The sequence below is a fragment of the Peloplasma aerotolerans genome (genome assembly GCF_030012175.1).
GTDB lineage: Bacteria > Bacillota_I > Bacilli_A > Acholeplasmatales > Acholeplasmataceae > Peloplasma > Peloplasma aerotolerans.
Genome location: NZ_JASCXW010000006.1, coordinates 1 through 57671 on the forward strand (window position 1 = coordinate 1; position 57671 = coordinate 57671).

General features: G+C 33.0%; 44 protein-coding genes (1 of these 44 running past the window's edge). 18 read left to right on the top strand and 26 right to left on the bottom strand.

The window, feature by feature from the left end; genetic code table 11:
- The 4 genes from gdhA to QJ521_RS03045 all read left to right on the top strand — a co-directional run.
- Positions 1–1317 (top strand): NADP-specific glutamate dehydrogenase (gene gdhA, locus QJ521_RS03030; protein ID WP_282838945.1); only part of this gene is annotated, 1317 nt, incomplete at its 5' end.
- 139 nt (positions 1318–1456) lie between these two features.
- Complete coding sequence (locus QJ521_RS03035; protein WP_282838946.1) at positions 1457–2158, top strand: ABC transporter ATP-binding protein; 702 nt, start codon at positions 1457–1459, stop codon at positions 2156–2158.
- On the top strand, positions 2151–2894 hold the full coding sequence (locus QJ521_RS03040; protein WP_282838947.1) for a hypothetical protein: 744 nt from the start codon (positions 2151–2153) through the stop codon (positions 2892–2894). The genes QJ521_RS03035 and QJ521_RS03040 overlap by 8 nt, the downstream gene beginning before the upstream one ends.
- 101 nt (positions 2895–2995) lie before the next feature.
- Positions 2996–3634: a protein-L-isoaspartate(D-aspartate) O-methyltransferase gene (locus QJ521_RS03045; RefSeq protein ID WP_282838948.1), complete on the top strand. Its 639-nt coding sequence runs from the start codon at positions 2996–2998 to the stop codon at positions 3632–3634.
- On the opposite strand, the gene QJ521_RS03050 is transcribed toward QJ521_RS03045, so the two are convergent.
- The 7 genes from QJ521_RS03050 to QJ521_RS03080 all read right to left on the bottom strand — a co-directional run bounded on the left by QJ521_RS03050 (position 3631) and on the right by QJ521_RS03080 (position 13163).
- Positions 3631–4785, bottom strand: a complete 1155-nt coding sequence (locus QJ521_RS03050; protein ID WP_282838949.1) for an aldo/keto reductase — start codon at positions 4783–4785, stop codon at positions 3631–3633. The two genes, QJ521_RS03045 and QJ521_RS03050, sit on opposite strands and share 4 nt — an antisense overlap.
- Before the next feature lie 104 nt (positions 4786–4889).
- Positions 4890–6434, bottom strand: a complete 1545-nt coding sequence (locus QJ521_RS03055; RefSeq protein WP_282838950.1) for a Na+/H+ antiporter NhaC family protein — start codon at positions 6432–6434, stop codon at positions 4890–4892.
- Between the two features lie 174 nt (positions 6435–6608).
- Positions 6609–7094 carry a hypothetical protein gene (locus QJ521_RS03060; RefSeq protein ID WP_282838951.1) on the bottom strand — a complete coding sequence of 162 codons (486 nt, stop codon included), beginning with the start codon at positions 7092–7094 and terminating at the stop codon, positions 6609–6611.
- A gap of 123 nt (positions 7095–7217) precedes the next feature.
- On the bottom strand, positions 7218–8033 hold the full coding sequence (locus QJ521_RS03065; protein WP_282838952.1) for an AI-2E family transporter: 816 nt from the start codon (positions 8031–8033) through the stop codon (positions 7218–7220).
- Positions 8034–8208: 175 nt separating this feature from the next.
- Positions 8209–8757 (bottom strand): NADPH-dependent FMN reductase, encoded by a 549-nt coding sequence (locus QJ521_RS03070; RefSeq protein ID WP_282838953.1) that lies wholly within the window; start codon positions 8755–8757, stop codon positions 8209–8211.
- A 135-nt stretch (positions 8758–8892) separates the two neighbouring features.
- Positions 8893–10752 (bottom strand): ABC transporter substrate-binding protein, encoded by a 1860-nt coding sequence (locus tag QJ521_RS03075; RefSeq protein ID WP_282838954.1) that lies wholly within the window; start codon positions 10750–10752, stop codon positions 8893–8895.
- A 164-nt stretch (positions 10753–10916) separates the two neighbouring features.
- Positions 10917–13163: a glycoside hydrolase family 65 protein gene (locus tag QJ521_RS03080; RefSeq protein ID WP_282838955.1), complete on the bottom strand. Its 2247-nt coding sequence runs from the start codon at positions 13161–13163 to the stop codon at positions 10917–10919.
- Positions 13164–13536: 373 nt separating this feature from the next.
- On the opposite strand from QJ521_RS03080, the gene QJ521_RS03085 reads away from it, so the two are divergent.
- Complete coding sequence (locus QJ521_RS03085; protein ID WP_282838956.1) at positions 13537–14118, top strand: class I SAM-dependent methyltransferase; 582 nt, start codon at positions 13537–13539, stop codon at positions 14116–14118.
- A 47-nt stretch (positions 14119–14165) separates the two neighbouring features.
- Here QJ521_RS03085 and QJ521_RS03090 read toward each other — a convergent pair whose 3' ends face one another.
- On the bottom strand, positions 14166–14519 hold the full coding sequence (locus tag QJ521_RS03090) for a glucosamine-6-phosphate deaminase (RefSeq protein WP_282838957.1): 354 nt from the start codon (positions 14517–14519) through the stop codon (positions 14166–14168).
- Between the two features lie 97 nt (positions 14520–14616).
- Positions 14617–16044, bottom strand: coding sequence for a sensor domain-containing diguanylate cyclase (locus QJ521_RS03095; RefSeq protein ID WP_282838958.1), 1428 nt, complete (start codon positions 16042–16044; stop codon positions 14617–14619).
- A gap of 238 nt (positions 16045–16282) precedes the next feature.
- On the opposite strand from QJ521_RS03095, the gene QJ521_RS03100 reads away from it, so the two are divergent.
- Positions 16283–16990 carry a hypothetical protein gene (locus QJ521_RS03100; RefSeq protein WP_282838959.1) on the top strand — a complete coding sequence of 236 codons (708 nt, stop codon included), beginning with the start codon at positions 16283–16285 and terminating at the stop codon, positions 16988–16990.
- 53 nt (positions 16991–17043) lie between these two features.
- On the opposite strand, the gene QJ521_RS03105 is transcribed toward QJ521_RS03100, so the two are convergent.
- The 16 genes from QJ521_RS03105 to QJ521_RS03180 form a co-directional block, all read right to left on the bottom strand.
- Positions 17044–18075, bottom strand: coding sequence for a LacI family DNA-binding transcriptional regulator (locus tag QJ521_RS03105; RefSeq protein WP_282838960.1), 1032 nt, complete (start codon positions 18073–18075; stop codon positions 17044–17046).
- A 40-nt stretch (positions 18076–18115) separates the two neighbouring features.
- Positions 18116–18748, bottom strand: coding sequence for a beta-phosphoglucomutase (gene pgmB, locus QJ521_RS03110; RefSeq protein WP_282838961.1), 633 nt, complete (start codon positions 18746–18748; stop codon positions 18116–18118).
- Positions 18745–20913: a glycoside hydrolase family 65 protein gene (locus QJ521_RS03115; protein WP_282838962.1), complete on the bottom strand. Its 2169-nt coding sequence runs from the start codon at positions 20911–20913 to the stop codon at positions 18745–18747. Before QJ521_RS03115 ends, pgmB begins: the two co-directional genes overlap by 4 nt.
- The gene (locus QJ521_RS03120; RefSeq protein WP_282838963.1) at positions 20900–23146 is read right to left on the bottom strand and encodes a glycoside hydrolase family 65 protein; all 2247 of its coding nucleotides are present in this window, start codon (positions 23144–23146) and stop codon (positions 20900–20902) included. Before QJ521_RS03120 ends, QJ521_RS03115 begins: the two co-directional genes overlap by 14 nt.
- Position 23147: 1 nt before the next feature.
- Positions 23148–24464 carry an ABC transporter ATP-binding protein gene (locus QJ521_RS03125; protein ID WP_282838964.1) on the bottom strand — a complete coding sequence of 439 codons (1317 nt, stop codon included), beginning with the start codon at positions 24462–24464 and terminating at the stop codon, positions 23148–23150.
- An 8-nt stretch (positions 24465–24472) separates the two neighbouring features.
- Positions 24473–26539, bottom strand: a complete 2067-nt coding sequence (locus QJ521_RS03130; RefSeq protein WP_282838965.1) for an ABC transporter permease — start codon at positions 26537–26539, stop codon at positions 24473–24475.
- Position 26540: 1 nt separating this feature from the next.
- Entirely contained in the window at positions 26541–27938 is a 1398-nt protein-coding gene (locus tag QJ521_RS03135; RefSeq protein WP_282838966.1) for an ABC transporter substrate-binding protein, read from the bottom strand.
- A 112-nt stretch (positions 27939–28050) separates the two neighbouring features.
- Positions 28051–31539 (bottom strand): InlB B-repeat-containing protein, encoded by a 3489-nt coding sequence (locus tag QJ521_RS03140; protein ID WP_282838967.1) that lies wholly within the window; start codon positions 31537–31539, stop codon positions 28051–28053.
- A 76-nt stretch (positions 31540–31615) separates the two neighbouring features.
- Complete coding sequence (locus tag QJ521_RS03145; RefSeq protein ID WP_282838968.1) at positions 31616–34438, bottom strand: galactose-binding domain-containing protein; 2823 nt, start codon at positions 34436–34438, stop codon at positions 31616–31618.
- 323 nt (positions 34439–34761) lie between these two features.
- Positions 34762–35142 carry a hypothetical protein gene (locus QJ521_RS03150; protein WP_282838969.1) on the bottom strand — a complete coding sequence of 127 codons (381 nt, stop codon included), beginning with the start codon at positions 35140–35142 and terminating at the stop codon, positions 34762–34764.
- Positions 35143–35219: 77 nt separating this feature from the next.
- Positions 35220–35942, bottom strand: a complete 723-nt coding sequence (locus QJ521_RS03155) for a hypothetical protein (RefSeq protein ID WP_282838970.1) — start codon at positions 35940–35942, stop codon at positions 35220–35222.
- A gap of 209 nt (positions 35943–36151) precedes the next feature.
- Positions 36152–37690, bottom strand: coding sequence for a S41 family peptidase (locus QJ521_RS03160; RefSeq protein WP_282838971.1), 1539 nt, complete (start codon positions 37688–37690; stop codon positions 36152–36154).
- An 80-nt stretch (positions 37691–37770) separates the two neighbouring features.
- The gene (locus QJ521_RS03165) at positions 37771–38508 is read right to left on the bottom strand and encodes a glucose 1-dehydrogenase (protein ID WP_282838972.1); all 738 of its coding nucleotides are present in this window, start codon (positions 38506–38508) and stop codon (positions 37771–37773) included.
- A gap of 69 nt (positions 38509–38577) precedes the next feature.
- Positions 38578–39594 carry a hypothetical protein gene (locus QJ521_RS03170; RefSeq protein ID WP_282838973.1) on the bottom strand — a complete coding sequence of 339 codons (1017 nt, stop codon included), beginning with the start codon at positions 39592–39594 and terminating at the stop codon, positions 38578–38580.
- 17 nt (positions 39595–39611) lie between these two features.
- Positions 39612–40880 (bottom strand): acyl-CoA reductase, encoded by a 1269-nt coding sequence (locus QJ521_RS03175; protein ID WP_282838974.1) that lies wholly within the window; start codon positions 40878–40880, stop codon positions 39612–39614.
- Positions 40877–42007 carry a LuxE/PaaK family acyltransferase gene (locus QJ521_RS03180; RefSeq protein ID WP_282838975.1) on the bottom strand — a complete coding sequence of 377 codons (1131 nt, stop codon included), beginning with the start codon at positions 42005–42007 and terminating at the stop codon, positions 40877–40879. The genes QJ521_RS03175 and QJ521_RS03180 overlap by 4 nt, the downstream gene beginning before the upstream one ends.
- Before the next feature lie 379 nt (positions 42008–42386).
- Between QJ521_RS03180 and QJ521_RS03185 the strand changes: the two genes are divergently transcribed.
- The 6 genes from QJ521_RS03185 to QJ521_RS03210 all read left to right on the top strand — a co-directional run bounded on the left by QJ521_RS03185 (position 42387) and on the right by QJ521_RS03210 (position 50041).
- The gene (locus QJ521_RS03185) at positions 42387–42848 is read left to right on the top strand and encodes an NADH-quinone oxidoreductase subunit NuoE family protein (protein ID WP_282838976.1); all 462 of its coding nucleotides are present in this window, start codon (positions 42387–42389) and stop codon (positions 42846–42848) included.
- Entirely contained in the window at positions 42841–44109 is a 1269-nt protein-coding gene (locus tag QJ521_RS03190) for a complex I 51 kDa subunit family protein (RefSeq protein ID WP_282838977.1), read from the top strand. The genes QJ521_RS03185 and QJ521_RS03190 overlap by 8 nt, the downstream gene beginning before the upstream one ends.
- Before the next feature lies 1 nt (position 44110).
- Entirely contained in the window at positions 44111–45832 is a 1722-nt protein-coding gene (locus tag QJ521_RS03195) for an NADH-dependent [FeFe] hydrogenase, group A6 (RefSeq protein ID WP_282838978.1), read from the top strand.
- A 100-nt stretch (positions 45833–45932) separates the two neighbouring features.
- The gene (locus QJ521_RS03200; RefSeq protein WP_282838979.1) at positions 45933–47246 is read left to right on the top strand and encodes an IS91 family transposase; all 1314 of its coding nucleotides are present in this window, start codon (positions 45933–45935) and stop codon (positions 47244–47246) included.
- The gene (locus QJ521_RS03205; protein ID WP_282838980.1) at positions 47239–47559 is read left to right on the top strand and encodes a hypothetical protein; all 321 of its coding nucleotides are present in this window, start codon (positions 47239–47241) and stop codon (positions 47557–47559) included. The genes QJ521_RS03200 and QJ521_RS03205 overlap by 8 nt, the downstream gene beginning before the upstream one ends.
- Positions 47560–47830: 271 nt before the next feature.
- A complete protein-coding gene (locus tag QJ521_RS03210) occupies positions 47831–50041 on the top strand; it encodes a glycoside hydrolase family 18 protein (RefSeq protein ID WP_282838981.1) in 2211 nt (736 codons plus the stop codon).
- Positions 50042–50126: 85 nt separating this feature from the next.
- On the opposite strand, the gene QJ521_RS03215 is transcribed toward QJ521_RS03210, so the two are convergent.
- Positions 50127–50789, bottom strand: coding sequence for a hypothetical protein (locus tag QJ521_RS03215; RefSeq protein ID WP_282838982.1), 663 nt, complete (start codon positions 50787–50789; stop codon positions 50127–50129).
- A gap of 410 nt (positions 50790–51199) precedes the next feature.
- On the opposite strand from QJ521_RS03215, the gene QJ521_RS03220 reads away from it, so the two are divergent.
- From QJ521_RS03220 to QJ521_RS03245, 6 genes are all read left to right on the top strand, one after another.
- Positions 51200–52606 carry a hypothetical protein gene (locus QJ521_RS03220; RefSeq protein ID WP_282838983.1) on the top strand — a complete coding sequence of 469 codons (1407 nt, stop codon included), beginning with the start codon at positions 51200–51202 and terminating at the stop codon, positions 52604–52606.
- A 121-nt stretch (positions 52607–52727) separates the two neighbouring features.
- Entirely contained in the window at positions 52728–54629 is a 1902-nt protein-coding gene (locus QJ521_RS03225) for an ABC transporter substrate-binding protein (RefSeq protein ID WP_282838984.1), read from the top strand.
- Positions 54626–55624: an ABC transporter permease gene (locus QJ521_RS03230; RefSeq protein WP_282838985.1), complete on the top strand. Its 999-nt coding sequence runs from the start codon at positions 54626–54628 to the stop codon at positions 55622–55624. Before QJ521_RS03225 ends, QJ521_RS03230 begins: the two co-directional genes overlap by 4 nt.
- Positions 55621–56628 (top strand): ABC transporter permease, encoded by a 1008-nt coding sequence (locus QJ521_RS03235; RefSeq protein ID WP_282838986.1) that lies wholly within the window; start codon positions 55621–55623, stop codon positions 56626–56628. The genes QJ521_RS03230 and QJ521_RS03235 overlap by 4 nt, the downstream gene beginning before the upstream one ends.
- On the top strand, positions 56625–57623 hold the full coding sequence (locus QJ521_RS03240; protein ID WP_282838987.1) for an ABC transporter ATP-binding protein: 999 nt from the start codon (positions 56625–56627) through the stop codon (positions 57621–57623). The genes QJ521_RS03235 and QJ521_RS03240 overlap by 4 nt, the downstream gene beginning before the upstream one ends.
- Positions 57620–57671, top strand: the 5' portion of a protein-coding gene (locus QJ521_RS03245) for an ABC transporter ATP-binding protein (protein ID WP_282838988.1). The gene runs 1001 nt beyond the window's last position; only the first 52 of its 1053 coding nucleotides appear in the window; its start codon is at positions 57620–57622; the stop codon falls past the right edge of the window. Before QJ521_RS03240 ends, QJ521_RS03245 begins: the two co-directional genes overlap by 4 nt.

Here is a 57671-nt window from a genome sequence, read left to right on the forward strand (position 1 = left end):
TACAATGCGTTAGTATCAAGAAACGAACATGAAACAGAGTTTTTACAAGCTACCTTAGAATTATTAGAATCAGTAGATAGCATCATTGATGAGTATCCTCATTACGAGAAAATGAATATTATTGAAAGAATTTTAGAACCAGAAAGAATTGTTCAATTTAGAGTATCCTGGCTAAATGATCAAAACGAAGTGTGTGTGAATAGAGGTTATCGTGTACAATACAGTTCTCTAAAAGGACCCTACAAGGGTGGTCTTAGATTTCATCCTTCAGTTAATTTGTCTATTATCAAATTTCTTGCTTTTGAGCAAACATTTAAGAATGCATTAACTTCTCTTTCTTTAGGTGGTTCTAAAGGTGGATCGGATTTTGATCCAAAAGGTAAAAGTGACTTCGAAATCATGAGATTTTGTCAAAGTTTTATCAGTGAACTTTACCGTCATATTGGTCCAGATATTGATATCCCTGCTGGAGATATTGGAGTTGGACAAAAAGAGATAGGTTACATGTATGGATACTATAAAAAGATAAGAAATGAAATCACTGGTGCATTTACTGGAAAAGGAAAACGCTATGGTGGCTCACTCGTTAGAAAAGAAGCTACAGGTTATGGTTTATGTTATTTTGTTGATGAAGTCCTAAAAACATTTCATAATACAGGTTTTAAAGACAAGAAAGTTATTGTATCAGGATCTGGTAATGTTGCGATATATGCTGCAGAAAAAGCTATTGAATTAGGTGCACAAGTGATTGCGATGAGTGATTCGTCAGGTTATATCTATAAAAGAGGTGGTATCGATTTAGATATCATTAAAAAAATTAAAGAGGATAATCCTAAGCGAATCAAAGATTATTTAAATGATGATGATAAAGCAACCTATGGAGATAATCCATCAGATATATGGAAATATAAGTGTGATATTGCTATGCCTTGTGCTACGCAAAATGAACTTGATTACAAATCTGCGCTAAAACTAATTAATAACGATGTTATGATTGTTGCCGAAGGTGCAAATATGCCTACGACATATAGAGCTGTTGAATTACTCAAAAAACATCATGTTTTATATGCACCTGGAAAAGCTGCAAATGCTGGTGGAGTTATTGTATCAGGATTAGAAATGGCTCAAAATACCAGTAGATATGCGTGGTCATTTAAACGTATAGACTCAAAACTTGATTCAATCATGCGTGAAATGTTCCATGAAATACACAGAACATCAAAGAGATATGATCGTGAAAGAGACCTTCTATTTGGAGCAAACATTCTTAGTTTTCATAAAATAGCAAAAGCTATGATGGAACAAGGTGTTTTATAATAATTTATATAAAAATCATAAAATGGGAATAACGGTTCTTTGTTCCCATTTTTTATTTCTCTTTTTTTGAATAAAATCTCAAAATTAAATATGTTTTTTTATAACTTATATATTATAATAGCAACAAAGGGGTGGAACGATGAATACAATCATAAAGATTAATAACCTTACAAAATCGTATGGTAGTTTAAACGCGTTAGTTAATGTCAACCTTGAATTGAAAAAAGGTAAAATCATTGGTTTGTTAGGCCCAAACGGCAGTGGGAAAACAACATTGATTAAAGTCTTAACAGGTTTGCTAAAGCAATACAGTGGAACTGTTTATATTGATGGACATCTTAAATCAAACAAATCAAAAGCACTAATTTCATATTTGCCAGATCAACTTTTTTTTGACTCATGGATGAAAATTAAAGATTTAAAAAATTATTACAAAGATATGTATACTGATTTTGATCATGATAGATTTCAAGTTTTATTAAAAAAGTTTAAAATTGAAGATCGTGTATATATTAAAAAATTGTCAAAAGGAAATCAGGAAAAACTTCAACTAGCTCTTGTTTTATCTAGAAGAGCTAAAATCTATATTTTTGATGAGCCTATAGGTGGTGTTGATCCAGCACTAAGACAAATTATTCTGGATACCATCATGAACGAACATGAGCCCGATTCAACCGTTCTACTTTCAACACATCAAATATATGATGTGGAAAGTCTATTTGATGAAGTTATCTTTTTAAAAGAAGGTCGAGTATTACTACACAAGCCAATTGACGAACTCATAGAAACTTCTGGTATGTCCCTACTAGAAACCTTTAAGGAGGTCTTCAAATATGCTTAGAAAACTGATTAAACACGAATTTATTGCTAGTTATAGAAGATATGTTCCATTTTATATCGCACTACTTGGTCTTGCAGTACTTAACCCATTAACAAGTCTTACAGATGATGCATTTTATATAAATGCAATTTTGCTTTCTGGAGCAGTTATTATTGTAAGTGTCATGTCATTATTCACCATTTATAATATGATTATTTCTTTAGGTAGACGTGTTTATGGTAAACCTGGATATCTTCTATTTACATTACCTGTAAAAACAATTGATATTATGCTTTCTAAAATTCTAGTTAATTTATTTTGGATAATTTGTACTGTCATCATTTCCATCATTACATTTGCTGTTACATTCTATTTTTTCGATGGTTCGTTTTTAACAGTGTTTAGAATGATCACATTAATGTTTATAGAAAACCCTATGGATGGATTAATTCTAATATTAGCACTTTTTATCTATGCTTTATATTCAATTGCCATTTTAATGTTTTTATTTTCATTTCTTAATCTTATTTATAAAGGTGAAAGAAAAATCCTTATGGGTTTACTGATATATTTTGGAATGTCTATTGTCATTGATTCAGTCTATCAGATATTTGCAAACTATCAAGATGTATCGATTGATTTGTTAAATTCAACAACATATATTGATTGGAGTTTTATAGGAATCTATACATTGATTTCATCAATACTATACATCAGTACATATTACATGATGGATCGTAGTTTAGAACTTCAATAAATCAACTAACTTAATTTAAGAGATGATGATTCGTTGGAATATCATCTTTTTTTTATCTCTATGTAGAATTGTGATAAGATAAGGCTGAAAAAGGTGATACCGTGAAAAAAGATGATTTGTGTGCTATGAGAAAGCAAATGGTCAATGAACAGATTGTTGGTAGAGGCATCAAAACCAAAAAGGTTATTGATGCATTCTTAAAAGTGCCTAGACATCTATTTATATCAAATATTTATCATCATATGGCTTATGAAGATCATCCACTACCTATCGATGATAACCAAACGATTTCACAACCCTATATGGTTGCTTTGATGACAGATCATCTTGATATACAAAAAAATGATAAAGTTTTAGAAATCGGCACTGGAAGTGGTTATCAAACAGCCATATTAGCATACCTTTCAAACCATGTTTACACCATTGAGTTTCATGAATCATTATCTATAAAGGCAAAACAAGTTTTAGATGATTTAGGAAATAAAAATATCCATTACCATATTGGTAACGGATATCATGGTTTGAATGTATATGCTCCATTTGATAAAATTATGGTTACTGCAGCACCTAAAGATTTTCCTAAGACATTGATCAATCAGTTAAAAGATCCTGGAAAAATGGTAATTCCTGTTGGAGATTCAATGCTACAACAGTTGTTTCTTGTAGAAAAAGAAAACCATCAAATCAAAAAAACATTAATAACTTATTGTAGATTTGTCGAAATGATAAACAAAGACTAACTGTTACTTATCTCTTGATAAAGATTAGATATATCCTGCATAAGCTTGGGTATATTTATTTTTTGTGGGCACAAAGACATGCATTCTCCACATGAAACACAAAGGTTTGCACGTTTACATTCTTCTAATCTTTCGTATTCTCGTTTAAAATCCATTTTGCTTTTCGTAATCATATATCGATTATATATTCTCAACAATTCAGGAATATCAACACCTTCTGGACATGGCATACAGTAACTACACCCCGTGCAAGGCACTGCATTGCTTTCCAGAAACACTTTTAATGCTCGGTCTATAACTGTTTGCTCATCTTGTTTTACAGGCTTAAAATCAGACATTGTTCTAATATTATCTTTTGTTTGTTCTTCATTAGACATGCCACTTAAAACAACCAAAACATTTGGTTTTGATGCAGCATAACGAATTGCCCAAGATGCAATACTTACATCTGGATTTTTATCAAGTAAATACGCTTTCGATTTATCAGATAATGACGCTAATAAACCACCTCTTACAGGTTCCATCACAATACAAGGAACTCCGTATTCTTTTACGATTTTATATTGTGTTTTAGCATCTTGAAACTCCCAGTCTAAATAGTTGAGTTGCAACTGAACAAAATCCCATTTAAACGCATGTATAATTTCATTTAAAATCTCAGGAGTATCATGAAAAGAAAATCCTAAATGACGAATTTTCCCTTCTTTTTTCATTTGATATAGGAAATCCATCACACCTGGTATTTGATATGTTTTATAGTTACTTCTGTTTAAGGCATGGCATAAATAAAAATCAAAATAGTCAACTTGGCACTTCTCTAATTGTTCATAAAAAATTCGCCGAGCATCGTCTAAGGAAACAATTAACCAAGTAGGCATTTTGGTTGCTAAGTAAAAAGTGTCCCTAGGATACTTTTTAAGTGCCTGTCCAATAAATGTTTCAGACAGGCCATGATGATAAGGATATGCTGTATCAAAATAGTTAACTCCATGTTGATAAGCATAGTCAATCATTTTTAATGCTTGTTTCTCATCAATTTCTGGCTGATCCTTGGATTGTGTAGGGAATCGCATACACCCAAATCCCAAAAGAGATGGATTTTTTTCGATACCTTTAAACTTTGTCTCTTTGACAAACACATTTTTTTTCATCACAACACCCTACTTCAGTATACTAAATTTTATAGACAATTTGAAGATATTTTTATAATTTAAAAAAATACACAACCAATCATTTTTGGTTGTGTATCTTACTTTTACTCTTTTTCAGTTTGTAATTCTTGGACCTTATCCGCTTTTTTTAGAAAAATAACTTTCCAATATTTAGTAAATAAGAAGATTAAGATTGCAATAATCAAATATGATAGTACTAATATTTCAGTTAATCCATATACCAAATATCCGAATGCTGCAATACCTGCAGTAACTAATGCATATGGCAATTGAGAAATAAAGTGTGAATGTAATGTTGATCTTGCTCCTGTTGCAGATAAAACAGTCGTATCAGAAATTGGTGATGAATGATCCCCAAATACTGCTCCACCTAAAACTGCTGCAACGATTGCTGGCATAAATATAGGGTTTGTTGCCATTGCAATTGGAATTGCGATTGGCAATAAAATACCAAATGAGCCCCAGCTTGTTCCTGTAGCAAATGCAATACCACCAGCGATAAAGAACATAACAAGTGGTACTAAAGCAGGAGATAAACTTGTTCCTGATATTGCAGCAGCAATTAAATCTCCAGTGCCTAAATCTTGAATAGCACCTGATACCATCCAAGCAAGCACTAAGATAGCTACTGCTGATTTAAACATCGATAACATACCCTTACCACTTACAACAGCGATTGACTTAATTTTAACTGCTCTATCAGTTAATGCGAAGATCACTGCTGTTATGTATGCGGATAACCCACCAAGGAATAGTGGAACTGTAATTTCTTGGTCCATAATCTCTGATGGAACAAAACCTGCTTTTAAGAACATCATAAAGAATGTTACAAAAACTAAAACAAGTATAGGTACTATTAAAGACCATTGTGTAGCTCTGGTTCCTTCTATCTTAACTTGAGATACTGCTTGTGCTGCATCTAGCTTAGAAACATCGTCACCTGATGCTGAAGCATCTTCAAACTGCTTCATTGCACCAAAGTTGATTCCTAATTTAATAACTAAGAAAACCATGATGATTGCTGTAATTGGGTAGAATTGATAAGGTACAGCAGCAAGGAATCCAGAGAATCCTGTATGCGTTGTATAACCACTATTAACAAATAAGCCACCCATCATACCAATAATATATGCTCCCCATGTAGAAATAGGCATTAAGATAACGACTGGAGCACTTGTTGAGTCAATAATATAAGCTAACTTAGCACGAGATATTTTGTATTGATCTGTAATTGGTTTAGAAACTTCACCAATAACTAAGGCATTAAAGTAATCATCAATACAAATAATGATACCTAGAATCCATGTTAATAATTGAGCAGCAACTGGGTTTTTCACTTTTGAAACAGCCCAATTAGCAAATGCTAAAATACCGCCCATTAAAGTAATTACCGCTGTAATGCCCCCAATAATAACGACAAATCCAATGATTGGTAGATACCAATCTAAACTTGTTGCGATTCCAATAAAACTTCCCCAAATGTATGTCACCATACCAATAATACTCCACTCAGCATAGATCAATGCCGCTAGAATAATTCCTATTCCTAAAGAAATAAGTACTTTTCTTGTAGCAATGACCAATACAATCATGACCAATGCTGGTAATAACGATAGAAATAACTGCACTTTTTAATTTCTCCTTTTTTTTAGTTTGTTATTGTTATCATATCATGAGATATTTGAATATCAAAATAAATTTTTGAAAAATTGTGATTTTTTTTCAATTATTTAATATATCATACAAAATGAATAAAACAATCCCGTAATTAGTCTCTTTTTAAATCGAATCATTAAATAGAGTTAGTCAACAATTATCGTCTTTGCCCATGAAAAATATGTATCTTTATGCTTATCTAAGTTCTTGTTTAGACAACCAAAGTTCATTGAATAATAATGATTTTGTCCCTCCATGACAATAAGCATATATCCATACTCAACCTCACTAACTGTTGCAGAATAATATGCATACAAATAATAAATACCATCTTCATCAAAGGTTTCTACTTGTGCATTAACATTCCCATTAGCAAGTACAGCATCTATATATTTTCTCAAAGTGTTGATGTTATAAACAGCAAGTTCTGATTTGCTTTCTCGCATACCCATAAAAATGTGATTCATGGATTCTAAATACAATGGTGCTTGGATTACTTCTTTTTCAATAAAATCTTCCGTTAACGTAATCGTTATTCCAGCACTAGAAAAATCTTTAGGCTTAGAGCCACATGCCGTTAGTGTTAAAACAATCACAAAAAAAATAGCTGCGATAAAAATTTTCTTATTCATATATTTTCCCCAATCAATTTATATTTGACTATATTATATAACATAGCAATCATAATATGGTCACTATTTTTTGATTTCATTAAAAAAAGTCTCAGATATCGAGACTTTTTAATTATATAAGTGCTATTTATTTTCTATTTCCACTTCACTTAACTTGAGTGTTTCTATATCATTTTGATTTACTTCTTTAATATATTGCAAAGAAACTTTAATTGTTCCTGCTATAGGTATAGCCAATAAAAATCCAATGAATCCAAAAACACCACCGAAAAACAGGAAACTAGACAATACAGCAAGTGGATGAATGTGAACCTGTTTTCCAAAAATTTGAGGTTGGACAATGCTACTTTCTAAAATTTCTTCAATGAGATTCAATACAAATATAATGATAATACCTACTAAATAGATGTTAGTATCATTTACTTGTCCGTGTTCTAGGTGTAAGGTCACAAGCAAAATTACTGGTAAAGACATGCTTATCCAAACACCGATATAGGGTAGAACACTAAATAACCCCATCATGACACCAAATAATATGGCGATATGCAAGCTAAAGTTTGGAATAAAAAATGACAATATACCATAAGTTATGATAAAAAACCCTGCAACAAAGACCATCATAAGCCCTTGTCCTCTTAGGTAATTTTGAATGACAACATCACTTCTTTTTCCCAACTCAACAGCATGATGTCGAACATTTTCGGGTATAACTTTTGAAATGTTCGTAAAAATATACGCTTTTTCTTTAATCAAATAATACATAAATACAGGTGTTAAAATCAGAATAAACAGGATATTCAATATGCTCGATGCTACACCAGATAATGTGATGAATATCGTTCCAATCATTGAAAAAAGTTTATCTATTGAAAAACCTTGATTGAGAATTTCATCAATAATCTGTCTTAATCCTGTTCCACCAAGATACTCATTTATCACATTTATGATATTTCTGGATTGCTAATAATTTGATCTCTTTACTATATTTTTGTTTTCTTCCCATAAAAGAAAAAATCCCCTTTCTATAAACATCTACAATTAATTATTTGTAGTGTCTACTTTAAGGGGATCATATCAATAGGTCGTCAAATGGGTTTTATATTCTTTTATTAAGTTAAGCTCTTAATGGCTTAAGTGCATTGGCCCAACTCAATAATTGCTCAAATAATGTATTTAATTGTTCTGCGTGATGTTCTTTTGGTTTAAATATAGAGTGTTTCTCAAAATCTGTAAACGTTGATAAAACAACATGGGTTCTTATTGTTGCAATATATTGTTCAGCAAGTACACTTCTTAATTGTTCTGCGGATCGTGTTCCACCAGCATTACCGTAACTAACTAAACCTGCAGCTTTATTAAACCAAGGTTCTCTTGCATGGTCAATTGCATTCTTAAGTGCTCCTGGCATACCATGATTATACTCCGGAACGATAAATATAAATCCATCAAGTGCATCTAGTTTTTCTCTCCATCTAAGGATACCTTCTTTTTCTGAAGACTCTCCAAGTAGTGGTAGATTAAAATCTTTAATGTCAATAAGTTCATATTCAGCATCATTTCTTTGGTCTGCTAATTTTTTAACCCATGAGCCTACCTGTGGACTCACTCTACCTTTTCTAGTGCTTCCTAGAATAATACCTATCTTTAATTTTTTTTGATCCATTGAAGTTACCTCCTTTGTCTCTTACTTACACTTATATTATATGTTACATCTGCTAAACTGTAAAGTTGAGTACTCTTTACACATAAAAAAATGGCTATATCCAGATGATAGATACAACCATTTTTATTATGTTTTTTAACTAAACGTTATATTGTTTATCATGAGTGCCCAATTCCAATATGGGGTTGATTCAACACCTTGAAGCTTGCTATTGAATATGTCATAATATTGGTTTGAATATAGAGGTACGTTAGGAATTAATGTATTCCATCTAATTTGATACTTTCTCCATAGTTCCAGGTATGTTTCTTTATCATTAGGATCAAGTTCTCTCATAGCAACTGTTAATTCATCAAGTGTCATTAATCCATTTTCTTCATTTAGAAGCGCTGCAGGATTTTCTGGACTATCTTCTAATTGATGACCATTTCTCCAAGTACCTAGGAAATCTGTATGCCAACTATAATATGGGTCGTAAACGACAGTAAAGTTAGTTGCTAAACTGAAGACATGATATAGTTTTTCTGACTCTTCTAGCTCATATGCATAATAGTAATGATCAAGTAGTGTATCAAATGATCTTTCAATATATTCATACAATATACCAGCTTTTTGGATACTGTCATCAAACAAAACAAAATTATTAACTGAGCAATTAGGTGTACTTAAATGATTGATTTTCAAAACTTCACCATTTTCATTATGTCGATAGTATTCGCTATCTACAAGAGCTTTACCTGTATCAAATGGGGTTGTTCCATCACTTTCATATATCCAATCTGTTTCATCTAAATTATTGTTTGCGTCATCTAGCGAGTATGCATACTGATTGATGTTTTCATCAATCCACGCTTCACTTCGAATATACATCCATTGTGCAAAACTATATTCTGAATATGTTAGTGAACCATAACCATCAAGAATGTGATTAAGAAAAGATTCGCGGTTTGCTAGATAAGCAATTGCCTGACGGACTTTATAATCTTGGGTAGGACCGAAGTGGGCTTGCATAACTAATACACCATAGCCATTACGTGAATAGTAGTTTGTGTTTGTTGCCAAAGATGCTTCTGCAGCTTGGATTTTACTACCTTCAATGACATCTACAACTAAATCTATTTCACCTTCAATCACTAAATCAACATCTAAAGTTTGATTTACTTTTTTGATGATGATGTTTTTAATCGAAGGGGTATCTCCATAAACATTGCCCTTGAAATAATCATTTTTCTCTAATGTGACAACTTGGTCAATAAAACTAATAAACCTATAAGGTCCACATGTTACGGTAGGTACATATCTGTAACCACCAATCTTTGAAATACTTGGAACTAGATCAAATCCTTCAACACTAATTCTAGTACCCTGATTATTAGAATCTATTATCGCTTCTTCAGGTGCTAAAACATGCCGCGGTAGTGGACTAACCGCTACATGAAGAGTTTCATAAAAATATGGCAACAACTCTCCTTTAATCGTTAATGAAAATGAAAATTCATTAATGAGTTTTACACCATGAAATCTAGTGTTAGCAGATGTTACATCTAATCGGTACTCTTCATAACCAACAAGTGATTCCCCTAATGTTGATGAGGCACCAGCGGTTATCCATTCTTTAGAAGCTTGAAGTAATAAACTAAACACATAATCACTTGCTGTCACTTTTTCTCCATCAGACCATTTGAGGTCATCATGAATAATAAATGTATATGTTTTATCACCATTTGAAGCTAAAGATGTTGTTACAGTTTCAACGACTGTTTCATTTAAGATGATCTCACCGTGTTCAGTTATTGTATAGGTTTCATATCCATGTATTAAATCTTTAACCCAACCATCATACTTATTATTACCAAATCCTACCATAAAACTACCACTTATTTCAGCAGCTCCAACAACTAAGGTTTGATGATGATCACTTTTACATTGAGCGAATGTAAATGTAGCAAAGACTAAAATAACAATCATCATAGTTTTACGACAAATACTTTTCATACTCCCCCTCCTTTTTATTAGGTTTTCCATTACATTTTTCATAATCGTTTATGTTAGATATATTATACACCTTTTTTTTATCTCAATTTATAATTTATACAATTTAATAAAATATAATAAGCAAAAAACACTGTAAACATAAGTGTCACAGTGCTCTTCTATATTTAAAATGATATCATCTCAAACTCATGTTCTTGGTCAATAATTACTTTTTGTCCATAAATCATCACCGTTAGTGGTGCATTTGTCTTGATATTGATTTTTTGTTGATTAAGTGATAGGTCTATAGATACACCTTGATACAATATCGTTGTCTTTGCTTTCTTAATTTCAGTTTGATAAGCTGGATTTATCAACAAAATCTTATTCATTCTAATACCAAACAATCCATAAATCAACATTAAGTAGCTACCGCCTAAGTTTGCTACATGTAACCCATATCTTGTAAACTTCTTAACATCCATTAAATCAAATTCAGTTACCGCTTTGAAATATTTATAGCCTAATTCATGATGTCCTAAATGATATGCAGCGATACCATAAATACATTTGGAAAGACTTGAATCATGAGTTGTTCTTTTCAAGTAATACTCAAATGTATTTTGATATAAAGTTTTGTCATGTTCATCAAGTAATACTAAAGCAATCATTGTATCTGCTTGTTTTAAGACTTGATGTTTATATATATATAATGGGTGATAGTTTAATAGTAAGGGAAAGTTTTGTTTCGGAATGCCTTCAATATCTAATTCTTTTTTACTCATAAATGATGCATCTTGTTTAATAACATTGCTCTCTTGATTGACAAGAAGCGTCATTTGTTTAGCTGCTTTTTTCATAAGTTCTAAGTCATTATTTGTTATATCAATACGCTCTAAAAGCGCGTTTAATGAATCTTTATGTTCTGTTATAAAATCATATGTGTACTCAAAATGCGCTTTTGCCATACGATTTGTATAGTAATTGTTATCAACAATTGCTGAATACTCATCTGGACCTGTCACACTATTTAAGTGGAATGATTGATTTTGGAAATGTCCGTAATCTAACAAGAAAATAGCTGTTTCTAGTAATATTTCTGCACCATAATCAGTCATAAACTCTAAATCGTTGGTTGCTTCAAAATATGATTTAATTGCAAATGCAATATCGCTATTGATATGGATTTGTGCACTGCCAGCTGGATAATATGGGGAGGCTTCTTTGCCATTAATGGTTCTCCAGGGTATTTTAGCACCTCTAGTTCCTCCTAAGTTTTTAGCCTCTAATCTAGCATGATGTAGCGTTTGGTAACGATACATTAATAAGTTTTTAGCTTTTTGTGGCTGTGTCAAGATAAAAAATGGTAACAAATATATTTCCGTGTCCCAAAAGTAATGACCTTCATAACCTTCTCCTGTTATACCTTTAGCAGCAATACTCGTACTTGGTTGAACACCACCACTCAAGTTCAATTGATAGATATTAAAGTGAAGTGCTTGTTCTATCCTTGTATCATCAACTTGAATATCTGATTTTGACCAAAAATCTTTTCTTATGATAGTTTCTGTTTCTACATAATCTTCGAATTTACGTAAGTTTTTTAAATCTTCATCCATTGCTTGATCAAAATCATCGGTTTCTAAATCTGTATAGTAAAGTTGATATTTGGTCAGAGAAATATCAATATTAGGTTTTAAATCATAAATCATAGAGGCATGAACCTCATCATCTTCAACTTTGTAATCTAACGGTTGATCATGAGTCATGCATACTCTTGCGCTTAGTGAAGTGTTTGTTGTTCTAGCTGTTAAGTAAGCAAAGTCATGGTCTGCATGAATTTGTTCTATATCTAAATCTTTGGTTGCATAGGGTAATCTAGGGTCGAGTGGATGCGCCTTTTTTTCTAAAGGCATTCTTAAATATGAAGTTAACCTGATTTTTCCTTGGTAATTATTCGACTTAACTTTTAGTCTTGAAACAACCATGTTAATATCGTATGGAACTATTTTTTCTTCAACGATTTGAAATTCATATCCGTGTTTGGTTAAATAAGTTGCTTTACGAAATGTCGTGCCTTGGTTCATATCTAGATTTCTATCTAGTTCAATGAATTCTGCATGACTTAAATCAATAACCTCATCATCAGACTCAATCTTAATATAAGACGCATCTGGTAAATTAACAATTGTTTGTCCTACTTGTGGAAATTGCTTATAGTTTTCTTCATATTTATAAGGATATGTATTATAAAAACCATTAACTAGCGTTTGCGGATAATCATACATTCCATAACCTTCAATAAAGTGACCTCTTGTCCCAAGCACACCGTTTGCTAAAGCAAAAATAGTCTCATCTGTCATGAGTTCTTCATATGATTTTCTATTCTTTCTTTCAATGATTAAATTATTTTGTTGTTTAGTTTTCTTCATATGAACCCTCTTTCTCGTTTTCATTAATCTTTATATGGCAAAATCCACGCATGAAAACGTTCATACGTGGGTGATATTAATATGTGCTAAATCTATCTTAAATAGTTTTTTTATCAAAACAAAATCACTCCTGGCAGGTTGCTTTTCATTGATGTGTCCCACTCCCCATTATATAAAAAAAATGGAAAAACAGCAAATATCAGAGGTTTTATGGCTGAAACTTGCTGTATTTCTATTAATATGTTAAAAATCATATATTATGTAAGAATGCAATTCCATTTGAAAATTCAAACGAAAAAATTGATTAATTTTGAATGTTTGATATACTGATGTTAGACATTCATCTATATATAAGGATGTAGGGAGTCAAAATATGGTATCCTTCTACGATTCATTCATGGTTCTATTTGAAAAACGATTTCTACGTAAAGCAAGACAAAGCATTTTATCTAAAGCATCAGGCCGTGTGCTAGAAATCGGTGGTGGTACTGGTCTCAATCTTATGCAATATCATTTTGATATTATTGATTCATTAATCATTACTGATATAGATATTGATAAAAGATTAATCAAGCGTGTGCAAAAACATCCTCATCAAGACAAGATAAAAATAAACGAAACATCTGTAGAAAATCTATCTTTTCCAGATGCTTCATTTGATACTGTTATTTTTACTCTAGTATTTTGCACTGTTACAGATGTTAATCAAGGCTTGCAAGAAATAAAAAGAGTGCTTAAAGATAATGGAAGGTTGTTATTTATTGAACATATCCATCCTAGAAAAAAATCTTTAAGAACCATTTTTAATTGGATTAATCCAGTCTGGAAAAAAATATCATCTGGCTGTAATTTAAATAGAGACATCAAAACTTCATTGGAAGAAAATGGGTTTACGATTGGTGAGTACCAATATTTAACCAAACAGATATTTGTTGGTGGTTGTGCAAAAAAATAATCCACATATCATCAATCGATATCAGAATTATTTTAGTTGTTTATTTATTATTTTAATTGACTTGCTGCATTTTCATCTATAATCACTGTGCAATCAGGATGTAGTTGAAGAATTGATGCTGGCAAGTTTTTTGTTACCTTACCTTTAATCATTTTACGAATAACACTTGCTTTTTCCTTACCTGAGGCAATAAGTACGATTTTCTTAGAATACATAATATTTTTTATGCCCATGGTTATTGCATACTTAGGTACTTCATCAAGGCTATCAAAAAATCTAGAATTATCTAGTCTAGTTTGCTCATCTAGGGTTACGATAAATGTTTCATTTCCTAAAGGTGTTCCAGGTTCATTAAAGCCTATGTGACCATTGGTTCCTATACCTAAAATCTGAACATCCATTAATGATGGTCATTTTATCGCAAATGTAAAAATTTTTTCATGTTTCTTCGAATAAAACAAAAAAAGTCTTGCAAAGGAGGATGCAAGACTTATAGCATTATATTGATACTTTACCGTTCTTTTTATCTTCATACATGCGCTGATCTGCAATACGCATAATGCCTAAGATTTCTTTTTCATCTTCAGGATAACTTGCTACACCACACCCAAATCCAACGATATGTTCTACGTTTTCATATACAAAAGTTCTTTTTAGAGCTGCTTGTCTTATACGCTGTAATATGATTTGTCCTTTTTCAAGGTTAGCATTTGACATCGTCAACACAAACTCATCTCCACCAGTTCTAGATAAAACATCGTTATCTCTAATGTTATCTTTAATAATCGTTGTGAAATGTCTCAATAATTCATCCCCAACATTATGACCATATGTATCATTAATTTGTTTTAAATTGTTAATATCCATCACAGCGATGCAAAACTCTTTATCAGTTTTTTTTGCTTCCTCAAATATATCATGCAAAGTTTTTTCATGATGTTTTCTTGAATAGACTCCTGTAAGTGTATCGTATTTTGATAAATTATAAATTTTTTCAACCAACAAATGATTGTTAAGTGCTATTTCAATTTGAGAGGCAAAATGTTTAACATAACTTTTATCCTGTTCGTCAAATGCATCATAATCCTCTATATTATCTAAGTTAATAAAACCATAAATCGTGTCATTTAAGACAAATGAACAAGTGAGAACTGATTTTGCTGTCAATGCATCATGGTCTTCCATAGATTTTGTTGTTTCTGCTTTTAAGTTTCTCTTATTAAATGTTTTGATATCACTAATAACAATAGGTTCATATAATACACCTAATTTAAACTGATACATGTCTTCAAAATATAGATCTATTTTCTTTAAGCTTGCTAAATCATATCCTACTGCTGCCTTAAATTCCATGCGATCGTCATTTCTTATTAAAATGCTGCCTGATTGTGCTTTGGGAATTATTTGAACTGCTTTTTCTAAAATAGTTTGCAATATTTGATCTAAATTATCATTAATCAACATGCTTGTTGTAATCTCAGACATTGATTTAGTTATTTTTGAATATAGATTCAGTTGATTATATCTGCCCATCAAAATTTGATAATCGATACGTTCAGATTGAATTGCTTTTTCAAAATACCTGAGGAAAAAAATAATTAACCCAAAGACAAAAATTAGATTCATTTGAAGTTCTAGTTCTCTAACATTATCTACAAATAGAGTGGCAACATTGTATATAGAAATAAATAACAATGAGGAAATTGCACCTAATATTTCATGTGTGAAAAATAAAATAACAAATAGAATTAAAAGTATCGGAACCACAATGTATGCGAACTTTGCAAAAGATGATAAGCTGCTATAAACAGGGTATTTTCTAATGACTATCGTAAAAAGAATAATTGCAAATGTGTAAATAACGGCAGCAAAACGAACAATTCTTTTCGCTTTTGGTATGATATCCATATAATTATATGCTTTCATGCAATCACCCTTTCTTTCAAAATTCTTTCAACCTTATTTTATCATGTTTTGAAGTTCAAAGTATATTATTAATAAACATGTAAGAAACATCACAAATAAGTAAGTATTTAAATATATGTATTCTAAATAGTCGATTTTATTTTAAGAATATCCACGAAATATAGTATAATGTTACAGAATATAAACGATACGAAAAGTGTTGATAGTGATATAAACTACAAAGGAAAAGGACATTACTATGGAGACAACAGTCAAAAATAAACCAAATAACATCATGTATTTGGTTTTTGCTATGGTAGCATTTGGTTTTTTAGGGTTAGAATTTGGTGTGCTCTTAATTTCAAGAATCATCGATGGCAGAAGTTTAGCACAAATCGGCAACTGGCCAATTCATTGGTATGGAGCTATCGCTCATTGGGTCATCACAATCATTGTATGGTTGATTGGTGTATATCTTATTTACTTGTGGGCAAAAAAGAAAGACATTATTAAAGACCTAATTGATTTTAAACTTTCAAATAGAGTCTTTTATTTAGTCATTATAGCAATCCTAACTGTGATTGCTTCAGCAATGGTGCAAATGTTTATCAGTGGTGCACAATTTCCTCAAGTTTTTAGTGAATACAAAGGATTTGAAATCATGTATGGAGATAAAGCATTTATCGTCACTTTGTTTCAAGTGTTATACTACTTTGCAGAGATGTTGCTCGTTTTTGTTATGATTGTGCTTTTTCAAAAGTTTGGTGAAGGAGTTTTTAAAAACACATATATTCCATATGGCAGTATTGGTTTGATGTTGACCTGGGGTATGATTCATTTCATATCACATCCAGCAGGTGCATTAGGCGTGACGATATGGGCTCTTGTTCCTGGGGTACTTTATGTATATGGCAAAAAAAGTTTCTTACCTGTTTATTTATTGCTTGTTCTAGGATTCATTTTATAAGCAATCATCATATATATCAAAAAGTCTCCCTAATTGGAAGACTTTTTTTATGGTTATATTTTTTTTGTACTGCCCCTAATAATTAATTTTGATTTTACCATTTGTGAATCTGTTGTTCTTGTATTGGCTAGTATATCTTTCATAATCAAATTAGCAGCTATTTCTCCTTTTTTTGAAATAAACTGTCTGATGGTTGTTAAACCTGGTGAAGTAAATGATGCCGCTTGAATATCATCGAAGCCAACAATAGATAATTCATCCGGTATCTTCTTACCTGCATCTTGGCATGCTTTCATAATACCTAACGCTACAATATCAGCATCAACAACTAAAGCTGTTAAATCAACTTTTTCTTTCATTAAGCGTTGTGCGAACTTAACGCCACCTTCAAAAGTTGTTAATGTCTCAAAAACACAATCATTATTGATTTTTAAATTACCCTCAAGCATGGCTTTACCGTAACCTAAGTATCTATTATTATGAATTGGAGATTCTTTAATTGATCCACCAACAAATCCGATTTTCTTATGACCTAAACCAATTAAATGTTTTGCTGCTAGATAAGAACCTTCTGCATCATCAGTGTTTACAGAATGGAAGTCATTAGCATATGTTTCATAAATATCAGTTAATACAGTTGGTATACCTAATGCTTTAACTTCTTCGTAAATATCAGGTGGGTAAGAACCTAACAAGATGATGCCATCTAAACCACGACTTTTAATCCAGTTCTTATATTTACCTTTAACTTGAATACCTGATAATAAAATATCATATCCGTATGAAGCGATAACTTTATGTATTTCCCCTAAATATTCAGCAAAAAAAGGATTGGTTTCTAAAAGAGTTCCTGTTGTATCAGATGGAGCAATCAGCGGTAATGTTACACCAATCAGTTTTGTTCTTCCATTTGATAAAGATCTAGCGTTGATACTTGGAATATAATCCAAATCAGCCATAATCTTTCTAACACGCTCTTTAGTCTTTTCAGAAACTTTATCTACATCATTAATGACATATGAAACTGTTGCTGTTGAAACGCCAGCTAATCTTGCAATTTCAGCAATATTCGTTTTTTTTGTCATACTTCTCCTTTTTTAAACTTATTCTATTTATATTATACACCTAAACAATCGATAACAAATCTCTAATGTCATCAAGTTTATGGTCAGCTTGTTCTGATTTTTTTGCATCAAATACAGCAATCGCTAACATACCAGCTTTTTTAGCAGCTTCTATGCCTACCGTAGCGTCTTCAATGACTGCACATGAGGAATAAGAAACTCCTAGTTTTTCTGCAGCTCTTAAAAAAACATCTGGTGCTGGTTTTGAGTTCTCAATATCTGTTCCATCAGCAATTGCATCGAACAAACATGAAATACCTAGATATTTTAATATTGTTTTTGCATTTCTAGATGATGAACCGATTGCTATTTTTATACCTTGTTCTTTAAGATTCAATAGTACATCATAAACATGTGGCAACATATCGTTTGGTGAAAGTTGCTTAAGTAGATCAACATAATAATCATTTTTTGTTTTTGCTAGTTTTTCTTTTTCTGATTCACTGTATGTCTTATCTGCTTTTTCTAACATGATATTTAAAGAATCCATGCGTGATACTCCACGAAGTCGATGATTGATTTTCTCGTCAAAATAAATGTCCTCTTGATCTGCTACATGTTTCCACGCTTCATAATGAAGTTGATCAGTACTAACAATAACACCATCTAGATCAAATATAACTGCTTTAATCATGACTGAACCTCCTTGATTTCTTTATGTTTGTTTGAAACATAGATTTGATACTTCTTTCCTTGGTGGATAATTTTATAAGATAAAGATTTTATTGACTTTGGTAGCTGTGGATTAACACTTATTTTATCTGTTAATGACAAACCAGAAAATCCATAAATTGCTGTCATATATGCACCACCAGATGCTGCCGGATGAGTACCACCAATATAAATATCACCAGCATATGCTTTAGATAATCCTGTTAAATCAACGGTTGCTGATTTCATAAAGAGTGGATAGGCGTATTCAGGATTGGCAATCATGCATGCAACAAGTGCATACATGCTTGCTGATAATGATGATCCGTGTTCAGTTCTTGGTTCATAATACTTCCAGTTGGCTTCCATGGTGTTTAAATCAAAATCATCTTTAAATAGATAAAGCATTGTGATGACATCAGCTTGCTTAATGATTTGAGTATCACCAGCTAAACCTTGTCCACCTAAATACTCATTTTCATGTAACTTCTTTTTAAGTAATTCTTTTAGTGGTATATCTTGAAACTTAAAATATCCATCAAATTGTTCGATTAAAAGATTGTTTAACATTTCTTTTTGATAGACTTTATCTTTAATTTGATGGATTTCCTGAAGTGGCTTTCTAAAGCCAATTCCATGAACTAGTTCATCAAAGTATTTATCATTTTCTTTTTTAAAATATGCTTCATAAAGAATCACGATATCAAATACCATTTTAACCATTCGATTGGTAAAAGCATTATTGTGAACACGTTCGTGATATTCATCTGGACCCATAACATCCCATACTTCGAATCGATCATCTAGAATAGAATACTTGCCGTAATCTAAATAAAATCTAGCAACTTCTAGAATAACCTCAAGAGCTCCTTGCTTTAAAATTGAATAGTCGAGTGTGCGATGAATATAGGTTTGGATTGCATAAACAATATCCGCAGATATGTGAACTTGTTTGTCTTTGAAGTAAGTTCTGATCAGTCTTTTAGTAAATACATCTGTAACATTATAATCGGTACAAGCATCAAATCCATCTTCTTGAGATTCCCATGCATAAAATGCCCCTTGGAATCCATAGGATGCTGCTTTTTCTTTCGCTCCCTTTAGACCATGAATGCGATAATCAATTATATGTTTAGCACTATTTAAATCCGTATTTAGGTAAAAAGGCAACATAAAGATTTCAGTATCCCAAAAGATTGCTCCCTTATATGTTTGACCAGATATACCTCTGGCTGGAATCGATGCTTGGCGATAGTTATGAGGTGCTAATAGCAATAAATGATAAATAGAATATCTTAATGCAAGTTGTGCATCCTCATCTCCTTCTATCATAACATCTGCATCCATCCATTTAAGATCCCATGCTTGTTGATGCTTAATGATTTTCTTATCGAAACCTTCAGATGCAATTTCATCAAGTGTTGTTAGTAATTGATAATCATCTTCATTAATACCAATGACTGCATATTGATAGAAAGTATACGTTTCATTTGCTTTTGCATTTACTTTGATGTTATAAAAAACACCTGTTGATGTTGTCAAAGTTTTAAAATGATGAGGTTCAAACTTTAGATCCACGTATTTTAAAGTTTGAATTTTGTAACCTTTTTCATGTGTTACTCCATAAGCTTTTAAATAAGGTTTATCATTGGTTTGAACTGCTTTTATATGCGGTCCATTAATATCCCATATTTGTGTATCAATGCCTGTTAAGATATCAAGTGTAGCATCTTGATTGATAGATACCTGATAAACCCCTATGATTGCTCTTTGATCATTAGCCGATACAAACCTTTTAGAATCGATTGTGATTAACATGTCTTCCTTTTTAAATACACTATGTCTTCTCATTGTTGAATCTTTAATATTTAGTATTTGATGGTGTTCTATAGGTTCTTGGTTCAACACATCAATAGGTTCATGATTAACATGAATTACTGTATATAAAGGATTGAATGCATTGACTGGTTCTCTCCAACCATGACCAACTTGATCATAGACTAAAGGACAATTGATAGCAACCAATTGTTCTTTTCTATACTCATCTAGTGTTCCTCGAACACCTAGTTTTAAATGACCAGTTAAAAACTGGTTGCCATGGTGAATGATTTGTTCTTGATTAAATCCAGATATTTTAATTTCCCACATGTATGGTTGTCATTCCCTTTTTTAAATGGTAAGCCTTATCGTATATCATTAAAGGTTCTTTTAAGTCTTGATCTAATGTTAATGTGATTTCTTTGGGGTTAACATAAACGCGTATATTTGAATCGAAATAATGGAAGTTAAATTGATATGATTTCCATGTATCAGGACAGTATGGTGCTAATTTTAAGATGTTACCATCGCTTCTTAATCCGCCAAAACCATAGACGATATTAACCCAAGCTGCAGCAATCGATGTTAAATGTAGCCCTTCTTTAGTGTTTCTATTATAATCATCTAAATCCATTCTTGTTGCGAATCTAAAAAACTCTAGAGCTTGTTTTTTGTAACCAAGTTCAGATGCAAATATAGAGTGTATCGATGGAGATAATGATGATTCATGAATTGTTTTTGGTTCATAGTAATCATAATTAGCTTTTTTAGTTTCTATGTCAAAACGTTGATTAAACAAAAACATAAACATTAATACATCAGGTTGTTTAATCATGTCGTTTCGATAGATACGATCATAACTCCAATGAGCATATAAAGGAAAATCAGTAACTGGGATACTATGAATATCGATATGTGGAAGATCATGGAACCCTTCGTGTTGTTCATAAATCTTAGTCTTTTCATCATAAGGAATATACATTAACTCACATTGTTTTTTCATGACTTCAATTTCGGATGTTGTTAATCCTAAGTTTTGTACCACCTTTTGAATTTGTGGTTGGTTTTGATATGTTTCGTAAACATCAATCATCCAAAACATAGATTCTTTTGCTAAAAGGTTAGTGTATGCATTGTGATTGACCATCATTTGGAACTCATCTGGTCCCATAACTCCATAATATCCGAATTTGGTTTGATCTTGATTGTATTGTCCTCTAGATGAGAAAAATCTTGCGATTTCAACAAGCATTTCGAAACCATAGTTCAACATGAAATCAATATCTTTGGTATTCTTAACATAATGCCATATTGCATATGCAACAGCACTTGATGGTTGAAATTGAAGTGATGCATGTTGCCACAGGTCACATGCTTCATCGCCATTTAATGTAGCAATCGGATAACATGCTCCTTTGCAATCAAGTTCTTGTGCACGCTTTTTAGCTTGTTTTAAAGTGTTATATCTAAACATTAATAAATTTTTGGCTGCTTTAGGATTTGTAAACAGGTAAACTGGAACACAATAGGTTTCCGAATCCCAGAAAGCATGACCAGAGTATGCTTCTCCTGTTAATCCTTTTGCACCAATGTTATTTTCTTCTGAAACACCTAAATATGTGTTCACAAGTTGAAATAAACAATATCTAATGCCTTGTTGGTTTTCTGGATCACCTTCGATAAGAATATCATTTTCGCTAAAATAGTTTTGATAAAACAACTGATTATCTTGATAAGTTTTTTCATAGGATGCATGATTCAATAATTTAGAGGATTCTTCAAGATATGTATCTATTGATTTCTCTCCTTTTTTATCAATGAGTGAAACAATAGTTTTTTGTATGATTACAGGTTTGTTCAGATTAAAATTAATGGTCTCAATGTTCAATCGTCCCTTAAAATTAATTTGTGATTGATAACTTGTATTGACATCTAGATTATATCTACTGAATAGACTTTGATTAGTTGTTGTATAACCTAATGCATAACCATTGCCATATGCTTTGACATCCCAAAAACCAGGTTTACCCCAGTGTTTTGTTCTAAAATCGATGCCGATTTGAATACTCATTTGACCCTGATAATGAATGGGTTCAATCTTTATGTTCTGATGACTCACTTGATAAGTCGTCATGTTTAAAATACGTTTGAAAGTAATTTTAAATAAATCCTTGACTTGATATGACCTTGTTTGTTCACCTGTTTTTAAATCAAGTTCTCTTTTATAATCAGATATGTTATTCGGATTAAAAACAAACATTTCATCACCGACAAAAATTCTTGTGTAAAAAGCATTCGCAGCATTAACCATATAGTGAGACTTGTCGGAAATGCCTTTATAATGACTTCTTTGGATATTCTTGGGAATCTCATATATACCATTGAAATAAGTACCTATTAAAGATTCTTTTGGATAACCTTCATCAAAGAAACCACGAACACCCATATATTCATTTGATAGCGAAAACAATGATTCTGAGACAACGGCTTGTTTCTCATGAAATCCTGTTTCAATGATTTTCCATGGATCCACGTCCAAATATCTTTGTGCAATTTTTCCCATGTTATATCTCCTTGTCTGCTAAGCATGCTTTTATATAATGAACATAAGTAAAAACATCCTTTAAATCTTTAAGCTGAATTTCTTTTTTATTTTGAGTATACGTGTAAATTTTATTCTTTTCGTCAATCTTTAAATCAGCATTCTTTTCATCATAATCAATTTCATATCCATAATTTTGAAGCTCGTTTACAATTTGTAAATGTTCATAATCTTTGGGTTGATCATCAATGATAATCTTTGTTTGAACTGTATCTAGAACTCTTTTTTTATCTTGATTAAATAAAAGCGCATGTCCTTTGAAGTCTAAATAAACTTGTATCTTTTCTTCAAAGTCTCTATCAACAACTGCTCTAAATGTCTGCCCTAAAGCTTCAATATGTAATAACTTATTTAATCCATAATGTTCAACTGCCACTAATGTTCCTGAAATTCGATAATCGCTTTGTTGATGATAGACCACTAAGTCTTTTGGTCGTATCGCAATATGTCCCTTATCAATTTTGTGTTTTTTCATAAGTTTCGCAATCTCTTGATTATAAATCATTTTAGATCCTTGAGTGTAAAGTAAACCATCCTTGTACTCAACTGTTAACACATTTGCTTCAGGAGTCCCCATAAATGTTACAACATCTAAATGCATCGGGTCGTGATACATTTGGTAAGGTGTCCCAACTTGGACAATCTTACCTTCCATCATTAAAACAATACGACTTGCCATTGCCATAGCTTCTATTTGATCATGTGTCACATAGATACAAGTCATGCGAAACATTTTTTGTAACGTTATGAGTTCAGTACGCATTTCTTCTCTTAAGACTGCATCAAGATTTGATAATGGTTCATCAAATAAAACTAAAGAAGATTGATCGACTAACGCTCTTGCAAGTGCAACTCTTTGACGTTGTCCACCAGATAGTTGATTGGGATAACTATTGAGTTTTTCATATAATGATAATTTTATAGCAGTTTCTTCTACTGTCTTCTTTTTTTCTAGTTGATTCATTTGCTTATTTAGTAAACCAAATTCAATATTTTCATAAACCGTCAGATTTGGTAATAATGCATAGTTTTGAAATACAAAACTCAATTTTCTAGTTGAAGGATCTTCGTCATTTTGAATTCTGTTATCAATATAAAGGTTTCCCTTTGTCATTTCTTCTAGTCCAGCAATCATTCTAAGTGTTGTAGTCTTACCTGAACCTGATGGGCCAACCAACACCAAAAATTCGTCATCAAAAATCTCTAATGAGATATCATCGATCACATAAGTATCTTTTTGGAAAGACTTATAAACATGTTGTAATGATATTTTGCTCATAAAAATACCTACTTAATGCCTGTTGTGGCTACATTAGATGTAATACGTTTTTGGAAGATAAAGAATAGGATAACTGGTGGAATCATCGTAAATAACAATAGACTTAAGAATTGATCAAGTGTTATGTTATATGCGAACATCTCCACATGGACTCTAAAGAGTTTAATCATAACTGTCCAATAATCTTGGTTATTAATCATAATATATGGTAATAAGAAGTCATTCCAAGCAGCAGTTACACTAAAGATTGCTACAACCATCATGACTGGAACTGATAATGGAACAATAATTTTAAAGAATGTTTGTAATTTACTAGCACCTTCAAGTTCAGCAACCTCAAATAAATCTTTGGGAAGTCCATCAAAGTGTGTTTTAAATAATAAGAAATTAAATGGCGAAGCACCAGCAATAAACCAAAATGGTATCAGAGTTATAAATGTGGATTGCACTTGTCTTAGTGTCATTCCTGTTAGATTTGCAAAGAATCGATAAATACTTGAAATATTCGTGTATAGGGGAACCAATGCCACCGCAGGTGGGATTAGCATCGATCCTAAGATTAGATAAAAGATGAACTTATGCCCTTTAGGCTTTAATACTGATATCACATAAGCTAATAATCCATTAAATAGTACTGCAGATATTGCAGCACCAAAAGAAATGAATAAAGAATTATAAACATTTCTCATAATTTGTGTTCTTTGGATGACCACCAAGTATTTTCCAAAATCAAATGAACTGGGGAAGAATGTATAGTTTTGTGGTGATTGAAGAATCTCATTACTGTTTTTAAATGATGTAAAGAATAACCATATAAACGGCATTAACACCATAAACATACCAATACATAAGATTGCATACATGATATAATAACCAATTCTGCGACTTGATTTCTTATAATCTGAATATGCTAGGATACCATCTTTTTTAGGTATAAAGATTTTTAATCCAAAAGTCTTGGTTCTCTTTAATATTGATTGGAAACCTTTAGAAATTGTTTTTAGCAACCATATTACTTTAGTCCATACAAGGACTTTATAGATTGCTTGTTTTATTTTTACCCAAACATTTTGAATTTGCTTAAGATACTGATGTATCGTTTTTTTCTCTTTTTGTTCAATCTTAGCTAAAAGCATTTCATAACTCATATACGGTTTAGAAAGAATACGTTGCTGATTCGTTCTCTTATCAAAGTATAAATAAACATATGTAAATACTAGCAAAATCAACATCGTGATAACACCTAATGCTGCTGCTTGACCAGTATCTTGTGTTGTATAAATTAACTTATAGATTAGTAAACCTAACGTATTTGCTGAGTCATTTGTTTGACCCATAAAAATCATAGGTTCATAAAATATTTGAAAAATCGAGATAATCTGAATAATAAGTAATAACTTAATATTGGGTAATAATGCAGGGATTGTTATATATCTTAATCTCTTCCAAACCGATAAACCTTTAATTCGACATGCCTCATACAATGAATTATCAATAGATTGAACAGTCGCAAGATAAATAAGCATAGTTGCTCCTGCTGATTTCCATGTTAATGTCATAATAATTAATGGAATAGATAGATGATCGTTTGAAATCCATCTAGAAGTTGGCAATCCTAATCTAGATAGTACAATATTAAAAAAACCATAATCGTTGGCATCCATCATAATCTTCCAAGTTAAGATAACTGCAATAGCAGGTACGATATTCGGAATATAGAAACCTACTTTGAAGAAACTCTTGGTTCGTATAACTTCACTAATAAGAAGGGCTAACAATATCGGTATTAAAAACCCAATGATCAACGAGAAAACTACATATAATAACGTATTTTCCAATGCTTGTGCAAATCGAGGATCTGCAAACACTCTGACATAGTTTTCAAATCCATGAAAACTAACAATATCAAAATTGTTCGTTTTCGCAAACGAGTAAACTATATTTTGTAAAAGTGGTCCCCAAATAAAAAATGCAAACAAAAGAAGAGATGGTATCGCAATGATCCATGATAACATCTCCTTTTTAAACAAATATCTCTTTTTAATTGTTTTGTTTACATTCGTTATCTCTACCATATTATCCGAGTTGCTCTCTTAAGTATGCTTCAAAAGCTTGTTGTTTTGAGTTTAATGATGAACGTACATCAAATCCTGGATTTTTTAAATTAACAACAACTTGATCTAATAGTTCATACATATATTGTGTATAGTAAGGTTCTTCTCTTCTTCTCGTATCTGGAAGCATTTCATAGAAATCTTGGAAATTATGGAATGCTTGTACATTCACGTATTGTGCATTAAGTGAATCAATCAATGTAGTATATTCTTCATTGACCCACGGTCTAACTTCAGGTAAGATTAACATATTTTTTCTGGTTGCAGTTTGAAGTCCTTCACGCATTGCACTTTGAGCAACTTGAGAAGTTTCTGGTGAGCGACCCATATATTCTAAGAACTTAATTGCTCCTTCAACAGCTTCATCTGTATCGTAAGCACTAAACATATATGGTGTTCCACCAAATAAGGTATATTGTCCTCCTGGACCACTTGGAATTGGAATAAATGCAATACTATTACGATTCATACCACCTTGCGTAATAACATTAGAAATAACGTCATTACCTGCGATTGCCATTGCAATCTGTCCATTTCCTAAACGTGTTGCCCATTCAGAATAGTTCATATTTCCTATCGGTACTAGATCATTATCATAAAAGCTTTTTAGAAACTCCATAGCTTCAACAGCTTCATCTGAATTTAGGTTTGCATGAACAACATTATTCGCATCAACAACTTGAAGAGACGCTCCAAATGCCCATGCATAATTTGAGTATTGCCATCCACCATTTTTATCCACATTTAAGATAATTAAACCGTCTACTCCTGTATTGGCTTTAATGGTTTCTGAGTAATCATAAAGTTCTTGCATCGTTTGTGGGTAATACTTAATTTCAGGATGATTGGGGTCAATAATATCATAGATACCATCACCATCGATATCACTGATTAATCCCGCATCATAAAATACATCCAAATTAACGATAATACCTAACCCATAACCATCTCGAGGAATACCGTATAAGCGTTCATCAAACGTTAAATATTCTCTTAAAGCTGGATCCATTTTATCAAACCAACCAAGTTCAGTTACGATGTCTGTAATGTCTTTTGCATGACCACCAGACACAATCATTTGTGGTTCAGTAAACCATGTTTGAAAAACAGTTGGCAACGTTTGCGAATTCGCACGTGCATAAAAAGCTTCTACAGAATATGTAAAAGATTCACCAATGATTTCATATTCAGGATAATCTTCTTCAAATCTTTCTTTCCATGTGTTAAACATTGCGATATCATCAGTATTCGCAGATTCTGGCCACATGCCAATGACAACTTCTATCTTTCCACTTCGACCACATGCAGCTAGTTGGAATATTATAAATGTCATCATCATTAATACAATTATTTTTTTCATATTTTATGTCTCCTAATGTTTTTATTGTACACCAATTTTTATGCAATAAAAACATTAGATTTCTTCCCCTCACCATGGAAGGGAAGAAATCCTCATATTTTTTTAAACTGTTTTATTCAACAGGTGAGTCGTTGAACAAACTAAGTTGATATCCATAAACATCTTGACTTAATACAAGATTGTCAATGATAACACCACCTTCATTCATGTGGAATCCTATCACTTGTAATCCACCTAAGTTTGTTACATATGCTGATAAATCGATTGTAACAGTTACAAAATCAGCACTTACATCAGATACAACACCATCAGTGACTAGTGTGTCCCAGTAAACGATATTGCCATCTCCAAGTTCTAATCTAAACTCATCTGCATTATTACCTGCATCTAATTTTACATCAAATGTGATGAACTTGCTTCCTGCTATTAAAGGTGAACCAAATCTTAGAGTTGCGTAACCATCAGTGACTAGTTCAATAGCTCCATCAGTTACTAACGCCCATTCACCCCACCAATATTTAGATCCATCATTTACAGGTGTAGTTTCAAAATCTTCTTCTAATAGAGGATACATACCATGATCATCATCTAACCATTGGAATGCCAAGTTGTCAATATATAAGATTGCACCATCATTTGCTTGTATTCCAAACTCATCAGCAAATGGTAATCCAGATAATGCAACATCAACAACGATACGTGCTGTAGATCCAACACTTGGTAATACGATAGGATTGCCATCAAGGCCAATCAGCTCATCGTTCCATTTGTGTGTACCACCAACATTAAGACCGAAACTACCTGCAGCTTCTACTTTTATATCAAATGAAATAAACTGAGGAACTCCCATAACGCCTGTATGATATTGTACATAACCAGCTGATCCATCAAGTTTTAACATCATGTTGCCTTCAACTTCTACAAATGATGATGGTGTTCCATAGTTCGAAGCCCAATATTGGCTTGGACCGTGTTGACCATTAGCATCACCTTCAGCTAAACCATCCCATGTACCCCATAATAATTCACCATCGTAATGAGGTAAAGCATTAAACCATGCGATGTTATCAAGTAAATAGATTTCACCATCACTTGCATGGAATCCAATTGTATCAGTAAGATCTAATCCACTTGCTACCCAGTCGATGACATATCTATGCCATTGACCGTCTAAATTAACAACCATTGGTGTTCCATTTTCTAATATAAGTTCACCATCTTTAGCCCATAATGGAGCGCCAGTTGGTCCAACTCTAAAGGAAACGATTGTTCCAGGTGTTGTCACTTTAAGATCAAATGCTAAGTAACGACCAGTTCCCATTGCTGCTGTATGATATTGTGCATAACCAGTTCCATCTAATTGTAGAGCTTGGTTATCATCACCATCTGCTACGATTGTAGTTGGTGAATCATATACGTTTGCCCAGTATTGTTGATCACTAACTTTTCCTTGAGCAGTTCCTAATTCTAAGCCTTCAAATGTTGCCCACATAAATTCTGAAGTTGTATCTAGTTGAGAAATAGGATTTGCAAAGAAGATTGCATCAAATGAAATGGATGAACCTGTGTAGTATAAGTTAAATCCTGAGAAATCTGTTGTATAACCTTCTGTTAAAGTCAGGTCAACAATTAGATACGTCCAATCACCATCAACATATGGATAGGATCCCATATCTTCAGGAATTGAAGGTAATCCTAAACCAGCTTGCCACTGGTTTGCATATACAGTTGGACCGTTAGCATCGTTAGAATCTATTTGCTGAAGTCTCAAGTTATCAAGTGTTCCAGTATCATTTAACTTATATTTAAATACCAAATATCTGTATTCATTCATATTTGCTTTTGATACTGATGTAACAGTGTAACTTACAAAATCTCCACCAGTTGAATCAAATGTTATAGCACCATCACCAATCGATGACGCAAATAGTCCAGAATAAGAAATAAGATATGTAAAACCATTATTCAAAGCCACTTCATTATCGCCTGACCAAACACTCGTTGTACCAATTGTTGGACGACTGAAGTTATCATAAATCAAAGGTTGTTCTAGATTTAATACTGGATATTCAACAGCTTCATAAACGCCTAGATAAGATAGGAATGCTAATGATATTGCAACATCAGTTGCACCTTCATTAATAAGTTTATAACCAGCAATAATATCTGAACCATCGTAGATGTCTTCATATGGAATCGTTACATTTAACCAACCACTACCTAATGCTGTTGGTAATCCATCGATATCGGCAAATGATGTCGCTTCGCCTACAGTTCCATTTTCAAATATAGGAGCAACACTTAAATCATTGATGTCTAGAAGTCCAGGTGAAGCTTGTCTAAGTCTTAAAACAAGGTGTGTGTTATCTGGATTTACATCAGTGTCAATGAACTCTCCATAATGACCATCAGGTTGAATAGTTACATAAGTTCCAACTTGAACACCTACAGTTCCACTCCAATAATCTTTATTTTGATTATAGTCACTACCTTCATATGGGAAAATTGGATTTGGAACTTTTGAGTAATAAGCATCTTTAAGTTCTAAAATACCACTACCATCTCCAGAGATGTTCATTAAATGGAACCCAACGATCTCGCCTGATGCTGGAACATTTGCATGTCCTGTTTTACCAATAAATTCTTTGCCATCTAATGTGTCAGTAATGCTAATGACATAATTATGCCAATTCTCATCAAGTTCTCTAACATTATTTTCTAAATCGGGATCAAATGTATCCGTGAAAGGTATAACTAATACTTCGCGGTTATCATCTAGTCTAAATCCAATCGCTAAATCTTCAACAGATGCTCCAGCAAATCCTCTTAATCTTATTACAAGATATTGGAATGCTGATGTAGCAGCATTAGCGCTACCTGCTTGTTTCCATAAAGCACCGTCTGGATTGTTTCCAATTGTACCTGAATAACCAACCGAAATATAAGGTTGATCAGAATCAATTGATGCATTTAATACGATTTCAGAATCAATAGTGTTTGCTGTAAAAGCATTAATCAGTTGATCGAAATCAGAGTTGTATACTCTACCTTGATATAGTGGTGAGTCAGGAATGCCTAAAAATGAATATTTAGCATAAAGTTCGATATTGCTATTCACTGGTGCAGAAAAATCATAAGCTACACCATTTAAGAGCCACCCATTAAATGAGAATGCTGCCTTTTCAGGTTGAGTAGGCTCTATAGCTTGATCACCTGCATCTACAATCTGTGATGATACTGCAGTTCCGCCAACTGAATTAAAGGAAACTGTATACTCTGTTTCAACAACAACTTCAGTGTATTTAGCAACCAACGTAATGTTTGCTGTTACAGGTGTTGAAAACACATAAGCATCATCACCTAAGAACCAATCATTAAATGTATAACCTTCTTTTGTAGGGTCTTGAGGTCTTTGTACTGTGTTACCTTCTTCGACTTCAACAGTAACTGGAGTTGTTCCGTTATCTGCATTAAATGTCACAGTAAATGTTGTTGGAGTTTCCGTAGGAACAGTCGGATCTTCCGGCTTACAGCTGACCAGTAAAAGCACAGTCAGTACCAAAAGAAACGTTCGAAAAATTTGAATACTAATTTTTTTCATATTTTCTCCTTACTCATGTATGATAGTTTACATGATTCTCTATTTTAATGGCTACTATCAGCCTTTATTAAAACCTTTATTCGTAAATACTTATTTCTGAAAATTGTGCACCAAATCCACCTGGTGCGGTATTTGCTGTAACGATGAAGATGATTGAACGCATTTCCACTGAGTTAGGCAATGTGATGGATATCATATTACCTTCACTACTATCAAACAAGTAGTCCCTTGGTCCTTCAAATAAGTTTTGCCAATTTGTAGAATCAAAACTTGTTTCTGCACTAGTTGAATATTTAATCTCAATGGTTTGTGTACGAGGTGGCCAACTTGATAATGGTGGTAAGTGAAGATTAATAATGCGAACATCGCGTACTGCACCCATATCTACAATAATCCAACCTGGCCATAAGTTCTTTCTAGATTCAAAATATGTCATCACATCACCATCTGTTAATCTTTCGGGATTATAAACATCTTCATAAGGACTCGCGATAGGTGTTCTACCAAACGTTAATGAAGCTGGATAAAACTCAATATATCTTAAGAATGGACTGTTTGCATAGATTGCACCTTCATAATTATGGAATCTTAATTGAACTGCGATGTAGTCTCCTGGAGCTAAACGAATATCAACATAATTATTCTTAGATGGAGAAAACTCATAGTTTTCACCATTTAATCTTTTTGAGAACACTGGTAACCCTGTAGTTTGGCTAATCGTTGTTGCTGCGTAAACTGATATGTTTTGCGATTGGAAGTACATGGAATCCGTATCTCCATAAAGTCTAATGGAACCTACTTGATGTGCTTGATCAAACATGATGGATAATGCTATATAATCAGCTCTAGTTGCACTTGGCTCCCATGTATCAGCAATCCACATGGAGTCGTCATCTGTTAAAACATTCTCGACTTCAAATCCTGGAATATCGTAGTTAATGATTTGTGAACCTCCCCAGTCTTGTGTTGTTACACCATAAGTTGCACGCGCAGTAAAGTTACCTTCAATCTTTTGCCCTGCATAAGGTGGATCTACACGAGAAATTGAGAATTCAGGGATTTCAATTGCATCTTGAGATCTAGCTGGTATAACAACTTTATCAACAACATAGTAGTCACCTAGCTCTAGTTCATAATAATGATACACGTGTGCACCTGTAGGTGTGTTAGATGAAGTTACTTGAATGTTTGACACAAAGCTATTCGCGTTAATCTGTGATGCTGAAGTTATTGGAGCACCACGGAACTCAACATCAGAGAAATAAATGTTTTGAATATTTTTTTGTGCATCAAATCCATTCATTCTAATAACTAGATTTGATGTGTCTTCACCAATCTTTTTATCGTTTAACACTTTGATGTTTTCAAAGTATACATCTTTAATCGTTCCTCTAACAAACTGTGATTTAGACCAATCTGCATTATATGCAATGGTTAGATCAATAAAGAAATCATCATAAGTTTCTGTCCAAATATCACCAACTTGATAACTGTTTTCTATCGTAATATTTTTAAAGTGAATATCACTAATCGCTGCTTGATCAGCATTATGAATGCTCATCACAGCTTTATGGTAATTATGTAGAACTGTGATATCTTCAAAGACAACATGCTCAATTTTTTCACCATGTGTTTCATAACCAACTTCCATAGACTGTGCTAAATCAGTCCATAAAATATTGTTTGAGAATACGACATTATATGTTGACTTGTTATTCACGTTTTTAACAACGAGTGAGTCATCCCATGTTCTAATAAATGAGTTTCTAACGATGACATCCTCACAAGATTGAATGGAAACACCATCCCCGTTAGCTCTAGCAGTAACAATCTTGATATTATCAATAACGATGTTTTTAGATTCCTGTGCATGGATCACCCATCCAGCAGGATCCAAGAATGTAATACCTTCAATATATATGTTTTCACTTCTTTGTAGTTCTACGGGAATTGCACGTTGTGCAGCTTCTTCTCTAGGATAGATAGAACCTGAGATTATACCTCGTCCACGGATCGTTACATCTTGTAATTCGTACATATTAAACTGTCCATAAACAAGAGCTCCACCAGCTATGTAAACTGTTTGACCCGATTCAACTGGAATCGTATCTGTTTTCCAAACACCAGGGCCTATGTAAATAATGTCATCATCTAAAGCTGCTTGTTCTGCAGTAATTGGATGTTCTTCAATTGGATTTGCAAACAAGTGAATCGCTTCTTGGATAACTGAACCATTAGGTGTTGTTTGCGGTACTGGGTCATTTAACTGAATCGTATAGTTTGCTGGATATTCTAAGTCAAATTCAATGGTGTTACCTGTAATCGTTACTTCAATATCATAAGCTAACGGATGCACAGATGCTTTAGTAACGACATAATCATCTAAAATATTGATTTTAACATTGACTTTACCCAAAAAATCAAAGCTTGCTACAGATGTGTATGTGTTAGGCTTAATCCATGTAAAACTTCTGGCATGATTAACTAATGTCTCATGTACAAATAATGGAGATTCTTCTACTAAAATTTCATATCGATCAGATGATTGTAGAATATCTGGCATATCGTAGATGATTAACTCAGTAGATGTTTGCACACCAAACAAAACATTAATCGAAAAAGATGCAGTAGCATCTAAATATGAGATAACAACAGTTGATTGACCAACTGTTGATGTATTAAATTGAGTAACATCATAATCAGTGACAACTTCTTCTTGGTCACCAACTTTATATGTCACAACCATACCCTCTGGATCGAATGTTTGATTCAGATAATATGATGTCTTATATGTCCCTGAAATGATTAGTTCAGGTTCAGTTGTACTTTTACAACCCATTAACATGAATGCTCCAAGTATGACCAAAGTAGCTATCATAATTTTATTTATATATTTCATTTTCTCACCCTTTACTTTTATAGTCGACCTTATTATACATTAAGTTTTAGTAGAATGAAAGCGTTTTTCCAAAAAAAGTTAATCGGTTAACTAAATTAACAAAAATATGGTTTATTTTTTATGTTTTTTTAATTGATTGAGCTTTTTACGTTACAAAAGAACAAAAGTGAATAAATTCACTAGGGGCGATTCATAATCGCCATGTCACACGCGCGTGCGCGATATACATAATGTCACTACTATACTTCATGTATGATATAAATACAATTTCCTATTCAAAAGAAAAACTCGATTCAAGTATCGAGTCTTTGTTTTATCTAATATTATACTTTTTTAAGGGTTGCTACCTTACATTCAACTTTATGTTCAACATCATTAACCATTAAAGGTACTTCTACGATTTCTTCACCAATAGATATAACTTTTAAGGTATGTTTTCCAGTCTGCAAGACTTGGTCTACCTCTAAGGTATCTTTAGTTCTAAAAGTCAATGTTTCAAAATCTTTATCTAATATGCCATAAATCGGTAAATCGAGGTTGATAAAATTACTTGTAACTTTTTTGATTTTGATTGATGCTTTCTTAAAAGTCTGATAGACCTCAATAAGTTCTTTTGTATCCGCTGTATATTGTTTAACTTCATCAACTGCTTTATCAGCTTGTTTTTTTACATCTCTAAAGAATTTTTTGCTTTGATTTTTCATATTGTGTTTATCCTCCAATCTATATATGTATTATACACTTATTTAGAGTAAATAATCATTTTGTGTTATTCTTCATACTATTTTGTGCTTTTAATCTGATGTAGTTCTTTTATTGAATACCTGTGGTATATTTTTTGACTAATTAAGTAAAAGAGTGATGCTAAGAAAAAATAGATTGTCCATATGCCTATGAAATATATGATATATATAATAACAGCAATCCCAGGTAATGCTTCTTGCAACCCAATGATTGCCTTGCCTTCTAAAACAATATATATAAATAGGAATTCATTTTCAAATTGAATAATAAAACCCATACCAATTTGATAGATGACGACAAGCAGAGTCCAGATCATAATAAGTTTACGCGTAGATGCAGGCAGTAGTTCTAATTTCATTACAAGAAGACTACCCAAATAGAGTAATGAATGACTCACTAAAGCAACAAGTGTTGTTTCAAAACCATTTGTTGTCACCAAAAAATCAGAAATAAATGGAAAAACGATAAGATAACCGAAACCTGATAAAAAAGCAGCAAAAGTAACGAATGGTTTCAACGCTTTTATTGAAAATAGGAAGGTAAGACCAAAAAGGATATATGTAACAGCTGAAAACTCAACTGGTATTTTACTTAGATTACCAGATGCTATTTGTAATACATATTCTGTTGTTTTATAGATAACAAGGACTAAAGAAATGGTGATGATGATGCTTTTGATAATCATTGGTCTAGACTTGAGTAAGACAAATGCGAGAACATTGATGGATACTAACCATGTTAAAGCAAACCAAATGGACATGTTACACGCTTCTTCCTTTTATAGATCTTCGATAGAACAATTATATACTAGTTTTATTTATTTGTCAGTTAAAACAAATATTGACATATTGTTTTCTTTGCTGATAAGTCCTATTGACTAAATACCCAATTATTAAATAAACTATGATAACAAAAAGCGCATACGATAGCATACGCCATTTTCTTTACTAATATTCACTTATTTTATGTTTAATTAGATAATCTTATATACTCAATTAAATCAATTAAATCACTTGATTCTTGTGAAACCAGTGTGTAATCGACTGGTATACCATATTCAACATTATCACCTAAATGATTTGAAAAATGAAAGGCAAAAGGCACATAAAGGAGCATCCCACCAGGGGCGAAAAGTACATCAACATGACTTGATCCACCACTAGACTTTTCTCCAATAATTATTACATCTCCATAAGTTTTCGCATATAATGTAAAAATATTAGCAGCACTGTAAGTCAAAGCTGAGGTTTTGATATAAATGTCTTGATTAAGTCTGTTTATGTTTGATTCAAAATAATAACTGTGCATTCCTGATAAAGTATGATGTTTTAAAGTTGTGGGTATTATTCCATCAATAACATAGGGTAGCATATCCATCATCGCATACATATAACCACCTGGATTACACGTAAAATCGATAACGACATCTGTTGTCTGATTTCCAATATACAAATCCTTTTCATAGGCAAAAACTTCTGCTGTATAGGTATCAAATTCATTGACAATTAATAAAGTGATTGTTGAATTGAGTTGTCGAGATAAATTATTTTCACAATATGCCTCAAAAACCTCTTCTTGTTCTATGTTTAATTGTGTTCTACCTTTATATTGATAATCATCGTCATCAAAACTATAACTTCCACCATAGTAACCTTCGAATACAAGATGCATGTGCATATCATCAAAATCTTTAACTAAAAAATCTATAGTTTGATAAAACGAATTGTTATTTTCACTAAGTGTTTCCTTGAGTGGAGCAAATAGATTTCTATATTTATACGGTTCTGGTGAAAAATTCAAACCATAAAAATAATCATAGTAAAAACCTAAAAAATCTATGATGTGTTTTTGTAAGTCCTGTGGCATGGTTTGACTGATGTAACGTAGAGGAAAATCAACAAACTCAATATCTGCGTTAATTGCGAATAGTGCAACTCCATTAAAGTAGAGATTTGTTTGAAATCCGCTAAATAGTAAATTTGCAAGAACTAAAGGTAAATAGTATTCTTCTTGGTAAATAATTGGAGTAAGATTATAACCTCCTAAATCTAAAAGAACAGCGTCCGAAAACTGATGAGATTCAAGATTATAGTCTTCTGTTAGATAATAGTAATCAGGATAGATCAAATCTCCATCAAGAAAATATAAAAACTCGATATGGTTTAACTCAAGCATTTTGGTGTCTAATTCGTAATCCACTTTAAAATTTTTTTCAAGGTTAGGTTCGATATATGATATTGAAAAACCTTCAGTATCACTTTCATATACGTAGGATTCGATAGATAAGTAAGCTGGTAATAAATCTAATAGGGTTGTGATTTCAATAAAGGGAACTTCTTCTTGTTCGTCAAAATACAAAGGTATTTTTTTATTGTCTATCACTTCATTAATGTAATCGTAAAAATCCACATTGACTAGTTTGTTTTTGCGTGGTGGGTAAAGCATTGAGCAAGCTGCTAATGATATGACGATGGATATTGCGAAAATGAGGATAATTATTTTTTTCATAAGATATTTTTATATTCTGTTTGGAATTTTCACATGAAACTGAATATGTCGTCCTTTCTTTCATTTGTTTGATTTTGAAATTAAGCCAATCTACCACCATCAGTGATAAACTCACTACCAGTAGAAAAACTTGAATCATCACACGATAAAAATAAAATCATTTGAGCGACTTCTTCAGGTTCTCCACCGCGTCCAAGTGGTGTATCTTTCATCGCTTTTTCTTTATATTCATCACTAATGTGATCTAATGTCATTGGTGTATTGATAAATCCTGGATGGACTGAGTTGACTCTAATATTCTTGCTAGCGAAATCTAGTGCTGCACTTTTGGTCATCCCTCTAACTGCAAACTTAGATGCATTATATCCCATTAGACCTGCTTTACCTCTAAAGCCAGATGTCGAGGAGATGTTAACAATAGCTCCTCTACCCACTTTTTCCATGGAAGGATAAGTGACCATCATACCAAGATATACCCCAAACTGATTAATCATATATAACTTATGGAAATCTTCATCCGTATACTCTTCCAAGGACTTTTGGATAACGATACCTGCATTATTAATAAGAATACTCACAGGTCCAAAAAGCTTCTCAGTTTCTTTTAAGACGTGTTCCCAATCTTTTCTAATGGATACATCATGATGCATATAGATTGCTTTATCTCCTAAAGATTTTGCAAGTGCTTTCCCTTTATCATCTTGAACATCTGTTAAGACTACAAATGCTCCTTCTTTAATAAATAATTGTGCAGTCGCGGCACCTATGCCTTGTGCTGCACCTGTAATGATTGCTACTTTATGATCAAGTTTACCCATTATTCATCACTCCTTGTTTTATTACTATCATTATATCATGTTAACCATTTCGTAAAGTGGTCTAGAATCCTAAAATAAAGCTTTATCTCTATCTGTTTTTTCTTCTAAAATCAAATTAAAAGGTAATGTAATTTGATGATATAAAATATCAACACCTTGATTATTGATGATACCAATACCAGTCATTCTAAAATGAACATCCATTGTCTCACCTATTGCATCATGTGCTAAGTGTGATGCAATATCTCTTCTCAAAGCAAATAATGCCCTTTTAGACTCCATGCCTTGATATTCATGCTTCAAAAGTAATGATAGTCTTTCTTCAAATTTAACTTTCTTTTGATATGATCCCACTGCTACAAAGCAAAAGTATTCATCGCTTTGATCAATCACTACGATATCATCATTAAGCGCAACACTATCAGCTTTTTGTTCTTTCAATATTATACCATTTAATTGATCTTTAAAATCGATTGTTATTGAACTTTTCGTTTTCATTTTTTGAATAATTTCTAGTTCTCTTTCGAAAAGTGATTTGTTATAAGTCTCAAAATCGTCTATCCTAACATCTGGACACAATGGATCTATTGGTAGAGAAAACTGTAATGCTAAGCAAACTCCTTGTTTTGCTATCATGTCTAAATACATATCCCATAGATATTCTCTATTTTCCTTTTTACGATCATGCATAAGATGCACAAGTAGTCGTTGAATGAGCGTGATTTTTTGATAATTAGTTCCTTCATCAGATTTCTTTATTGATTCAACGATATGAACAAACCTATCATACGTTTGATCATCTAAATTGAACGTTTGTTTAATTGTAGAAAAACAACGTCCTACTTGATAGGGTCCATATTCAATCAATTCTAATGAATCTAAATCAACATCAACATCTCCCCATCCTTCTAAATCAGATTTGAATATTTTGATAATATCTTCTTTTTGATAGCATAATTCACCATTCGAAGTTCCTATAAGTACCGGTAATTCTTGGTTTTGATAAAGCTCTTCAACAAATACCTCTATCGCTTTTAAATCTCTACTTTTATATAAAGCTTTAATCTTTTTAAACTGTGTTTCCATGTTAATTGTCTCCTTTTTTAATCAATAAACTCAACGATTTTAGTATACTCCCTTAAAGCATAGGTGCCATCGTGTGTTTCACCTACATAAAACCTTGCCATGTCTTTAGGTTTTGTGATACGTATTAAACCTGCTTGTAACAATTTACCTGTTAAATCAAATACGTCATTTTGTCCACATAAAAGACCAGCAGTTTGTAAATGGTTTTTATGTGGTTTAACAACTTTGACAATCTCATTTCTATTTAGTCTTTTAACCCATACATTTCTAAATAGCATTGATAACTCAAGCTTTTGATCATCGCAAGCAATCACCGATACACCATCTTGATGGAATATAGTTTTATGAGATTGATGCGATTCTAGGTTTTCAAAATATAAGGTAATTGTATTTTTACCTCTCATACCAATCGATACTTGTTTATGTTCTTTACTCACTTTAAGAAAGATATCAAAAAATCTTTTAGCAAATAAATCTAACGCTTTACGATCATCGGTGTCAACAAAAATCCCTTGACATGATGAACATAAAAGTTGATTGGTTTCACAAATGTGATGCGCTAAACCTGCTAAATCTTCATCTTTGGCATCTGGTGTTGCATATGCGAAAGATAATTTGTGTCCCCAAGCAATAACTTTAGCATCTATTGGTGCCATTTGTCGTGCTGCTGATACTGCTGCATCACCACCCCAAACAACAATCCCATCTGACATACCTGCAAAAATCTTTAATGTTTCTATTTCAGTTGATGGGACATCAAAAACATAAATGAAATCTTTTAATTTCGGTTCAATATCAATAAGCTCTTTTAATAACTGAACTGATAAACCATTATCACCACTTGGTAGTTTTAAGATATTGATATTCCCTGCTAATAAACCTTCGACAACGCTATATGCAGGAAGCGCATCAACGTTTCCTGCAGCGATATGAAATAAAATCCCTAAAGGCATAATCTTTCTTTTGCTATCTTCGATATCACTTAAGTTTTGATAATCTTCGCCTAATTCAGTTTTTACCTTTTTTTCTAATGCATCTTTTTCAAACATTGAAATATAATGCTCAAATTGTTCAAATGGGATATCAAGTGTTGCAAGTGAAGGGAGAATGGTTTCGTTATAATCACCATTTCTTACCTTTTTAGCAATTTGATCACATGCTTCAATTACATCTTTTGCTTCTATTTTTTTCATTAGGGATAAGGTTTGATAACAATCTTCTTTTAATGATTGTATTAACTCTTTTTGTTTTGAATCATCATAAACTGTTCCTTGATATAAAATCATTTGTCTTCCCCCTTCGACATTAAAGCATCTGCTCCAGCTGCACATGTCACAATATCTTGTATACCAACACGACCGATGATTTCTAACCATGGTGATTTTTCTCCACATGGGCATGGTTCATCATGTAATATACATAAGTCGTCTGTCATCACAGATTGTAGCGCTGTAGCATCAACCATTGGTGTTAATAGATTTAATAACCCCATTTGACCATTAGGTATTTGCTCTAAAGTGTCAACATCACGAATTATAGCTCTTGCATAAACAGGAACATGGAAATGATGATGTCTACAGTCAACATATAGAATTGGATGTTCGACTGCACCAAAGAATTCAACACAATTTGTGCTTGGTACGCCTAGGACTTCTTCAACTAATTCATAAAAGACTTGTTTATCAACTGCTTCAGTATAAAACTGTTTCCATCCACCACCGACAGTCACTAATGATTTTTTAGGCAGTTTTAATTTAATTCCCTCAGCTTTCATCTCTTTTAATAAGAAATAGGTATACGCTGGAAACCCTAATGTTCTAACAGGAGTTTTTCCTTTAGATGCACTAATCAATGCTTGTTTAACTCGATCAAGATTGACTTCATAACCTTGTTTTGTCATTTCTATAGCATAAGTTCTTTTTCTAGCTGGTGCCATCCATGTAAAACCATATGCAGTTTTTGCAATCCCCATTTTATTCTTTTTGCTAGGTTGATATCCAAATATAATATATTTTGTCGGCCTTAGGCTCCATAACTTATGATATCTGCCTAAAGTGATCATCATCCATAGACCTCTTAACAGAGATCTAAAGTCAAGTCCAACTTGACTTCTAATACCTGTAGAAGTTCCAGAAGAGGTTGCTTTAACAAGCATTTTCTTCTTTGGCATTGAAAAGAGTTCGTGATGCTTATAATAAAGTGTTGGAATAAAAGGCATCTTTATTAAGTCATCCATTTTAGATATTTCATAAGGGTTGAATAGTGCTTGGTCATAGATCCTTTTGATATCTTGATTTTTTTCATATTGAAAAACAGCATTTTCTTTCATTGATTTTACAAACAATGTTTCTGTTTTTTCTAAGTGATAAGGTTTCTTATATTTGAATAATTTTCTCACATATCGCTTTTTCATTTTTCCCTCTAATATTGTAATGCATGCACACCGACCAATAAATGCATGTCCATGTCGATTTGTTCTCATATGATAATATGATTTCTTTATAATAATCAACTACATATGTACAACACAAATCATTCTAAATCGTTTTTTTCTTTTATTACATTCTATCATGATTTTTATCATAATTATAATTATTGTTAGACGAAATCAAGTTAAAGAAAACATGTGATACTACGCTTCAATATGAGTATCTATTAAATAACATTTTATTTTTTTTCCTATTCATGTATAATATGAGTATAAATAAACGGTAACTCAACTTTATAACACTATCAATCCCATGAACAGGCTAGTCCTGAAATCATAAAACTACAGAAGGGAGACTTTTATTGTGTTAGAAAAAGTTTTGAATACCTACCCTAGGAATCCAGAATATCTAATCGAAATACTTCTGGATTTACAAAAAAGAAACTTGAATCACACATTTTCTGACGAAGAACTATCAGCTGTTGCGGATTATCTAAACATTCCACCGTCGAGAGTATCTAGCGTTATTTCCTTTTATTCCTTTTTTTCCATGAAACCTAAGGGAAAATATGTAGTTCAAGTATGTAAAGATGTTCCATGTTATTTGAACGATTCGTTCAATCTTTTTGATTTGCTTAAAAAAGAACTTGGAATTGATTTGGGTGAAACCTCAGAGGATGAGCGTTTCACATTAGAAACATCTAGTTGTTTGGGTTGTTGTGATATGTCACCTGTTATGCGTATTAACAACAAAGTTTATGGCAATCTTACAGCGAACAAAGTAAAAATTATATTATCTGAACTCAATGGTGACAATCATGATTGAGCAAAGACTAATAACCAGTAGAATCGGAAAAATAGATCCGTTTCTCATTGAAAATGTTTTGGACCTTAATGGTTATGAGATGTTTAAAAAAGCTTTAAAGATGGACCGTCTAGATATTATAGATGAGATTGAAAAATCAAAGCTTCGTGGTCGTGGTGGAGCTGGTTTTCCTGTATCTATCAAACTGATTGCTCTTGCTAAAGAAAAAGACTTCCTAAAATACCTCATCTGCAATGCTGATGAGGGAGAGCCTGGAAACTTCAAAGACCGGTACTTGATGGAGAACGATCCTCATCAAATACTTGAAGGTATGCTAATAGCTGCCTATGCAACACATGCAACTAAAGGATATATTTATATTCGTGGTGAATTTGATCACGCTATATCAATAATGAAAAATGCATTAAAAGAAATGAAATCTCATCATCTTCTAGGTGATAATATTTTAGATACTAAGTTTTCTTTTGATATTGAAATACGATCTGGTGCAGGTTCTTATGTCTGTGGCGAAGAATTTGCTCTTCTAGAATCTATTGAAGGTAAAGCGGGACGTACACGCGTTAAACCACCTTTCCCTACATCTAAAGGACTTTTTGATAAACCAACACTAATTAATAATGTAGAGACATTCGCCACAATACCTGTTATTTTAAAAATAGGAGGACAAGCATATTCAGAAATAGGAACTCCTTCTTCTACAGGCACTAAATTAATCAGTTTATCTGGGAATATAAAAAACAAAGGTGTATTTGAAATTCCATTTGGTATTTCAATACGGGATGTTATCAAAAAACTTGGTGGTGGTGTTCCAGGAAACCGCAAAATCAAAATGGTTCAATTGGGTGGTGCTTGTGGTCCGATGATTCCTGAATATATGCTAGATATGATTATCGATTTCGAAAGATTTGAAGAGTTCGAGTCGAAAACTGGTGCAGGAGCTATTATCGTCATTGATGATCGTTTTGACATGTTTGATCTTTTGGTTCGTATATCTGAATTTTTTGCTCATGAATCATGTGGTAAATGCACACCATGTCGAGAAGGAAATTTTCAATTAATTAATACCCTTAAGAAATTTCAAAACAAAGAAGCAACAGAAAAAGATTTGGTCAGTTTGGAATCACAAGCACGTGTAATGCACCAAACATCTTTATGCGGATTGGGACAAACAGCACCTACAGCCATCATCTCAACACTTCACTTTTTTAGATGGGAATACATCAATCGAATTGAGCATTCCTTAACTAAGGAGGTCTCATAATATGCCGAATTTGAAAATAAACAATGTTAACATTAGTGTATCAGAGGGCTCAACTATACTTAATGCAGCAAAACAAAACAACATCAACATCCCTACATTATGTTATTACCCTGATTTAAATATCAAAAGTGATTGTAGAATTTGTGTCGTTGAGATTGTTGGTCAAAAAGGGTTAGTCACTTCTTGCTCAACAGTTGTCAAAGAAGGTATGCAAATTCTAACAAACTCTCCTAGAGCACTCAATGCAAGAAAAACAATTACAGAACTTATCCTAGCAAATCATGATGCAAACTGTACATCTTGTGTTAGAAATATGAAATGTGAGCTGCAAAAATTAGCCAATACGCTTGGTATCGATCACAATCGATTCCCCTCAGTATTAGAAAAACTTCCAATTGATGACTCCAACCCTTCTATTGTTAGGGATCCAAATCGTTGTATAAAGTGTGGTCGTTGTATTGATGTCTGCAAAACCGTTCAAGGTATTAGTGTGCTTGATACAATGGGGCGTGGTCATGACATGCAAGTAACAACTGCATATCATAAATTGTTGTCTGATGTCGTTTGTACATATTGCGGGCAATGTGCGGCTGTTTGTCCTGTTGGGGCAATCCATGAAAAAGACGATACTGATCGTGTTTGGAGTGCCATTCATGATACGAATAAACATGTCATTGTTCAAGTTGCCCCTGCAATACGTGTTTCATTAGGTGAGGAACTCAATTTAAGTTTCGGGAGTATCGTGACTGGCAAACTGATTGCTGCACTTAAAATGCTTGGTTTTACCAAGGTTTTTGATACGAATTTCACAGCTGATTTGACGATTATTGAAGAAGGACACGAACTCATCGATAGAATCAAAAAAGGTGATACTCTTCCTATGTTCACTTCATGTTGCCCTGGATGGATTAATTATGTTGAACAAAAACATCCAGACATGTTCAAACATCTGTCTACATGTAAATCACCTCAACAGATGTTTGGAGCTTTAGCAAAAAGTTATTATTCTCAACGTGAAAATATTAAGCCTGAAGACATATATGTTGTATCCATTATGCCCTGTACTGCCAAAAAATACGAGGCACAACGCACAGAGATGTCGGTCAATGGAATAGATCCTGATGTTGATGCGGTTTTAACAACAAGAGAACTTGCTAAAATGATTAAACAAATGGGTATTGACTTCAACAGTCTAAGAGAAATGCGCTTTGATAAACCAGATGAAGTTACTAGTGGTGCTGCTGCTATCTTTGGAGCGACTGGAGGTGTAATGGAAGCTGCACTTAGAACAGTTATAGAAATACTTGATGAAAAACCTCTTGATTCCATTGAATTTGATAAAGTCCGAGGTATGGGCGGTATTAAAGAAGCTGGGGTCACAATCAAAGGTGAAACCATCAAAGTGGCTGTTGCTCAAACGCTTTCTAACGCTGAAATACTTATTCAACAAGTCAAAGCTGGAACATCACCTTATACATTTATTGAAATTATGGCATGTCCTGGAGGATGTGTTGGTGGTGGTGGACAACCTTATGGTACGACACATCAAGTGAGTATTGAACGTATTCATGCAATCTATCAAGTTGATCGATTGACCTCTATTCGAAAGTCTCACGACAACGCTGCTGTTTCAAATCTATATGAACATTACTTAGGTGCACCTCATAGTGAAAAAGCACATCATTTGTTACACACGCATTATACAAATCGTAAAATACTATAAATTTATTAAATGAACAAAAGTGAATAAATTCACTAGGGGCGATTAAAATCGCCTTTTCCTTTTTAATATCACGCTGTATAATAGATTTATGGAACCTATAGTGATTAAGTATAAGTTTAAAGATCAATTAGAACTTGCTGCTAAGCATGGTGAGCATGTCTTTAACAATGAACTTGCTAAACTATCTAATCTAAAAGTATATAGAGATGATTCTGCTTCCATTCAATCTATATTTGCCACCTACTGGGATTCATTTAAACTTCATTTTGAAGATAAACTACGTCCCTCAATTATCGAAAATGTTGAAAAGATGATTCATTGTCGTGATTTTAAGTATGGCTACTTCTTTTATGAATGCCCAACTTGTGATAACTTTCATATTCAAGGCCTATCTTGTCATTCAAGATTTTGTCCTTCTTGTAATCAAAAATATCGAGAAGAGAGAACACTTGCTATTGAATCCAAATTACTTAAGTGTCCTCATAGACATTTTGTTTTTTCAATTGCTCAAGAGATGCGTAAATATTTTTGGCTTTATAGAGACTTATTTGATATCTTATTTCAAACCGTAAATGAAGTCCTTCATAAAGCTGTTAAGAAAACGAAAGCTGACCTTCAATTAGATAGAAAACTTGGGATTATTTGTTTTCTTCATACCTATGGCAGAGATATGAAGACTAATCCTCATATCCATGCTTTGGTTGCTGAACGCTTTATTGATGCTAACGGTCGTATATCTAACATGTCTTTCTTTCCCTTTGAGCGGCTTCGTAAGTTTTGGCAATATAGACTCTTAAATAACATCTCAGCTTATTTAAAAATCCATGCGACAAAATCTATCTATAACGAGTTTAATCGCTTAAGAAGTTATCTCATTCATAAGTACAAAAAAGGATTTTATGCTTATGGACCTCAATTAAAAAGAAAGTCTAGTTTGTCTACCGCCAAAAAGATTGCTAGATACATCGCTAGATATGCTTCTCATCCAGCCATCGCTGAATCTAGAATTGATGACTTTGATGATATCAATCACCAGGTCACTTGGCACTTTGATCCCCATGAAGATGATAAAGTTTTCGATAAAAATCATAAACGAGGCACACAAATTATCAAGGATCACGTCTTTAAATTTATGGCGCGTCTCATTAAACACATTCCTGATAAAGGATTTCATCTGATTCGTTATTACGGCTTTTATTCAAATCGGACAAAAAGAAAAATTGCGTCTGAGTTAAAGTTAATTAACCCTAATTCTATTGCTTATCTTAAACGTCAACTCCACTTTCGAGCTTTGATACTTAAGACTTATCACTATGATGTCTTTAAATGTCAATGTGGCTCTACTATGGTTTTAAATCTTCATGCTTCATATCTACCAAATCACAGAAAAGAGAGGTTATTTAGTGATGCCTAAACTATTTAAAACAACATCTGCGAATATGTCTTTTGTTCAAAAAAAGAATTTGTATGATGAATATAAATCAGCTGTTAAGCAAGGATTCATTGCTGGTCCTGCTGTTTCATTTAATGAATTTATATCGACACCTAATTTTGATATGATGGTTGATATGAAATGTCTTCATTGTGGCTATGCACTTAGAGTTAATTTTTCTGGTTACGCTCACTTTATGGATACCGAAGGTGCTGCATTTCCTATTGATGTTTGTAGTCATTGTGGTAAGTTGCAGTTTGTACCTTTAGATATTTATAATAAACTTATTGATTAGTTTTTTTGATTTGTTTTACAGACTCATTTAAGATGAGTTTTTTCTGTTTGTTCTTTTTTTATTATCAATTAGAATTTCCTAGTTAAAGAAAAAGACGCATAAAAGAAATGCGTTTTTTTTGTTGGGTAAATATAATCTCAACAGTTGAAATTTATTGTCTAAATCCGTAAAAACGTCTATTTTCATTCATGTTTTTTTCGATTTCATGCATTAACTATGAATACATAGTATACTATAAATGAATAAAACAACATTTAAGGATTGGTAAAACATGAACAAACTAACAACTTTTTTTGTCATCATACTTATAACTCTATTTTTAGCATCTTGTGATAATACCCCAGGAGAAAACATTGAAATATCTTTAGTTGAGATATCTGTTGATTTGGATACATTAGAAATCTCGACTACTCAAAGAGGTTACGACGTTGATTTAATTGAAAAAGAGCAAAACTATCAACTTGTACTTATAACAAAATCAAGATATGTTTTTGCTTCTAATATATCGATTGTTATCAATGGTATATTAATGGATGTCTCAAGTGGTTCTTTTAATCCCTCTAAAATCATTTATACCTTTTTAGATATTGAAAGTATTAATCCGGATGCACAAAGAGAAATCCCAGTCTTTTATGATTTAAATGGTGGATATTTTACTCGTTCATATTTTGGTGAACATGAGCATGATCAAACTCTAAAAATCACTTCATATGGGGATATTGTCGGTCAATCATTTACTTTCTTTGATACTTCAAATACGGCATTAAGATGGTTTTACAAATTATTCGTCATTTATAATGAAACATTTGATGCATATGAGGTTGTCTATAGAGATCCAGCAACAGCTGGTATTGTAGATTTAGATTTACCCGATTATGAATATGTCTTAGCTGTGCATGCACAGACACAAGATGATAAAGCACGAAATAATATCATTAATTACACACAAGACCCAAATTCAAGAATGTTTGTTTTATTTGATCAAGACATATCACAATATACATCAGGAGATATGACAGTGTATTTTTATTCTGAAGATAAATTTTCTGGAAAATTAGAAACACTTGAAAAAGAGTCTTTTGAACTCCCAATTCCTGTTCGTGAAGATTTCAAGTTTCTCGGATGGGAAAGTGAATCATCTATTGTTGCTACTTTTCCTGGATACACAAATGGACAAAATGTAAAGACTGTAACATACACTGCCTTATGGGGAGGTGCAACATTGCAAGAATTATATGATTACATAGACCTAGCAATACCAGAACATGCGATGGACAATATATCTTTACCTACGAAATATAGTGGATACACCATTGAATGGTCATCAAGTGATGAAGACATTTTGAGTGATACAGGGCTATACAAGCGTCCATATGTGGGAACTACTGTTGTTTTAACTGCACTGATAACCCTCGGTGATGAAACATTTACTAAATCTTATGATATTCAAGCAGAAGGTTATAAATCATTAGACGCTCCAATAGCATCAAGTTATATCTATAGAAACTATCATACAGTTAACAATGAATTTTTTGAGACATTAGATATTATTAATACTGCATTTATCATCGCACAATCGGATGGTTCACTCATTGGTAACCATTATCTAGCTAATGTTGCACAATACATTATGCCTCAAGCAAGAAATCATGGGAATTGGGTTTTAATGAGTGTTGCTCCCGAATCTTCATGGTCAACAATTGCTGCCAACACCACATTAGTCAATACATTTGCAGATCATATCGTTGACATGATTAATACTCATGGGTTCGATGGTGTTGATATCGATTGGGAAACACCAACAAGCTCAGAACGTACAAGATATACAAACTTAATGCGCATTGTTTATGAAAAAGTAAAAGCCAACAATCCAAATCATCTTGTAACAACTGCTATCACTGGAGGTCAATGGCAACCCCCGCAGTATGACCTATTAAATTCTGGACAATATATCGATTACATCAATGTTATGACTTATGGTATGTCTTCAGGTAATGGGCAATATCAAAATCCATTATATCCAAGCTCTTCATTTGACTATCCATCGTTTAGTGCAGGTAGAACCTTATCTAGTGCTTCTATTTCAGAAAGTGTTAATATCTTTACAAACACCTTCAATATTCCAAAGAGTAAATTAATCTTTGGTTTAGCATTCTACGGTATTCGACAAGAAAGATCATTTAATACTTCAACGCAAACATGGAACTCATGGTCAAATGCAGGATCTGTGCACTATACTGAAATAATCAACTCATTTTTAAACAATAATGATTATATTAAAAGGTATGACGCTAATGCTGGTGTTCCTTATATGGTTAAAACAGATGGCACAGTATTTGTTTCATATGATAATCCTAGATCAATAGCTGAAAAGAGTGCTTATATTATCGATCAGGATTTAGGTGGTTTGATGTTTTGGGAACACGGTACTGATACCTCTGGAACTTTATTAAATGCTTTACGCTTAGGATTAAATAAATAGTGAGAACTATTCATAAGTAAGAAAGAAAAAAAGCTCACAATTGTGTGGGCTTTTTGATTTCATCATGTATTATCAAATGATTTGATTAGACTTCTCCGTATGGATATTTTAGCAAAGTTCCAAAACCTTCTTTAGTAGCGCAATTATCCCAGATTTCTTCTATTCTAAAAACGTATGCAGGATATTTTAACCAGCGACTCATATCAGGTCTATGATAAACATCATGTTGAGCATTAATAAACTGTTGATAAATTTCTCTCTTACCAGAAGTGTTTTCATCATGAATTTCCATTTTTCCTCTTAACTCATAAGAAACGATCGGTGGTTGGTAATAAATCAGTGTTGCTTCTGAATTATCTGAATAATTCTCATAACTGTGTTTTTTTGCCATTTCTAAACTAACCACACGTGTAAAATCAATTTTATGGTGTGCTTCTGGCGAATATAGTTGTTCAACCAACAACTTTAAACCTCTCTTGCTGTATGCAGCATCATCTCCATCATAGCTCTTGATGTGTTCAATGTATGCAGCCAATGTTTCTTCCAAATACTCAGGCTTCGGAATAAAACCAACACCTTTGATGCTCGCATTCAATCCCGCTGGTCCATTAGATACCAAAGCTGGGTTGTGCGAACAAAAACTCAAAAACACTTTTTCTTTCGACATTTCTTCGCCTTCATACAATTTTGTTACTGTATTTGCTCTTGTTTTAAATGCCCAATTAAAGAAACTTTCTGCAGATTTCATGAATAAATCCTCCATATTTAAATTTTTATGATTCCATTTGCAACAGACATGACACTTTGTCATAATTGTAGCACATAACATTTAATCTGTCAAATATTCCTTAAATTTGTTTTGCATAAAATAAATATATTTTATGGAAATATCATATTCAACGTCATTCCAAAACCTATCTATATAAGATTATTTATGAATTAAAGCATTTTATTAAATCTTTTGTTGACATGACAAAGTGTCATTGTTATAATATAGACAAAGATATAGTTATGCGATACCCAACCTATCAAACATTTTATGAACAAATACAACGCTGATATCCTTGTAGTAGTAAACCTAAACCAGGTTTTACATGGCATTGAAAATAAAGAATCACTTCACTGTCATTTGATAAATAAAAGAGGAGATTATAAAAAATGAGAAAATTAATGAAGCTTTCAAGCCTTTGGTTAATTATTTTTGTCGTAGGTTTTGGATTGTTTGCTTGTGTTGATGATCAACCAACAGATCCAAATGAAACCCCAGTTGAAACTCCGGTTGAAACACCGGTTGATACCCCTGTCGATACACCAGATGCACATATACTAGCTGGTGAGTATGAAATTGATATCAGTAACTTTGGTATGCCTTTAATATTTTTCATGCGTATCAATAATGACGGCACCTTTATTCTTGCTCCAAATAGAAACTTCTTAGCTGCAGATAGCCGTGGTACAGGCCAATTAGCATCTAGCGGTGGCACCTACATGATGATTTATGAAGGTCACACACCAGATACCCCTAAGACTGCTACATTTACGCTACTCGGAAGCAACCTCGTATTTCAATCTACTTTGCCATATGGTTCCAGTAATATAGCATTCTCTGCTGAAGATCCAGATGATCCACAAATCACATACACTCTAACAGCAAACATACTAGTTCACGATGCATACTACGGATTATATGCGGGTTCTCACACCGTTCAAGCTATGGGTAGTTCAGTAACCTATAACTATACTGTATCTTTAGGAGCTGGTCTTAAGTACTCGTTTGTCAGCCATTACTCAATGGGTGAGACAGTCTATTCACATAACGAAACAGGAACTTGGAATATTTCTGGACAAACATTTACATTAACTCCTGATGGAGAAGATGAAATAGCTGGAACAATCGTTGACGGTGTCATTTCAACTTCTATTAAAGCGTCACATATGGCTTCATCGAGAACTGAAACTACATTAACTTATGCAACACATGCCGCATATGCTGGAAACTTCCTTGGTAAGAAAGTATCCTTTATGTATACAGCAAATGTTAGTTTAGAACTTGACATGTTTGGTGGTTATACTTACACATCAGATGTTGGACAACCAGAATCATATGTTGAAACAGGACAATATGAAATGTCTGGAACAACACTGACACTTACTCCTGATGAAGGTGATGCATACACTGCAACACTTCAAAACCATGTATTAACAGGTAATTTCAGAGTTATCGGTGGTATGCCAGGTACAGATCTCACTTTCTATAATGCCAAAATCCAAGGAACTTTTGTTGGTAGTGCTACTCATGAAGAAATTGAATACACCACAACATTAATTCTTAAAGCTGATGGAACTTACGATCTAACTATCGTTGATGATGAAGACGAAGTGGTTGTCGAAGCTACCGGAGCATTCGTTATTATGAAGACGATGATGATTATGGTTATCCTAGATGATGTAACACCTCAACCTAGTATTGCATTAGCATCAGATGGACTTAATTTTAGTATGCTACTTCCAGGCATGGACGAAGGCGGTAGTATGGGTGGTTTAGGATTCTTCTTATCTAAATAAAAGATATTATACATTTTTATCAGTTATTGCATAAAGCGGCAAAGCCATGATCGATGGTTCAAGGTTTTGCCGCATCCTATTTTGAAGAAACACATCTTGAACTAAATGACGAGGTGTTTATATGTTAAAAAAAATAATGCTTTTTGTTCTTTTATTATTCTCAATGGTTACACTAATTGGATGTTCAAGTGGAGATTATGAAAGGAGACGTGATGATTCAAACACCTTATATGTTGGTGTAGTTGAATCTTCATTTCCCGCTTCTTTTATGCCTTGGCTTTCAAGAGATGGAATCGCACCAACCATTTCATCAATGCTTTATAGTACATTATTCGCATATGATGATGAAACCGGTGGTTTCTTACCTTCCCTTGCGAAAGAATGGTATTATGTCGATAAAGATGGCCTGCCTATAACAACAGGAGATAACCATGTCGATTATGAACGTTTACAAAGTGATGGCCTTAGACGATTATTAAATCCTCAGAATGCTCGCTTTGAAAATTACTTAACTGTCAAGATTGTTCTTGATGAAACTGCTACTTGGAGTGATGGTATACCTGTTACTGCTGAAGATGTTTATTATTCTTTAGACATCGCTAGAAATAATTATCTTTCTAATCATGCGGGTGCACTAGCGTGGACAGCAGATCTATTGCATTTATATTCAAGTACTGGTGAACTTCAACTTCAAGGTGTTTTTACTTATGATCACGGTGCGAATGAAAATGGTTATTTTATTAGTGAGGCCGAAAAAGATCAAGTGATCTATATCCATGTACGTGGAGTACTTGGTGCAGTGACAAGTTTATTTACAACCATTTTAATTTTGCCAAGTCATATTTGGGAACCTATTGTATCAAGAGAATTACAACTCAACTGTAGAGAACCTAACGAAGCTATGCTTGAACTTTATCAAAATCCGGTTGGCAGTGGTCCATGGCTTATAAATACGAGTCAGTCCGGTACTTCTGTCATCGTTTTTGAACGTAGAGAAGATTATCACTTGACGGCCGAAGATGGTTCACCTTTATATAAAGTTGATCGTATCAAATTTGTTTTATATCAAGACGTCAATGTTGCTATCTATGCAGCAATGCGTGGTCATATTGATATTCTCAATTCAAATATTAGTTCAAACTATGTTCGCTTATTTGAGGGTAGAGAACATTTATTCCTATCTGTTGCTGAAGGTACTTACGTTCAAACATTAGTATTTAACGTAAATCCTGAAGTTTCACAGCAAAATCCAATGCGCGATTTACTCGCAGATGTTAATTTTAGAAAAGCAATTGCACTTGCGATTGATTCAAATGAACTCATCGATCTTGTAGCAAATGGTTCTGCAGAACGTATGAGTGCAGGACTAATCTCTGCTAGTCTAACAGATTTTTATAATCCAAACTCAGATATCTTGAACGATCCAATTTCACAAAGAGTTCAGGAAGCTAATCTCATCTTAGATGAAATGTTTCCAGAAAAGGATAGCAGTGGCTATCGTTTAATGGAAGACAAACGGGTTTCATTTAATGTCCTTGGACATCCAGGTGAAATTGAACTCATATCCTTCTTAGAAATTCAACTTCAAAAAATAGGGGTTGAAATCAATTATCAGGCTAAAGGGAATTCACCAGAAACGACATACTTATGGAATAGTCGCTTTGACATGACGATTCAAGGTGTTGTATTCTCGTTAGTCAACGTAGACATTATGCTTAATGCACACTTTGTTGCTTTAGGACGCACCTCAAACTACGGTAGACTACGCAACACTGAATTATCATCTAGAATTGAGGAAATGCGTACAACACTTAACTTGAATCGTAAATATGAACTGATTTATGAACTACAACCTTTGATTGCTGAACAATATTATAAAATACCGCTTTATTCAACGAATGTTATTTCTATAGGACGTACAGATCGATATACAGGTTATGTTATTGAACCAGGAGCAACTTTATTTAATTCAACAAATCTTCAAACGATTGAACATGTTTCAAGACAAGGAGGAAACTCATGAAAAAGAGTTATGTCTTAAAGCGTGTTATTTACGCTATTTTCATTTTCTTCATTGTCTTGACGTTGAACTTCTTCATCCCTAGAATTGGCGTAGATGATCCAGCTGAGCGTTATTACCCACCACAAGGTAATATGTCTGAAATTGAGTATGAGATTATCAAACAATATACGCGAGAGCAATATGGTTTTGATGTTTCAACTTTTGAGCAGTATACGAACTACGTAGAGGCATTAATGCGTTTGGATTTAGGAACATCTTTTAGATCAGGTTCTCCAAAAGTTGTATCTTTAATTGGTGAAAGATTACCGTGGACACTGGTATTATCGGTGACCACTTTATTGATTAGTTTAACAATGGGTCTTCTAATTGGTACGCTTGCTGCATGGAAACGAGGTAGGTGGCAAGACACTTTCTTGTTAAATGCATCAACCATCAGTGTTGCACTTCCTGGATTTTTTATCGCCTTGATGGCTTCATTTTATCTTGGCTTTGAGTTAGAACTTTTTCCTGCCTATACAAACCCTAATATGGTCTCACAGTTCGATTGGAGTCTAGAAGCAATTAGAGTCGTCTTTAATAATGCTGCATTACCAATTATGAGTATGTCAATTGGTGGTATTGTAGGATATGCACAAAGCACAAGAAATAGTGTGATTGCAGTAACAAATGAAGATTTTATATTAACTGCACGTGCTAAAGGTCTTGGACACAATAAAATCTTATATAAGCATACATTAAGAAATGCACTGCTTCCGATTGTTACTTCTCTTGGTATGAGTATAAGTGGTTTGATTGGTGGAGCTATCATTATCGAGCAAATCTTTAACTGGCAAGGTATGGGTACACTATTTTTAGAAGCTAACAGTGCTAATGACTATCCATTGATGATGGGAATTATGTTATTCTTATCCACTTTCGCTATTATAGCTAACTTGCTTACTGAACTCTTCTATGTCGTTTTAGATCCTAGAGTAACGGTAGGTGATAAGCGATGAAGAAATTTTGGACAGTTTTTAAGAAACGTTTCAGACCAACAACAGAGTTTCTTATGAAACTTTGGAAACACCCAAAGGGTAGAGTTGGTTTAATTATTGTTATTTTCTTATTTGTTGTTGCGATATTTGCACCAATCATCGCACCTTTTGATCCATATGATGTGACTCAAAGAGCAGCAAAAGGGCTTCGTCCGAGTTTAACACATCCTTTAGGAACAACAATAACAACAGGTCAAGATATATTTAGTATGTTAATCTATGGTGCAAGAGTTTCACTTTTGATTGGTATATCAACTGGTGTAATCTTAGCATTCTTAGGGGCAATTATGGGTGTTATGGCTGGATACATTGGTGGTTTTGTTGATAATTTAATTATGCGTACAGTTGATGTTATGCTGGTCATCCCAACACTTCCATTAATTATAGTCTTAACCAATCTATTAGGACGTAATTATTTTGTTATTATATTTGTCTTTGTTCTATTTGGATGGACAGGATTGGCTCGAATCATTCGATCTTTAGTTCTTGTTCTTAAAAATAGTAACTATGTTAAAGCAGCAGAACTTGCAGGTGCAAGTAGATGGCATATTATGTTTAGACACATCTTACCAGGAACTTCACACCTTCTTATTATGACAACAGCTTTAACAAGTGCTGGTATTATGGTTGCTGAAGCGGGTCTATCATTTTTAGGTTTAGGAGATCCAACAGCTATAAGTTGGGGTAAAATGCTTGCTGATGCACAGGGTGGTGGAGCGATGCTATTTGGTGCTTGGTGGTGGATTATGGCTCCTGGTATCGGTATATTTTTGGCTGTCTTCTCATTTATGCGTATTGGTATTGTTATGGAAGAAATATTTAACCCAAGAATGAAAGCTTCAAGCAATGTTTATAAGATTTTTAAAACTCTAAACAATCAATATTTAGATGAAGTTTTTTCATCAATGGATGAAAGTATGATTTTAGGCTATCCAGTTGGTGAGGAAGAGCAGGTGAACCCATGAGCGAAAACATGCTAACATTAAGAAATCTTAAAGTCGTTTTTCCAAATGCGAAAGGCATGATTAGAGCAGTTGAGGGTATTGATCTTGATATTAAAACAGGTGAATGTGTCGCTTTAGTAGGTGAATCTGGTTGCGGTAAGAGTGTAACTTCTCTTGCAATCATGCGTTTATTAAACTCACCTCCAGCTGTTATGAGAGTTGATTCAATTAATTTAGGTGGTCTTGAGATTAAAAACTTATCTGAACATAAGATGCAAGAAATACGAGGAAAAGAAATCTCAATCATTTTTCAAGATGCTATGACAGCTTTGAATCCTGTTATGACCATTGGAAAACAAATCGATGAAATCTATATTCGCCATAGTAACATGTCTAAAAAACAGGCAAGAATTAATACAATCAAATCACTTGATCTTGTTGGCGTTCCTGAAGCAAAATCAAGGGCTAATAATTTCCCTCATCAACTTTCAGGTGGCATGCGTCAACGTGTCTTAATTGCGTTAGCATTTGCTTGTATGCCTAAATTAATTATTGCAGATGAACCAACTACGGCATTAGATGTAACGATTCAAGCTCAAGTACTTGAGGTTTTGAAGAATATGCAAAAAATACATGAGGTATCAGCTTTGTTGATTACTCATGATTTAAGTGTAGTTGCCAATATGGCAGATACAGTTTATGTTATGTACGCTGGAAAAATTGTCGAAAAAGCATCCGTTAAGGATATTTTTGAAAGCCCTTATCATCCATACACTGAAGCACTCAGCTTATCAGTCCCCAAACTGTCAGACACAAAACATTCATTCGTTCAAATACCTGATAGTGTTCCTCATCCGATGTTTAAACCAACTGGTTGCTACTTTCATCCAAGATGTAATTATGCAACTGAAAAATGTAAGGAAAGAATGCCTTTACTAAAGAAACTTGAAAATGGTAGAGAATACCGTTGTTTCTATCCTAGGAATTTTGAAGATAAGAAAGGAGATCACTCATGAAAGATCAATCTATCATCCTTTCAGTTAAAAATTTATCAGTAGATTTCC

Excerpts from the sequence above, each read along its gene's own strand:
- QJ521_RS03050 (WP_282838949.1), bottom strand. The coding sequence starts at position 4,785 with ATGAAAAAAAATGTGTTTGTCAAAGAGACAAAGTTTAAAGGTATCGAA.
- pgmB (WP_282838961.1), bottom strand. The coding sequence starts at position 18,748 with ATGATTAAAGCAGTTATATTTGATCTAGATGGTGTTATTGTTAGTACT.
- QJ521_RS03165 (WP_282838972.1), bottom strand. The coding sequence starts at position 38,508 with ATGGGTAAACTTGATCATAAAGTAGCAATCATTACAGGTGCAGCACAA.
- QJ521_RS03100 (WP_282838959.1), top strand. The coding sequence starts at position 16,283 with ATGGAGACAACAGTCAAAAATAAACCAAATAACATCATGTATTTGGTT.
- QJ521_RS03160 (WP_282838971.1), bottom strand. The coding sequence starts at position 37,690 with ATGAAAAAAATAATTATCCTCATTTTCGCAATATCCATCGTCATATCA.
- QJ521_RS03090 (WP_282838957.1), bottom strand. The coding sequence starts at position 14,519 with ATGGATGTTCAGATTTTAGGTATAGGAACCAATGGTCACATAGGCTTT.
- QJ521_RS03115 (WP_282838962.1), bottom strand. The coding sequence starts at position 20,913 with ATGTGGGAAATTAAAATATCTGGATTTAATCAAGAACAAATCATTCAC.
- QJ521_RS03170 (WP_282838973.1), bottom strand. The coding sequence starts at position 39,594 with ATGGAAACACAGTTTAAAAAGATTAAAGCTTTATATAAAAGTAGAGAT.
- QJ521_RS03235 (WP_282838986.1), top strand. The coding sequence starts at position 55,621 with ATGAAGAAATTTTGGACAGTTTTTAAGAAACGTTTCAGACCAACAACA.
- QJ521_RS03060 (WP_282838951.1), bottom strand. The coding sequence starts at position 7,094 with ATGAATAAGAAAATTTTTATCGCAGCTATTTTTTTTGTGATTGTTTTA.
- QJ521_RS03205 (WP_282838980.1), top strand. The coding sequence starts at position 47,239 with ATGCCTAAACTATTTAAAACAACATCTGCGAATATGTCTTTTGTTCAA.
- QJ521_RS03105 (WP_282838960.1), bottom strand. The coding sequence starts at position 18,075 with ATGACAAAAAAAACGAATATTGCTGAAATTGCAAGATTAGCTGGCGTT.
- QJ521_RS03195 (WP_282838978.1), top strand. The coding sequence starts at position 44,111 with ATGCCGAATTTGAAAATAAACAATGTTAACATTAGTGTATCAGAGGGC.
- QJ521_RS03070 (WP_282838953.1), bottom strand. The coding sequence starts at position 8,757 with ATGGATCAAAAAAAATTAAAGATAGGTATTATTCTAGGAAGCACTAGA.
- QJ521_RS03150 (WP_282838969.1), bottom strand. The coding sequence starts at position 35,142 with ATGAAAAATCAAAGCAAAAAATTCTTTAGAGATGTAAAAAAACAAGCT.
- QJ521_RS03180 (WP_282838975.1), bottom strand. The coding sequence starts at position 42,007 with ATGAAAAAGCGATATGTGAGAAAATTATTCAAATATAAGAAACCTTAT.
- QJ521_RS03175 (WP_282838974.1), bottom strand. The coding sequence starts at position 40,880 with ATGATTTTATATCAAGGAACAGTTTATGATGATTCAAAACAAAAAGAG.
- QJ521_RS03240 (WP_282838987.1), top strand. The coding sequence starts at position 56,625 with ATGAGCGAAAACATGCTAACATTAAGAAATCTTAAAGTCGTTTTTCCA.
- QJ521_RS03145 (WP_282838968.1), bottom strand. The coding sequence starts at position 34,438 with ATGAAATATATAAATAAAATTATGATAGCTACTTTGGTCATACTTGGA.
- QJ521_RS03130 (WP_282838965.1), bottom strand. The coding sequence starts at position 26,539 with ATGGTAGAGATAACGAATGTAAACAAAACAATTAAAAAGAGATATTTG.
- QJ521_RS03075 (WP_282838954.1), bottom strand. The coding sequence starts at position 10,752 with ATGAAAAGTATTTGTCGTAAAACTATGATGATTGTTATTTTAGTCTTT.
- QJ521_RS03210 (WP_282838981.1), top strand. The coding sequence starts at position 47,831 with ATGAACAAACTAACAACTTTTTTTGTCATCATACTTATAACTCTATTT.
- QJ521_RS03140 (WP_282838967.1), bottom strand. The coding sequence starts at position 31,539 with ATGAAAAAAATTAGTATTCAAATTTTTCGAACGTTTCTTTTGGTACTG.
- QJ521_RS03035 (WP_282838946.1), top strand. The coding sequence starts at position 1,457 with ATGAATACAATCATAAAGATTAATAACCTTACAAAATCGTATGGTAGT.
- QJ521_RS03040 (WP_282838947.1), top strand. The coding sequence starts at position 2,151 with ATGCTTAGAAAACTGATTAAACACGAATTTATTGCTAGTTATAGAAGA.
- QJ521_RS03155 (WP_282838970.1), bottom strand. The coding sequence starts at position 35,942 with ATGTCCATTTGGTTTGCTTTAACATGGTTAGTATCCATCAATGTTCTC.
- QJ521_RS03225 (WP_282838984.1), top strand. The coding sequence starts at position 52,728 with ATGTTAAAAAAAATAATGCTTTTTGTTCTTTTATTATTCTCAATGGTT.
- QJ521_RS03120 (WP_282838963.1), bottom strand. The coding sequence starts at position 23,146 with ATGGGAAAAATTGCACAAAGATATTTGGACGTGGATCCATGGAAAATC.
- QJ521_RS03095 (WP_282838958.1), bottom strand. The coding sequence starts at position 16,044 with ATGAAAGCATATAATTATATGGATATCATACCAAAAGCGAAAAGAATT.
- QJ521_RS03215 (WP_282838982.1), bottom strand. The coding sequence starts at position 50,789 with ATGAAATCTGCAGAAAGTTTCTTTAATTGGGCATTTAAAACAAGAGCA.
- QJ521_RS03085 (WP_282838956.1), top strand. The coding sequence starts at position 13,537 with ATGGTATCCTTCTACGATTCATTCATGGTTCTATTTGAAAAACGATTT.
- QJ521_RS03230 (WP_282838985.1), top strand. The coding sequence starts at position 54,626 with ATGAAAAAGAGTTATGTCTTAAAGCGTGTTATTTACGCTATTTTCATT.
- QJ521_RS03220 (WP_282838983.1), top strand. The coding sequence starts at position 51,200 with ATGAGAAAATTAATGAAGCTTTCAAGCCTTTGGTTAATTATTTTTGTC.
- QJ521_RS03135 (WP_282838966.1), bottom strand. The coding sequence starts at position 27,938 with ATGAAAAAAATAATTGTATTAATGATGATGACATTTATAATATTCCAA.
- QJ521_RS03080 (WP_282838955.1), bottom strand. The coding sequence starts at position 13,163 with ATGAAGAAAACTAAACAACAAAATAATTTAATCATTGAAAGAAAGAAT.
- QJ521_RS03125 (WP_282838964.1), bottom strand. The coding sequence starts at position 24,464 with ATGAGCAAAATATCATTACAACATGTTTATAAGTCTTTCCAAAAAGAT.
- QJ521_RS03190 (WP_282838977.1), top strand. The coding sequence starts at position 42,841 with ATGATTGAGCAAAGACTAATAACCAGTAGAATCGGAAAAATAGATCCG.